Below are 49,053 nucleotides of genomic sequence, written 5' to 3' on the forward strand. Positions count from 1 at the left end.
AGCGGGCGATCGGCACGGCGGTGGCCAGCGGGGTGCCGAGCGGGTCGGCGACGGTGGTGGTGACCAGGTACGGGAAGCGTTCGAGCAGCTTCAGCAGCCGGACGTGGTCGAGCGCCAGCAGGTCGAGGTCGGCGTCGGAGCGGGTCAGGTCGAGCAGGGCGGCGACGGTGCGTTCGCCGAGCGCGTGGACGCGCTGGCGGCCCCAGGGGTGGGCGAGTTCGACGTCGGCGCCCTGGGCGGTGACCTCGACCTCGGGGCGCAGCCGGAGCAGGCGGCGCAGCGGGCGGTGGCCCCCGGTGGCGGGGGCGGGCGGCAGGTGTTCGATGACGGTCATGGGGACCTCCCCGGATGGGCGGGGCAGCCGGGCCCGGCTGCCCCGCGCGTCGGTCAGATGAAGATGGGGATGGGGTTGAGCTCGCTCTCCGGGGTCGGGGTGTCCAGCCAGCCGAGCCGGACCGGGACGTCGTAGAGCCGGCCGGGCGCGAACCTGGCCCAGAAGTGCCGCATGCCGGGGACGATCACCCGGGCGACGGGCAGCCCCACGTCGGGGCGGGTCTGGTCGGCGACCAGGAACTCCATGCCGCGGTCCTCGACGATCCGCTGCACCAGGGCGAGGTCGTCGGCCAGGTCGGCCCCGGCGAGCGGGAGCCAGCTGGCGGGGGTGGAGCGCGGGGCGTGCGGGTCGGGCAGCAGGTAGGGCTGGTTGGCGACGGTGGCGGTGGTCCACCAGGCCTTCTGCTCGGGGTCGGCGCCCGCGTAGCTGACCTTGCCGTGCTCGTCCCCGGCGACCGGGCCGAGGAACTGGTTCATCTCGGTGAGGGCCCGGGTGAGCGCGATGTGCGGGTCGAGGTGGGCGCCGAACGCGATCAGCACGTCCTCGTTGGCGCCGTCGCGCCCGGCGTCGAGCCTCCGGGAGAACGCGCCGACGACGGGGATGCCGAAGTCGGCGGTCAGGTCGAGCGCCCAGACCTCCCGGCGCAGGCCGCGGTAGACCTCGCGGAGCTGGTCGACGTACGGGTCGCCGAAGGAGTCCAGGTCGACGGCCGGGCGCTGGACCCGGTTGTACCACCACAGCGCGACCGCGTCCCGCTCGACGAGTTCCAGGAAGCCCTGGAGCACGGCGTCCTCGAAGGAGGTGCCGGCCGCGCAGCCGTTGGAGTCGCCCGCGGCGTAGAACCGGCCGCTGTGCCGGTAGCCGTAGTACATCGCCTGGGTGGGCAGCCAGCGGTGCCGCTGCTCGGTCAGCGACCAGGCCGGGGACCACTCGATCGGGTCGTCCGCGTGGAACGGGACGGGCACGACGTTGAACATCGACTGCTTGACGTTCCAGCGGTCGCGCTCGGCGTACTGCCGGTCGGAGTAGAGCAGGGTGCGGGCGGGGTGGATCGCGGCGTCGCCGAGTTCGGCGAAGGTCGCGGTGCGGCGGGCCTCGTCGCCCTGGAAGACGCCGGAGAAGCGCTCCATGGCCTCGCCGAGCGCGGAGGCCCGGGCCTGCACGTCGGTGCGGCCCTTGCCGCAGGAGACCGAGCGCAGGCCGGTGCGCAGCTGCTTGAGGTCGCCGCTCTGCCGGGACAGGTTCTGCCCGGAGACGTAGACCCGCAGGCCGGTGGGGGTGCGGGCGGCGGGGACGAGGGTGGTGACCACGCCGGTGATCGGGCTGAGCTGGGGGCGGTACTTCTCCAGCATGTCCTCGGGCGAGGCGGAGCGGTGGCCGCCGTCGGCGGTGAACGCCTTGGGGCGGGACTCGAAGGCGACGGGGGCGAGTTGGCGGCGCTCCATGATCGCGTCGTCGCCGCAGGACGGGCACTGCGGGCGGCGCACCAGGACGTGCTTCTCGCTCTCCAGCAGCACGGTGTCCAGGGTGGTGACGGCGGGCTGCGGCGGGCGGGCGCCGGCCAGCCACTTGGCGGTCTCCAGGGCGGCGAGCTGGGTGCCGAGCGCCAGGGTGGCGGGCAGGTGGGCGCCGGCGGTGGGGATCGGCTGGTCCTGGCCGAGGCGGTGCTGGAGGTAGCTGAGCGACTGCCGGTTGGCGGACAGCCGGTGCGCCAGGCACTCCCAGCAGCCGGAGCCGCCGGCGCCCCCGGTGCCCCCGGTGCCCCCGGTGCCCCCGGCGTCGGGTTCGAAGACCGGGCCGACCCAGACGATCGAGCCGACCGGGCGGGCCAGCAGCCAGGGGCGGCCGTCGGCGAGGGCCCGCCGGTTGCGCTCGGCCAGGCCGGGGTGCAGGTAGTCCTCGGTGAGCGCGACGGTGAACGCGGCGTCCTGGTCGACGGTGACGCCGGCCGCGGCCAGCGCGGCCAGGAACGGCGCGGCGTCCAGCTCGCCGTACACCTCGACCCGGACGGTGGCGCCGCGCAGCGCGGCCATCGCGGTGTCGCCGTCCTGCCCGGCCATCTCGAAGAAGGCCGCGCCGGGGCGGTCGGTGGCCGGGTCGGCGGCGGTCACCCAGCCGCCGGCCCGGAGCTTGTCGACGCCCGCGCGCAGCTTGTCGGCCGGGACGACGCCGTCCAGGGCGGCGCCGATCTGCTCGGCGGTGCGGGTGCCGTCCAGCAGCGGGGCGAGGGCCTGGGCGAGCCTGCCGTCGACCACCGAGACGCCGCGCTCGGAGACCAGGTAGACGGCCTCGCCGTCGACCACGTACGGGGTGAAGTGGCGTTTGAAGCCGATGAGTTCGGACATGGCGGGTACTCCTCGAAGCGGCGCGCGGTCAGCGCAGGGTGGCGAGCGGGGCGGCGGAGGCGTCGTGCAGGCGCAGCAGCAGCAGGCCGACGGCGACGGTGCCGTCCAGCGCGCCGAGGTTGACGGCGTCGTGCGCGGCCCGGTCCGGGAACCAGGTGCCGTGCAGGCGGTGGCGGGTGAGCAGTTCGCGGACCATCAGGGCGGCGGCCTCGCGGCCGTCGTAGAACGGGCCGGGCAGCAGCGCCTCGGTGGCGTCCTCGGGCAGCGTGTGGACCAGGCCCGCCTCGGCGGCGGTGAGCGCCTCGGTGGCGGCGGAGAGCAGGGCGCGGCCGGTGAGGGCAGCGAGTTCGGGGCCGGTGACGGGCGGGGCGAGCGCGCCCAGGTCGGCCTGGTCGACGGCGTCGGCGCCGAGCGAGACGGCGGTGTCCAGGCAGGCCAGGCGCCCGGAGCGGGTGCCGGTGGCGAAGCGGTGCGCGTGCAGCCGGGCCCGGACGTCCTCGGGGTCGGCGAGCAGCGCGGGGGCTTCGGCGAGGGTGCGGGCGAGCGCGGCGGCGATCGAGTCGGCGCCGCCGGGGACGAGCTCCAGGAAGTCGAACGCGGTGTGCTCGTCGGCGAGCCGGTCGAGCGCGCCGGCGGCCAGCTCCCGGACGCCCTGGTCGGTGTCGGGGTGGCTGCCGCCCGCGCGGCGCAGCCGCAGCAGGTTGAGCAGCAGGCCCGCGCTGCCCAGCGGCACGTCGGCGTGCGGGACCCGGCTCGGGCGGCCGGGCCGGTTGGAGGCGGACTCGGCGACCGACAGCGCGCCGGGCACCAGGGCCTGGGCGGCGGTGAGGAAGTCGGCCTCGCCGAGCAGCAGCCCGCCCCGGGCCAGGCCGTGGATGATCGCGCCGGGGCCGAAGAAGCCGCCGGGGACGGGCGCGCCGGAGGCCAGCCGGGAGTCGCCGGCGAACGCGAAGGCCATCGGCTCCTTCGGGTCGATCAGCGCGGCGGCCTCGGCGAGCAGGCCGTGCGCGGCCCGGTGGAAGCGCGGTTCGCCGGTGGCGGACCAGAGTTCGGCGAGCAGCAGGGCGATGCCGAGGGTGCCGGAGGTCAGGTCGGGGCCGAGCGCCTCGACCTGGCGCAGGCCGGTGCCCGGGTACCAGCTCTGGCCGAGCCAGCCGGTGGGGCGCCGGTCGGCGAGGATGCGGTCGCCGAGTGCCGTGGCGGCGGACAGCAGTTCGCCGGGGCTGGGCGGCTGAACGGCGCGCAGCGGCCGGGCGGGCGCCGCCGGGGGCCGCTCGGTGCCGGCCCGGGCGGCGTCCGCGCAGCCGGAGAGCACCGCGACGTGGCCCTCCAGGTCGAAGCCGTCGAGTTCGGCGACCCGCAGCTGGAGGCGCTGCCAGCCGGTGGACTGGAAGTGGCCGGGGATCTCCCGGCCGTCGGCGGTGAACACCGAGGAGGAGGTGGTCAGCGAGCGGAAGAACGGGATGTCGAAGGAGCGGAAGGAGTCGAGCTCGGCGAGCACCACCTCCAGCAGGTCGCCCCGGGCCGCGTCGCCCGCGCGGGCGGTGACGGCGCCGCGCAGCGCCCCGGCGATGACGGTCTCCCGGGTCGCGCCGTCGTCCAGCGCGAACGGGCTGGTGGAGGCCCGCAGGATCTTGTAGCCGTCCCAGGTGTGGCGCCAGATGTAGCGCACCCAGATGCCCCGGAACCCGCTCAGCGGCCCTTCGGGGTCGGCGAGTTCGCCGCGCAGCCGGTGCAGGGCGGCGTGCATCTCGCGGTAGCCGTCGACCACCTCGTCGGTGTACTGCCACGGGTCGGCGGGCTGCCCGTCGTGCACCGGGCGGTAGGCGGGCAGCGGCAGGGCGGGCACGCCGGGGGCGCTCTCCAGGCTGCCGACCCGGGACAGGCAGCCGATGTCGAGGGCGTCGGTGCGTCCGGCCGGGGTCCACGCCTGGAAGGCCATCGCGGTGCGCACCACGGTGGTCTCCAGCTCGTCCAGCAGGCCGTGCTGTCCGGCGGTCAGCACCGGCGGGGCCTGGACGCGCGGGTAGAGCAGGCACTCCAGGTCGATCAGGACGGGGTGCTCGCCGTCGGCCAGCAGGTTGTCCGCCCACAGGTCGCGGCCCTCCAGCAGCTGCACCAGCCGGATGGTCATGCCCAGGCGGCGGTAGAACCGGGCGAAGCCCGCGCGGTCGGCGCAGGGGCGGGAGGGGACCAGTTCCTCCCAGCCGTAGTCGCCGGAGCAGTCGGTGCTGAGCGAGGCGCCGTGGCCGTCGTCGCCCCGGTCGGAGCGGATCAGCACGGTGCGCAGCGGCAGGTCGAGGGAGAGCTCCCGGTTGAGCCGTTCGACCAGGCCGAGGAAGGCGGTGGCGTGCCGCATGTCCTTGGGCTTGTAGACCACGCCCGCGCCGCTCTCGAAGCGCAGCAGCGCCACCGAGCGGCCCTGGGCGTGCCGGTCGCCGGCGTCGCCGTGCACGGAGTCCAGCGCGCCCGGGTCGGCGCCGCCCCACATCTCGGCCACCAGGCCGGCCCGGTCGGCGGCGAGCCGGGCGAACATCTCGGTGTACATCTCCTGCCACTGCCGGCAGACGGTGCCGATCAGGTGGGCCAGCGCGGGCAGCCGCTCCAGCCGGGCCAGCCAGCCCGCGGCGGAGGCGTCCGGGCCGCCCTCGGCGTCCCAGCCGGTGGCGCGGGGGCGGCCGGTGGCGAGCTGGAACTCCTGGCAGAGCGTCAGGTTGGCGGCCTCGACCAGCCGTCCGGCGAGGGTGCCGACCACGTCGGCGCGGCCCTTCGCGGTGACCGGGACGCCCAGCACGGAGCCGTCCCCGGCGGGCAGCAGGGCGTCGGCGGCGGCCCGGAAGCCGGCCGCGACCGCGCCCGGTCCGGTGGCGGGCGCCTCGCTCTGGGCGCGCAGGAACACCGCCAGCGCGTGGGCCCAGGAGGGCAGCGCGGCCGGGTCGGTCAGCCGGACCCGGCGCAGGCCCTCGCCGAGCGGACGGCCGGTCTCGGCGAGGTGGTCGAGCAGCACCCCGGCGGAGCGCTGGTCGCCGGCGGCCCGGCGCAGCCAGGTCTCGACGGCGGCGGCGCGGCTGCGCCGGTCCTCGGCCGGGTCGGGGGTGAACAGGGCCCGCCCGTCGTCGCGGGCGGCGGCGCGTTCCTCGAAGCTCGCCGCGGCGGCGATCACGGCGTGCAGCCGCTCGTCGGCGCCGGGCAGGCCGGGCAGCAGGGCGGCGGTCGGGGCCGCGTGGCCCGGGGTCCCGGGGGTGCGGAGCCAGGTCTGAACGTCGAGCGACATCTCACATCTCCTGGAAGCGGGCGAGGCGGGTGAACAGGGGGTCGGTGCCGAGCAGTTCGCGGTAGGTGCCCTCGGCGGACACCCGGCCCCCGTCCAGCACGTAGATCCGGTCGGCGGTGCGGATGGTGCTCAGTCGGTGGGCGATCACCAGGCGGGTGCGGTCGAGTCCGGCGACGGCCTCGGCGACCCGCTGCTGGGTGGCGTTGTCGAGCGCGGAGGTGGCCTCGTCGAGCAGCAGCACGGCCGGGTCGCGGACCAGGGCCCGGGCCAGCAGCAGGCGCTGCACCTGGCCGCCGGAGAAGCCCTGGGCGTCCTCGCCGACCCGGGTGCCCAGGCCCATCGGCAGGGCGCGCAACTCATCGGCGATCCCGGCGAGTTCGGCGGCGTGCCAGATCCGGTCCTCGGCGACGTCGGGGTCGGCGCCGGCCAGGTTCTCCAGCAGCGAGCCGCGCAGCATCCGGCCGTGCTGGAGCACCGAGCCGAGCTGGCGGCGCACCAGGCGGGCGTCCAGCGAGGCCAGTTCGCGGCCGTCGTAGCGGACCGCGCCGGATTCGGGCCGCTCGAAGCCGAGCAGCAGCCGGATCAGGGTGGACTTCCCGGCGCCGGACGGGCCGACCACGGCGACGAACTCGCCGGGCTCGGCGCGCAGCGACACCCCGTCCAGGGCGGGCAGCGCGCTGCCCGGGTAGCGGAACACCACGTCCTCCAGGGCGAGTCGCCCCTCCAGCCGGCCGGGGTCGGTGAGCTGTCCGGCCCGCTCGGCGGCGTTCACGGCCGGTTCGGCGAGGATCGGGCGCAGCCGCTCCAGCACCGGGGCGACGCCGTACGCGCCGACCGCGGCGTGGGTGACCTGGCCGAGCGCCAGGGCGACCTGTCCGGCCGCCACCCCGGCGGCCATCAGGTGCCCGGCCTCGGCGGCCGGGCCGAAGGTCGCCCCGGCCAGCAGGACGGCCAGCAGCAGCGGCTGGAGCGCGGTGGTCAGCGCGCTCGACAGGGCCTCGCTGCGCATCGCGGCGGCGTCGGCCCGCTTCTGCCCGGCGAACGGGGCGGCCCAGCGGGCGAACGCCTGGATCTCCCGGCCGGCGGTCTGGATCTTGTCGATGCCCAGCAGCAGCCCGTACAGCACTCCTTGGAGCTGCCCGTGGGCCGCGTACACCCGGGACTCGTGCTCCTGGCGGCGACGGCCGAGCAGCAGCAGCGCGGCCGTCACCGCCAGCACGGCGAGCAGCAGCAGCCCGCCGAGCCGCCAGTCCACCAGCAGCAGGACCGTCAGCCCGGTGACGGCGAACACCGCACCGAGTACGGCGCCCACCAGCACCTCCGAGAGGGCCTGGCGGGCCTGCGCCACCGCGTTCGCCCGGTGCACCAGGTCACCCGTGGTGTAGTCGCGGAAGAACCTGGCGTCCTGGGCCAGCAGCCGGTCCCAGACGGCGGGTTCGAGCGCGTGCTGCACCCGGCTGGTGAGCCGGACGGCGGCGGTGTTGCGGACCAGCGTGAGCAGCCAGGACGCCACCACTGCGGAGCCCAGCAGCACGGCCAGCCAGCGCACCGGGTGCCGTTCGGCCAGCAGCAGGCCGGGCAGCAGCACTCCGGTGGAGAGCGGGACGAGCAGGCCGAGCAGCGCCGACACCAGACCGGCCAGGCTCAGCACTCCCAGGTCCCGGCGGGCACCGGGCACGGCGAGGGCGAAGCGCAGCAGGTCGACCGGGGTCGGGCACCCCGGCGGCAGCGGCGGGTACAGCAGTAGCGCCTGGCGGCTCAACTCCGCACGGGTGGCAGCCCGTTCGGAGCCCGGGTCGTGGCGGCGGTGCCGTCCGGCCCGGGGTATCAGGGCGATCGGCCGGCCGTCCTCGGCGGCGAACGCCACCATCGGCCCGGCCGTGCCGGTCTCGTCCCCGTCGGCGAGGGTGACCGGGCGCCAGCGCACCCCGGCCCGGCGCAGCAGCGCCGTGACCGGGTCGGCGGCGTCCCGCACCACGGCGGGGATCTCCTTCGGCACCGGCACTCCCAGCGCCCGCAGCACCTCCCGCGCCAGGTCCGCGCGGTGGCGCGGCGCTGTCGGCGTGGTGCCGCCGTGGCGCGGGGAGGTGTGCGGACGGGTGACGGTGCCGAACTCGGCCAACGCGTCCGCGAGTGCGGTCCGGTTGGCGGCCGCGGTGGCGTCGGCCCGGGTCGCCGGGTCGCGCTCCTCGTCCTCCGCGGCGGTCTGCGGTCCGCCCCGACGGGCGGCGGTCGTGGTGCTCATGCCTGCTCCTCCGTCCGAACGGTGCGGTTCTCGGTGGTGGTCGTGGCGGCCGTGGCAGCGGTCGCGGTCGCGGCCGTGGTGCCGGCGGTGGCGGGGGCGGGGGTCTTCCGCTCGGCGTCGCGCAGCAGCTCCCGGTAGGGGCCGTCCTGCTCGGCGAGTTCGGCGGGCGGGCCCTGCTGGACGATCCGGCCGGCCTCGATCACCACCACCCGGTCGGCCGCCTGTATGGTGCTCAGGCGGTGGGCCAGCACCAGGCAGCTGACGCCGCGGCGGCGCAGGTGCTCGTTGACGGCGGCCTCGGTGTGGGCGTCCAGGGCGCTGGTGGCCTCGTCGAGCACCACCAGGACCGGGTCGAGGGCCAGGGCCCGGGCGATCTCCAGGCGCTGGCGCTCGCCGCCGGACCAGTTCCGGGCGTCCTCGTCGATCCGGGCGTCCAACCCGCCCCGGCGGCGCACCAGTTCGGTGGCCTCGGCGTCGGCGAGCGCCCGGTGCAGGGCGCCCTCGCCGGCCGACGGGTCCCAGAGCGTCAGGTTCTCCCGGACGGTGCCCTCGAAGAGCCGCAACTGCTGCTCCACGTAGGCGACCTGGGCGGTGACGGTGCCCCGGTGCCAGTCGTCGCGGGGCCGCCCGTCGAGCAGCACCTCGCCCTTCCAGGGGCGCAGCACGCCCGCCGCGAGCCGGGCCAGCGTGGACTTGCCGCTGCCGCTGCCGCCGACCACCGCGACCCACTCGCCGGGGGCGATCCGCAGCGAGATCCCGGCGAGGGCCGGCGGCCGGTTCGGGTCGTAGCCGAACTCCAGCCCGCGCAGCTCCAGTTCGCCGCGCAGCCGGACCGGTTCGGCCGGGGCGTCGAGCACCGGGACGAGGTACGGGTCGACCTCGCTGGTCTCGATGTCCTCCAGCAGCGCGTTCTGCGCCCGGGCGACCGTGAACTCGGCTCCGGTGCCGACGAGTTGGGAGACCGGCAGGAGAAAGCCGTTGAGCAGCAGCAGGAAGGCCAGCAGGGTGCCGAAGGAGAGCGAGCCGGCCAGCAGCAGCACCGTCCCGGCGACCACCGCGGCGGCCGCGGCGGCCGAGTTGAGCGCGCCGGGCAGCGAGAGCGGCACCAGGACGCTCTCGGCGACCCGCTGCCCGGTGTGCGCGGCCCGGGCCTGCCAGCCGGCCCAGGAGCGGAACAGCGCGTCCTCCGCGCCCTCCGCCTTGACCGTCTCGATCGCCGACACCCCCGCGAACGCGACACCGTCCCGCTTGTGGCCCTCCGCGTGCAGCCGGTGGATCGTGCCGCCGCGCCGCCGGTCCGCGGAGCGCAGCGCGAGCGCGTCCAGCACCGCGACCGCCACCGGGATGGCGGCGAGCTTCGGCGCCAGCCAGAGCAGCGCGGTCAGGTGCACGGCGGCGGCGGCCAGCGAGGAGGCCGCGCCGGCCACCCGGTAGGACAGCAGGTTGGCCAGGCCGTCGTTGAGCTGCACCCGGGTGACCAGGCCGCCGAGCTGGCGGCGGTGGAAGAACGCGCCGGGCAGCCGCAGCATCCGCCACAGGAAGGACGCCGAGGAGCGGGCGGCCATCGCCTCCAGCACCCGGTTGACCAGCGCGGAGCGCAGCCAGTTCCCGGCCAGCACCAGCCCGGCGACCGCCAGCCCGGCCAGCGTCAGCGGCAGCGCCCAGCCGCTCGCGCCGCCGTTGACCACGGTCGCCAGGTAGGTGCGCAGCAGGAACGCGGAGGCCACGCCGGGCACCGTCATCAGCATGCCGACCAGCACCGCGACCAGCATCGGCCACGCGTACGGCCGCATCCGGGCGGTCAGCGAGCGCAGCAGCGGGAAGCGGCGCCCGCCGCGTTCGAAGTCGGGGCCGGGCTCGAAGCCCACCGCGATGCCCGCGAAGGAGTCCCAGAACTCTGCCGGAGTCGCCGAGTAGGAGCCCAGCGACGGGTCGTTGACGTGCACCCGGCCGCGCCTGACGCCCTCGAAGACCGCGAAGTGCGGGCCGGTGACCAGCACCATCGACGGCACCGGCACCGCGCCGAGCCCCTCCAGCCGGTCGTCCTCCCGCCGCACCACCCGACGCCCCCGGGCCAGCAGCCCGTACCGCCCGGCGGCCCGCGCGACGGCCGCCGCGCTCACCCCGTCCCGGCTGACCCCGCAGGCCCGGGACGCCTCGTTCAGCGTCACCCGCCGCCCGAACGCCCCGAGCAGGACTGCGAGGCAGGCCGCCCCGCAGTCCTGCTCCTCCATCTGCGGCACGACGGGCGTGCGGAGGTAGGTGCGCGGCTTGGGCTCGGGCTCGCTCTTGGTCCTGCTCTTCTCGGGCCCGGGCTTCTCGGCCCGGGGTTCCGCCTTTTTCGGCCCCGTCCCCGGCTCGCCGCTGTTGGCGGTGCGCGGCTCGGTGGCGGGCGGTTCGACGGCGGCGGTGCGGGTGGGCTTCATCGCTTGGCCTCCTGTCCGAGCACCGCCTGGTACGGGTGCCGGCTGCCGAGGTCGACCCGGACGTCCAGCGCCAGCGGGCCGTTCAGCGCGACGCCCTGCGGGAGCCGGGCGTACGCCACCCAGACGGGCGCGGTGCCGGCGGGCAGGCCGGGGACGGCGACCGGCAGGGTGCCGTCGAGCGAGTCGGCCCGGGCCGGCAGCGGCTCGACCCGGTCGACGACGGCGCGGATCGCTCCCCCGCCGGGCACCGGGACCAGTACGGGCAGGCCGGGGGCGAGCTTCGCGGCGTCCTTCGGGTCGTCCACCAGCAGCCGGACGGTGGCCGGTGCGGCGCTCGCGTCCAGGGTCAGCACGGGTGATCCGGCGGCGAGCCGGTCTCCGGGGGCGGCCAGCAGCGCGCTCACGGTGCCGGCCGCGGGAGCGGTGACCTCGGTGGTGGCCTCCTCCGCGCCGACCAGTGCGAGCACCTGCCCGGCCGTCACCCGCTCCCCCGGGCGGACCTTGAACTCCAGGACGCTGCCCGGGTGTTCGGCGGCCACCCGGACGGGGGCGTCGCCGTGGGCGGCGACCGCGTGCACGGTCAGGGTGTGCGGGAGCTTGCCCCACACCGTCCAGCTCGCGCCCGCGCCGACGGCCAGCACCAGCGCGGCGCCGGCCAGCCACAGCCGGGCCCCGACCAGCCGTACGGGCTGGTCGAGTCCGGGCTCCAGGACGGCGGCGGCCCGGGCGGCGGCGACGGCGGCGACGGCGTTCCGCGCCCGGGACTCCGCCTCGGTCTCGCGCGGTGTCCCCGTGTCCTGCCCCGTGTTCCCGCTCGGGTCCTGTCCTGTGTTCCCGCTCGTGTCCTGCTTCGTGCGCTTGTGATGCGGCTCCGCGGCCTGCCGGTCCGTGGTGATGCTCATGCCGCCACCTCCATCAGCTCGGGCACCGGCGCGGTCCGCGGCGGGCAGACCACCGGCAGTTCGCGGACCCCGCCGAAGGCGAACTGCTCGGTCGGGCGGGCGGTGGCGTCGGTCAGCGTGGTGCTCAACTCCCTGGTGGCGTCGGCCTCGGCGAGGCCGCGCAGGACGGCGGAGCCGGCGATCAGGGAGAGCGGTGCGCCCAGGCAGTGGTGCGGGCCGTGGCCGAAGGCGAGGTGCTGGCGCTCGGCGCGGTCGAGGTCGAAGCGGTCGGGGTCGGCGAAGCGGCGCGGGTCCCGGTTGGCGGCGGCGTACAGCAGCATGGCGACGCTCCCGGCCGGGACGACGGTGTCGCCGAGCGCGACCTCCCGGGTCAGCGCCCGGGCGCTGGCCCGGACGGGGCTGCCGAGCCGCTGGGCCTCGTCGAACACGGCGGCGGCCAGCGCGGGCTCCTCGCGCACCCGGGCGGTCAGGCCGGGGGTGCGGATCAACTCCCAAGCGGCGACGGCCAGTCCGGAGGTGAGCGTCTCCAGCCCGTTGGCCAGCAGCATCACCACGAAGGCGAGCAGTTCCTCGGTGTCGAGCCGGCCCTCGCCGCGCGCGGCGGCCAGTCGGCTGATCAGGTCGTCGCCGGGGTCGGCGGCCCGGGCCGCGCACAACTCCTCGACGTAGGCGTGGAATTCGGCGAACTCGGCGTCCAGCTCGGCGGCCTCGGGGCCGCTGCCGAAGGGGTCGAGCATCGAGCGGGCCACCAGGCTCGCCCAGCCGGTGATCCGGCCCTGCTCGGAGTCGGGGACGTCGAGGATGGCGCAGGAGACCGCGACCGGCAGCGGGACGGCCAGGTCGGCGACGAGCTCGAAGGAGCCGGCGGCGATCAGCGGGGCGAGCAGCCGGGCGGCGGTGCTCTCGATCCGCTCGCGCATCTGCTCCAGCCGGCGGTGGCTGAACGCGGCGGTGGCGAGCCGCTTGAGCCGGGTGTGGTCGGCGCCGTCGCGCATCGGCAGCATCCGGTTGACCACCTTGAGCAGCGCGGTGTTGCCCGCCCGGGGCAGGCCGACGGTGGTCGGGTCGACGTTGGTCCCGGGGTTCATCAGGACGGTGAGGATCTCCTGGTAGCCGGAGACCACGTACAGCGGGCCGAGGTCCAGGACCGGTGCCTCGGTCAGCAGCCGGCGGTAGAGCGCGGGTGGGTCCTGCTGAGCGGCGGGCTGCTGGATGAACCGCGTCAGCTCGTGCCGGAGGCTGTCCATGCCCGGCTCTCCTTCAATCTGGCGGTGGGGCTGGGGTGTCGGGGTCCGAGTGCCGGGGTTGCCGGGTGGGGGGTGCGGGGGTGGGCCGCCGGAGAGCGGACCACCCCCGCACAGGTCCCGAATTACTCGGCCGCGACCTCGGCGACGGAGTTCGACACCGAGCTGAAGCTCGACACCGGGCAGGCGGCGGAGAGCAGGGAGGAGACGGAGACGCCGCCGTTGACGGTGTCCAGCTCCTCGACCTCGATGTCGAACTGCTCGTCCTTGTTGATCTCGTTCTGCGCCATGGGAATCTCCCTCGGTTTCGCGGCGCCGACCCGCTCATCGGACCGGCCGCCTCGGTTTACTCTTTTCCCGCCCTTCGCTTTCCCGGTTTCGCTTTCCCCGGTTCCGCTCTCGGCGATGTCTCAACTATGACCGACCCTCGAAAATCCGTGCAGTAGGAGATGTCAGATTCCGAGAGGCGTAAATGTCACCACCCGAGATGACATTTTGCACGTGTTCTGACCTGCGGCGATGCGCTACTTGCCGTTCCCCGCCCGGACCCGTCACGCTGCATACATGACACCTCTTTCCGAGAATTCCCCGGCCGTGGAGGTAGTGGACCTGCGGCGCAACTACGGCGATTACGAGGCGGTGCGTGGCATCTCCTTCTCCCTCGCCCGCGGCGAACTGTTCGCCCTGCTCGGCACCAACGGTGCGGGCAAGACCACCACCCTGGAGGTGCTGGAGGGCTACCACCCGCCGACCTCCGGGCACGTCCGGGTCTTCGGCCTGGACCCGTTCACGGCGGGCCCGAAGGTCCGCCGGCGCACCGGGACGATGCTCCAGGAGGGCGGGTTCTTCAAGGAGTTGACGGTCAAGGAGACCGTCGACTGCTGGCGCTCCTTCACCAGCCGGGCCCGGCCGACCGCCGAGGTGCTGGCACGGGTCGCGCTGGAGCCGAAGGCCGGCACCCGGGTCTCCCAGCTGTCCGGCGGCGAGCGCCGCCGCCTGGACCTGGCGCTGGCCGTGCTGAACGACCCGGAGCTGCTGTTCCTGGACGAGCCGACCACCGGCATGGACCCGGAGGCCCGGCGCGCCACCTGGCGGCTGGTCGAGGAGCTGCGGGCGGCGGGCACCACGGTGGTGCTGACCACCCACTACCTGGAGGAGGCCCAGCAGTTGGCCGACCGGGTGGCCATCATGGACCGGGGCGTGATCGCCGCCACCGGCACCGTCGCCGAGGTGCTGTCCGGCCGCGGCGACCTGATCACCCTCCCGCTGCCGCCCGGCGGCGACCTCGCCGCCCTGCCCGAACTGCTCGGCACCGCACCCGCGTCGGCGGACGGCCGGGCGGTCTACCGGGTGCCCCGCTCGGCGCCCGCGCTGGCCGCGCTGCACGCCTGGGCGGCGTCCCGGGGCGTCGAGCTGGACGGCCTGGAGGTGCGCGCCAGTTCGCTGGAGGACGTCTTCCTCGACCTCGCCGACCACGACCACGCCGCCACCCCCGCCCCCACTCCCACGCCCACTCCCGCCACCGCTGCCACCACCACCGCAGGAGCGTCCCGATGAGCTGGTTCACGTACGCCAAGGGCCAGTTCGGCCTGTCCTGGAAGGTGTTCTGGCGCAACCGGCGCTCCACCTTCATCGGGTTCCTGCTGCCGGTGCTGCTCAACCTGGTGATCGCCGCGCCGCTGCGCGACAAGGAGATCGGCGGGGTGAACGCCGCCGGGTACGTGGCGGTGGGGCTGCTCGGGCTGGCCCTGGTGACCTCGTTCGTCAACCTGCTGGGCAGCGTGGTGTCGCGCCGCGAGGAGCTGGTGCTGAAGCGGCTGCGCGGCACCGAGTGCCCGCCGAGCGCGATCTTCGCGGGGCAGCTGGGCGCGGGCGGGGTGGTGGTGCTGATCCAGGCGCTGGTGCTGGGCGGTGTCGCGGTGGGCTGGTTCGGCGCGCCGCTGCCGGCCGATCCGGCGCTGCTGCTGCTCACCCTGCTCGGCGGCTACCTGCTGTTCTCGGTGCTGGCGGTGGCGCTGTCCGGGGTGACCCCGTCCGCCGAGTCCGCGCCGCTGGTGGCGACGCCGGTGCTGGTGCTCTGCATGTTCGGCGCGGGCGTGTTCACCCCGGTCGCGGGCCTGCCCGACTGGCTGCGCGGGCCCGCCGGAGTGCTGCCGCTCTCCCCGGTGATCCGGGGGCTGCGGACGGCCTGGTTCGGCCGCGGCTTCGGCCCGGAGACCTGGGCGGGCGGCCCGCTCCCCCGCCTGGACCTGCTGCACGGCTGGACGGCGGCCGGGCCCTCGCTGCTGCTGCTCGCCGCCTGGCTGGCCGCCGCCGCGATGCTCTCCCGCCGCCTGCTGCGCTGGGAGCCCCGCCGGGGCTGAGCCCTACCAGGGCTAGGCCCGCCGGGGCTGAGCCCTCCGGTGCCGAGCCCGCCCGGGCGTTCCCGCGCACGGCTGATCCGCCGTCGGTTAACGCCGCTTACCCACCTCCGACCGGCCCGCCCGTCCCGAAGTGCCCGCGTCCCGGGGACTTCCGGCCGTGGCGGGCCGTCGGCGTTCCGGCGGAGGCTGGTCCGTGCGGGCCGTCTCCTGCCGTCGGCGGGTGCCCGTACGCGTCCCACCGGGAGGCCCGCGATGTCCCGAAGTCGGCCACGACTCAGCCTGCTGACGCTCGACAGCACCCCGGAGTCGGTCGCCGGGGCCCGCCGCCACACCGCCCTCGCACTGCACTGCTGGCACGCCCGGGTCGAACTCTCCGACGCCGCCCGGCTGGTGGTCTCCGAGCTGGCCACCAACGCGATCCGGGCCTGCGGCGGCCCGGGCGGCTTCACCCTCTCCCTGGCCCTCCGTGACGAACACCTGCTGGTGCAGGTCGGCGACCAGGACCCGCGTCCGCCCCGCCCCCGCGAAGCCGGGTCCGACGCCACCGGTGGCCGCGGCCTGCACCTGGTCGACGAACTCTCCTCCCGCTGGGGCTACTACCGCACCCCGCCGAACGGCAAGGTGGTCTGGGCCGAACTCCCCACCGGCCCCGAGGACACCGCCCCCGCACCCACCCCCCTGGTCGACGCCCGGCAGCCCCGCGTCCCGACCTCCCCTCCCCCCGCCCCTCCCGCCGACCGCTGCCGCTGAGGCCCTGCCCCCACCTCCGCACGGCGCCTCACCAGGCGGCGGGATAACGCACCGGATGACCGCCGACCCGGTGCGGAAGCAACCCGAAGAGAACCAGCACAGCGGTGGCGAGCGCCAGCAACGGCAGGAAGACCACCGGACGCGGGGACTGCAGGACCACGATCACCGCAGTCGCCGCCGCCGGCGAGTGCGGCACCCGCGCGACCAGCATCGCCCCCAGCGCCACCCCACCCGCGACCGCCGCCGCCCACGGCCCCGCCCCGACCACCGCCAGCACCCCGAACCCCACCGCAGCCGACAACAACTGCCCACCCATCAGGTTCCGCGGCTGCGAAATCGGCAACCCCGGCGCCCCGTGCACCAACGCCGCACTCGCCGCCAGCGGCGGTATCAACACCGCCTGGTGCAACGCGCCCCCCACCGCCACCAACACCAACAGTGCCCCCATGGCAAAACTCCCGGCCCGCACCGCATGCCACACCCGACTCCCCAGCGCGACGACGTTCGAGGCGACAGACATGCGAAGGCTCCCTGATCAGGCAGTACGGTCCACCCGACCTTAGACAACCTGTTGACAGTTCAAGAACCCCATTGCCTCATAGGCAAAATTTCCCCTCACGCCCAGAAGCCCGCATCCGCTCCCGGACCTCCGGACCCGGAGCACGGCTCTCCTGAAGCCGGTGTCGCGGGCTCGGGCTCGGTGCGCGTGGGAGCCTGTTCGCGCGGGAGGCAAGTGGGGTTGTTGCGGGTGGCGGGGGCTGTCGGTGGTGGGTGGCGGGGTGGGTTGGGCTTCTCTGCCTGGTGGTTTGCGGTCCGGCGGGCCGGGTGTCGGGCGGTGGCCGGGGGTCTGGGCGGGGTGGCGGGGGTCGCTCGTACGGGGGACCCGTCCGGGCGTCGGGTTACCTGTTCCGGGGGTTTCGGTGGGGCGGGTGCCGGGCCCGCGTTACGTGCCTGTCGGGGTCAGGCGGTGGGCGATCGGGAGCGTGTCGCGGGCGGAGCGCAGGGCGGCTCGGGCGCGTTGGGCTCCGGCTCGGACGGCGGCCGAGCCGGTGCCGACCGCGATCGGCCTGGGGGCCAGGCCCGCGCAGGGGCCGCAGATGCCCGGGGTCGGCACCGGGTCATGGCACTTGGCGCACTCGGCGTAACTCGACCTCGGCCGGGCCGACTTGGCGGCGGCGATCGCCGGGGCCTCCGGGAGCAGGCCCGGTTCGGGCGGCATCTTGCGCGACAGGCGGTCCCGCAGGACGGCCGCCGCCGAGTACATGAACGCCGGCAGGCCGGGCACCAGGGCCCGCGACAGGTCCTCGGGGGTGCTGCCGCGCCGCACCCACTCCGCCACCAGCGGGGCCAGCTCCAGCGCCTCCACCTCGCCGATCCGCAGCCGGGGCTCCGGCCGGACCACCCGGTGCAGCAGGGCCGCTGCCGCCCGTGACTCGGCGGGCACTTCGGGCTCGGGGGCGGGCTCGGGGGCAGGGGCGGATTCCGGTTGCGGTTGCGGTTGCGGTTCCGGTTGCGGTTCCGGCTTCGGCTGGGGCTCGGCGGCCGTCCTGGCGGCCGGGAGGGAGGGTTTTCCCTCCCGGGTTTTCCATAGGACGTCAGGTGCCCCGGGCCCGGAGCCACCGGGACCCGGGGGGATGGGATCCGGCGCGACGTGCTGCGGAGTGTCGAAGAGGTGGGACTGGCTGATGATCCGTCCGCCCGGGAGCCGGAACGTGATGACCCAGTAGAACCCGGCCTTCTTCAACTCCCGGAGCATCCTGGCGATCCCCGCCCGCCCGTCCGGACCCTGTTCGGCGAGCTGTCGGCCGTCCGCGTCGCAGCCGGTGGGGCTGGTGAGGATCTGGACCGCGAGCCCGAACGCGCCCTTGGAGAGTCCGGAACGTTCGGGACGAAGCTCCGGGAAGGGGTCGAACCCGCGCATGCGCGCGCTACGATGGATGTGCATGGGGAGTCTGTTGCTCCTAGTGCCAGGCCCCGGGGTGTTGGTAGCACCGCCGGGGTCCACTATTTCGTGGTCTGGACACGGAACGTAACACACTCCTCGCCCCTTGATCGAAGCGGTCGGATTCGCTCTCTCCTGCGTCAATGACGTTCAGGGAGCGAGGAATTGACGCCCTGTCGGTGGAGTGAACCGATCACGGGACGTCACCGCCCCGGCGGCGCGGTTCAGCGGGCGAGGGAGACCGCGAAGGGCTGGAAGCCGCGCAGGCGCAGGACGTGCGGGACGACGAGGACCATGGCCTCGGTGGCGCGGGCCGTGGTGATGCCGCCGAGGTCCTCGATCCAGGCGGGCTGCCAGCCCAGGTCGCCGAGCAGGCCGGTGACGGTCCGCTTCGCGTCCGGGTCGTCGCCCGAGAGGTAGGCGGTCGGCGGGGTGGCCAGGGTCTCGGGGGCGGTCATGACCGTGAACAGCATGGTGTTGAGCGTCTTGACCACCCGGGTGCCGGGGAGGGCGGCCTGGAGTCGTTCGGCGAGGCTGCTGCCGGGGTAGCAGAGTTCGCCGGGCAGGCCGTCGTCGGCGTCGCGGGTGGCGTTGGAGACGTCGACGAGGAGTTTTCCGGCGAGTTCGGCGCGCAGGTCGGTGAGGCGGGCCAGCGCGGTGTCGCCGGGCGTCGCGTTGATCACGATGTCCGCGGTGCGGGCGGCGGTGCGCTGGTCGGTGGTGATCCGCGGAGCGGTGCCGGGGGTCGCGGCCTCCGCCGGGTTCCGGACGCCGAGGGTGACCCGGTGTCCGGCGGCGGAGAGCTTGGCGGCCAGGTTGGTGCCGACGCGGCCGGCGCCCAGGATGCCGATGCTGGTCATGGGGTGGTGCTCCTTGCGGTGGAAGGGGTGGAAGGGGTGGGAGGGGCGGGCGGGACGGGGGTGCCGGGGTCAGGCGAGCGGCGACAGGACGTCGAGGGCGGCGGCGTGGAGGCCGGGGGCGGCGGCCAGGAAGTCGCGGCTGCCCGTGCTCCAGGGCTCGCCCGCCAGGTCGGTGACGGTGCCGCCGGCCTCGGAGACCAGCAGCGCCCCGGCAACCAGGCCGGAGCGGACGTCGGAGAACTGCCAGAAGGCGTCCGTGCGTCCGGCCGCGACGTGGATGAGCTGCATCGTCGCGGGGACGGACACCCGTACGACCAGGCCGTTGACGAGCATCGCGGTGACCGAGTCGCCGATCCGCCGGAAGGTGCGCTCGTCCTCGCCCGGCCGGGCCTGGCCGGTGCCGACGAGCGCGGCGCCCAGGTCGGTCTTGGCGGACACCGCCAGCGGCCGGCCGTCGAGGTGGGCGCCGCCGCCCGCGACGGCGGTGTAGGTCTGGCCGGTCAGCGGCAGGTGGACGACCGTGAGCACCGGCCGGTTGTCGCGGACCAGGGTGGCGGTCACGGCCCAGTCGTCCAGGCCGTGGACGTGGTTGATGTTGCCCTCGGCGGGGTCGACGACCCACCACTCCCCGGGCGGGAGCGCGCCGCCGGCCAACTCGTCCTCGGCCCACCGCGATCCCGGCCGGGCCCGCAGCAGCGGCTCCCGCAGCACGTCCAGCACCGCGTCGTCGTTGGCGTGGATCTCCGCGACGACCTCGTCCAGGCTCACGCACCGGGCGTGCGGGGTGTGGCGGTCGCGCAGGGTGCGGCCCGCGGTCCGCACCGCCGCGGTCACCTCGGGCAAGAGCGTGGTGTCGGCGGCGAAAGGCGCGGCGGTGCGCGTCGCGGTGGGCATGGCGGTGCGCGCGGCGGTGGGCATGGCGGTGCTCATGGCGGTCTCCCTGGGATCGAGGTGGGCGGGCGGCTCGTTCCGCGCCCGCACTTCGACCGTAGGGTCCCCGACCGTTAACAACAAGTGCATGCTGTTCACTCGTAGAGTTACCGCCATGCAACTGGACCTGAACCTGCTCACCGCCCTCGACGCACTGCTGGAGGAGGGCAGCGTCGCCGGCGCCGCGGCCCGCCTGCACGTCACCGCGCCCGCGATGAGCCGCTCCCTGGGCCGCATCCGCAAGGCCACCGGTGACCAGATCCTGGTCCGCACCGGCCGCAGCATGGTCCCCACCACCCGGGCGCTGGCCATGCGCGCCCAGGTCCACGTCCTCGTGCAGCAGGCCCACCACCTGCTCTCCGCGCAGCAGGAGCTCGATCTCGCCGCCCTGGACCGGGTGTTCACCCTGCGCTGGCACGACGCCCTGACCGCCGCCTGCGGCACCGCCCTGATCACCGCCGTCCACCGCCGGGCCCCCGGCGTCCGACTGCGCCTGCCGGCCGAACCCGGTTCGGACGACGCCGAGTTGCGCCGGGGCGAGGTCGACCTCGAATCGAGCTCCGGCGCCCCGGCCCTCCCCGACATCCGCCACCGCCTGGTCGGCACCGACCGCCTGGTCGTCGCCGTCCGGCCGGGCCACCCGCTCACCGAGGAACCGCTGAGCATCGAGCGCTACGCGTCCGCCGAACACCTCACCGTGTCGCGCCGCGGCAGCCTGCACGACCCGATCGACGACGCCCTCGCCACCCACGGCCTCACCCGCCACGTCGTCGCCGCCGGTCCCACCACCGCCTTCGCCCTGCAACTCGCCCGCGACACCGACCTGGTCGTCACCCTCCCCGACGCGGTCACCCGCACCACCCGGGAACGGCTCGGCCTCACCACCCTGACCCCGCCGCTCCCCCTCCCCGACGCCCCCCTCCACCTCCGCTGGCACCAGCGCCACGACGACGACCGCGCCCACACCTGGCTCCGCGACCTGGCCACCACCACCATCCGCGCCCTGTTCACCCCGCCCACCGAACCGTGACGGCCCCGCCCGGCAACCGACCGCGCAGAACGCCGCAGGCCCCCCGACCCGGGTGGGCGGAGGGCCTGCGAACTGCGGTCACGCTGTGCCCCAGGCAGGATTCGAACCTGCGACACCGGCTTTAGGAGAGCCGTGCTCTATCCCCTGAGCTACTGAGGCGGGGGCCTGCGGAGGGTCCTCGGCGAAGGCCCGGCGGGCGGGTCTTCGGCCTCGGGGTGCGGGCCCATTGGTCGGTGGGGGTCGGCGGGTGTGCGCGACGGTTTCCCGGCGGACATCCGGCCTGGCCTGGCCACTGACGTGAACAGCGTAGCGGATCGGCGTGGAGCGACGGAGTGAACTACCCGGGCTCCCGCCGTCGCGGGGGTGTGAGGTGGGGTTTCGTGCTGGGCGGTACCGGACGGGGGCCTGCTCCCAGGCTGCTCCCGCTAGAGCGGCGGGTCGGGGGCGGGGCGGGCGCCAGGCGGGCCGGCGGTGGCAGGGGGCGTGGTGCGGGCCGGCTTCGAGGGCCTGGACGGCCAGCGCGGCGAAGCGGCGGGAGGCTCTGATCTGGGCGGTGGTCGAGGCGGCGTGGACCGGTCGGCGGGTGTAGGGCCCCACCGGCACCGGTGGCGGGTACGCCGAGCAGGGCGTGGTGCCGGTCGAGCAGGTCGTCCCGCTGCCCGACGGCCTGTCCGCCGCGGCGGCGGTGACGCTCGGCGGCTCCGGCGCGGTGGCCCACTTCGGGCTCCGCCACGCCCGTTTCGTCCCCGGCGAGACGATCCTGGTGCGCGGCGCGGCCGGCGGCATCGGGGTCATGGCCGCGCAGCTCGCCGCCCGCGCCGGTGCCGCCGCCGTGGCGGTCACCACCTCGTCCGCCGAACGCGGCGCCCGGCTGCGCCGCCTCGGCGCGACCCACGTGCTGGACCGCTCCGGCGACGGCGGGGGGACGGCTCCCGCGGGCTACGACGTCATCCTCGACGTGGTGGCCGGGGCGGGCCTGCCGTCCTTCCTCGACCGGCTCGCCCCGAACGGCCGCCTGGTGGCCCTGGGCGCCGTCGCGGGTCAGCCGCCCGCGGACTTCGGCACGAGGATCATGGCGGCGTTCCGGAAGTCGCCGTCCTTCGCCGCCTTCATCGCGGCCACCGTCCCCGCGGCCGAACTGAGCTCCGTGCGCGGCGAGTTGTTCGCCGCGGCCGTCCGCGGCGAGATCGAGGCGGTGGTACACGAACTGCTGCCGCTGGACGGAGCCGTGACGGCGCACCGGAGGATGGACGCGGGCGAGGTCTTCGGCCGGATCGTGCTGACGCCGTAGCCCGGCACGCCCGGTCCGGGGACGGGGGTGCCGGGCGGGCGGGGCGCGCGGGCGTCAGTGGCGGTACCGCTCGGTTCGAGGGGGCAGGCGGCGGGGCGGTCAGGCGAGGCGGTGGAGGGTGCCGTCCAGGTACGCCTGGCGGCAGGCGGTGCGCTGGACCTTGCCGCTGGTGGTGCGCGGGAGGCTGCCGCGGCGGATCGGGACGACCTCGGCGGCCGTCAGCTGGTGTTCCAGGCCGATCGCGGTGCGGATCGCGTCGGCCAGGTCGACGGCGGTGGTGTTGCGCAGGACCCGGCCGTCGGCCTCGACCACGACGACGAGCTGTTCGCCCGCGGGGTGGTCGACGGCGAAGGCGGCGGCGGCGTTGGTGTGCAGGCCGGGGTGGGTGTGTTCGACGGTCTGCTCGATGTCCTGGGGGTAGTGGTTGCCGCCGCCGATGACGATCAGGTCCTTGACCCGGCCGGTCGGGTGGAGTTCGCCGTCCAGCAGGAAGCCGAGGTCGCCGGTGCGCAGGAAGGGGCCGGCCTCGGGGGTGCCGGCCAGCCGGGCCCGGAAGACCTCCCGGTTGAGGGCGGGCTTGCGGTGGTAGCCCTTGGCGACCGAGGGGCCCCGTACCCAGATCTCGCCGATGCTCCCTTCGGGCAGCGGGACGCGGCCGACGGGGTCGACGATCCGCACCTCGGAGTCCTCGGCGACCGGGCCGCAGCCGACCACCGGCACCGCGCCGGGGGCCTGGTCGGTGACCGGTTCGGCGTGCCCGCGGCGCAGCGCCTCGGCGCTCAGCCAGGTGACGCGGGGGGCGCGGCCGGACGGGCTGCCGGAGACCTTGAGGGTGTTCTCGGCCAGGCCGTAGCCGGGGCTGATGGCCTCCGGGGCCAGGCCGTAGCGGGCGAAGTCCTGCTGGAAGCCGCGGGCGGTGGCCCAGCGCACCGGTTCGGCGCCGCACACGGCCGCCCGCCAGGCGGACAGGTCGAGGCCGTCGGCGGCGGGGGTGCCGGCCAGCGGACGGCACAGCTCGTAGGCGAAGTTGGGGGCGGCGGCGTGGGTGCCGCGGTAGGTGCTGAGCGCCTCCAGCCAGCGGCCGGGGCGGCGGATGAAGGCTTCGGGGGCCATCTGGTAGACGGGTGCCCCGGACCAGAGCGGCAGCACCACGCCGAACAGCAGGCCCATGTCGTGGAAGCTGGGCAGCCAGGAGACGATCCGCCCGTCGGGGCCGATCGGCCAGGTCCGGTCGAGTTCGACCGCCTGGTGCCAGAAGTTGCGGTGGCTGACCGCGACGCCCTTGGGGTGGCCGGTGGAGCCGGAGGTGTACTGGAGCAGGGCGGTGGTCTCCAGGCCCGGGTCGGTGTACTCCCAGTCCGCGCCGAGGTCCTCGGCGAGTTCGTCGACGGCCAGCCAGTGCAGGCCGTCGAGTTCGGGGAGCGCGCCGAAGCGGGCGAGCACCTCGTCGCGGGTGGCGGCGGTGGTCAGCACCAGGGACGTCCCGGCGTCGTCGGCGATCCGGCGGACCCGTTCGACGCCGCGCGGCCGGGTCGGCACCTGGACGGGGGCGCCGGCCACCGCGGCGTAGGTGCAGCCGAGGAAGGCGGTGGGGAAGTCGGGCCCGGCCGGGAAGAGCAGCACCGCGGCCGTCTCCCCGGTGCGCCGGACGGCGGCGGCGACCCGGCGGGCGGCCCGGTCGTACCGGCGGTGGGTCAGCGGGGCGTCGGGCCGCTCGCCGTGCTGGAGGAAGACGTGCGCGGTGTCCTCCGGCCGGTGCTCGGCGAGCCGGCGCAGCATGGTGGACAGGGTGGTGGGGGTGGTCCGGGTGTCGCCCAGGACGTCCGGCCCGGGGCGGGTCGCGGTGGTCATCGGTTCACTCCGATCGGGGCTGGGGGCGGGGGCTGCCGGGGCGGGGGGTCAGCCCTGCTTGCGGCCGGAGACCACGAACATGGTGAGCAGGACGGCCGGGTCCGGGTGGGCCAGGAACTCCTCGCGCTCGGCCAGCAGTTCGGCCATCTCCTGCTCGGTGACGATGCCCTCCTGGAGCAGCAGGGCCAGCCGCGGGGCGATGTCGATCTGCGGGAGCAGGGCGTCCAGGCCGAGTTCGTCGCTGGAGACCGCGATGGCGTCGACGGTGATGTCGGTGAAGCCGGCGGCCTTCAGCAGCCGGCCCAGGCGGCGGCCGATCAGCCGGTTGCCGCCGCGCACCGCCTGGAGCTCGTTGCGGCGGTCCAGGATCGGCTGGAGCTTGGGCAGCGCCGGGTCGAGGACGCCCCAGACGTGGTCGTCGACGTCGGTGACGACGACCCGGCCGCCGGGGCGGACCAGCCGGTGCAGTTCGGCCAGGGCGGCCTCCGGCTGCGGCAGGTGCTGGAGCACCATCCGGACCAGCGCCAGGTCGGCCGAGTCGCCGGGCAGGCCGCTGTCCAGGATCGAGCCGGGCACCAGGGTGAGCCGGGAGGTGTCGGCGCCGCGCAGGTTGTGCCTGGAGCGCTCCAGCAGGTCGGCGTCGAGTTCGAGGGCGGTGACGGTGCCCTGCGGGACCTCCCGGAGCAGCTGGCCGGTGACGAAACCGGGGCCGCTGCCGACCTCCAGCAGGTCGGTGTCGGGGCGCAGGCCCAGGGACCGGAGCAGCCGGACCTCCTTGGACCAGACGAGCAGGGCCTGGTTGCGCAGCCGGTCGAGTTCGAAGTCCAGGTCGGGGTGGACGTCGGCGGTGTAGGAGGACTCACCGGGGACGGCGACGGACGGCTTCGGGGCGGCGGTCGGCTGCGGGGCGGCGGTGGTGGTCATCGGGCGTCTCCAGTCAGGGCGTCGGCGAGAGCGGGGGCGGCGGGGGCGTCAGGAGTGGCGGGGGCGGCCGGCAGGTAGCCGGTGCGGACGAACCAGGCGAGCTGGGTGTCGAGCAGGGCGCCGGCGACCGGCGGGCAGTGCACGCCCCGCTCGGCGAGCCGCTCGGTGGTGCGGGTGGAGTCGAAGCGGACGGCGGAGGTGTCGCCGAGGGTGTCCGCGCCGACCACGCCGAGCAGCGGGTAGGCGGCGTTGGCCGGGTCCTCGGCGATCGCGGCGGCCCAGGCGTCGAAGGGCAGCGGGCGCAGCGGGTAGCCGGCCCCGCGCAGGTGGTCGAGCACGTCGCCCAGGCGCAGCGGGTGCGGGCTGGTCAGGTGGTGCGGGCTGGTCGGGTGGTGCGGCTCGGCGGCCGGGCCGGGCGCGTCCGGCCGGGCGAGCGCGACGATCGCGGCGGCGACGTGGTCGACCGGGACGAGGTCGAGCGGGATGTCGGCGCCCTGCGGCGCGGCCCCGGCCTGGACGCAGCCCTTGACGATCCGCCACAGGAAGTCGTCGGACTGGCAGGCGCCGGTCGTGGTGGCGCCGCTGATCCGGCTGGGGCGGTAGAGGGCGGTGGCGAGGCCGCGCCGGGCGGCCTCCAGCACCAGCTGTTCGGCGACCCACTTGGAGCGGGTGTAGCCCTGCCGCAGTTCGGCCGACGGGCCGGTCGGGGTGTGCTCGCCGACCCGGCCGTCGGGGCCGTTCCCGGCGAAGACGCCGATGGTGGAGACGTGGTGGACGGCGGCCCGGCCGGAGCGGGCGGCGAGCCGCAGGACCTCCTCGGTGCCGGTCACGTTGGCGGGCCTCAACTCCTCGTACGGGTAGGTGAGGTTGACGGCCGCGCCGCTGTGGAAGACCGCGTCGGTGCGGGCGGCGAGCCGGTCGAAGCGCTCCTCGTCGAGGCCGAGGCGGGGCCGGGCCAGGTCGCCGGCCAGGGCGACGGTGCGGGCGGCGAGCTGCGGGGTCCACAGGCCGTACCGCTCCAGGGCGGTGCGCAGCCGCTGCCCGGCCTCCCGGTCGGAGTCGGCCCGGACCAGGCACTCCACGGTGGCGGGGGTGGAGCGGATCAGTTCGGCGAGCAGGTACGCGCCGAGGAAGCCGGTGGCGCCGGTGAGCAGCACCCGGCCGAGCGGGCCGGTGTGCGCCCGGTGGCCCGCGGCGGTGACGTCGGGGGCCAGCAGCAGGTCGGCCGGGTCGACGTCGGTGCCGGGGAGGGCCTGCACGCCGCTCAGGCAGCGGTCGACGGCGGCGGCGGTGCCGGCCACCGTCGGGTGCTCGAACAGCGCCCGCAGCGGCAGGTCGACGCCGAACTCGGTGCGCAGCCGGAAGACCAGCTTGGTGGCGAGCAGCGAGTGGCCGCCGAGCTCGAAGAAGTTGTCGTCGGCGCCGACCCGGAGCAGGCCGAGGACGGCGGCCCAGGCCCGGGCGACCCGCTCCTCGGTGGGGGTGGCGGGGGCGGTGTACTCGGTGCGCAGCACCGGGCGGGCCAGGTCGACGGCGGGCAGCGCCTCGCGGTCGACCTTGCCGTTCGGGGTGAGCGGCAGGTGGTCCAGCACGACGAACGCGGCGGGCAGCATGTGGTCGGGGACGCGGGCGGCGAGGAAGGCGCGCAGCCGGGGCGCGATCCGGCCGCGGCGGCGGGCGGTGAGCGGCTCGGTGGCGTGGGCCAGCGGGTCGGCGGGGACGCCGGCGGGCAGCGCCGGGGCGGTGGCCGCCGGCCCGGGGCCGTCCCGCCCGGCGTCGTCCCGCCCGGCGTCGGTACCGGCACCGGCACCGGCACCCGCGTCGGCACCGGCACCGGCACCGGCGTCGGGGAGGAAGACCGCGTCGTAGTCGCTGCCGCCCTCGGGGCCGAGCCGTCCGGCCCGGACGGTGAAGCCGGCCTGTTCGCCGAGGCGGTGGACGGTCTCCGGGTCGAGGCCCGCCGGGGCGCCGGCCCGGCGCAGCGCGGAGCGCAGGTCGGCGACGGTGGAGCCGGGTTCGGCGTCGTGCAGCAGCCGCAGCGCGGTGCGCTCGCCGGTGATCCGGGCGTTGGGGATGCCGGTGACCACCGCGCCCCGCGGGTTGCGGGCCAGCAGGCGGGCCAGCGCGGCGGCGTCCAGGCCCTCCTGCCGCCAGTCGACCCGGGGTCCGGCCGGGCGGGGGGCGGGGCGGCTGCCGCCGAGGTGCAGCACCACGTCGTAGCGGTAGCGGGTCATCTCGTTGTCGGCGGTGCCGCGCTTGAGCTGGACCTCGATGCCGCTGATCTGCGGCAGGCGCAGCCGCAGGGCGTGGAAGAAGGCCGGGTCGAGGACCAGTTCGTCCTCGTCGGCGAGCCGGCGGGCGATCTGCTGGCGCAGTCGGCCGAGCGGCATCCGGTCGTCGGCCCGGGAGAGTTCGACCGAGAGCGCGAACTCCTCCAGGGTGGCCAGGTCGCGGACGTCGCCGAGGAAGATCCGGCCGGGCTTGCGGGCCAGCGCGACGGCGCCCTCCAGCACGTCCAGCAGGTACCGGCCGCTGGGGAAGTACTGCGCGACCGAGTTGATCACCACGGTGTCGTAGTGGTCGGCGGGCAGGCCGGCCAGGTCGTGGGCGGCGCGGTGCTGGAGGGTGGTCTGCGGTTCGCGGACCTTGGGGGCGAGCCGGGAGAGCACCTCGGCGGAGAAGTCGGTGCCCAGGTACTCCTCGGTGTCGGCGGCCAGCCGGGAGAGCAGCAGGCCGGTGCCGCAGCCGATCTCCAGTACCCGGCGGGGCCGCAGGGCGCGGATGCGGTCGACCGTGGCCTCGACCCACTCGCGCATCTCGGCGGCGGGGATCGGCTCGTTGGTGTAGCTGCTGTTCCAGCCGGAGATGTCGAAGTCCGCGGCGTGCTCCCCCCCGCCGTGCCCGTACATCCCGTCGAAGATCATCTCCCACTCGGCGGCCTGGCCGTCGCGGAGCTCCTCCTCGTCCTCGGGGCCGGCGTCCGGCCCGGGGTCGGCCACCACGTAGCCGACCAGCCGCCGTTCGCCGTCGCCGTCGGACTGCGGCACCACCACGGCCGCGCTGACCGCCGGGTGCTCCAGCAGGTGGGACTCGATCTCGCCGGTCTCGATCCGGAAGCCGCGGATCTTCACCTGGTGGTCGATCCGGCCCAGGTACTCGATGCCGTCCTCGGCGGTGATCCGGGCCAGGTCGCCGGTGCGGTAGAGCCGGGCGCCGGGCGCGGGGTCGAAGGGGTGCGGGACGAAGCGGGCGGCGGTCAGCTCGGGGGCGTTCAGGTAGCCGTCGGCCAGGCCCGCGCCGCCGACGAACAGCTCGCCGCGGACGCCGACCGGCACCGGGCGCAACTTCTCGTCCAGCACCAGCAGTTCGAGGTCCGGCAGCGGGCGGCCGATCGGGCTGCGGCGGGCCAGCTCGCAGTCCTCCCGGCGCATCGGGCGGGCCGTGACGTGCACCGTGGTCTCGGTGATGCCGTACATGTTGACCAGCCGGGGGCTGGTGTCGCCGTGCCGCTCGAACCAGCCGCGCAGCGTCCCGGGCTCCAGCGCCTCGCCGCCGAACACCACCAGCCGCAGGGCCAGTTCGCGGCCGGCGGCGGCGTCCGCCGCGGCGAAGTGCACGAAGGCGGACGGGGTCTGGTTGAGCACGGTGACCCGCTCGGCGGCGACCAGCGCGTGGAACGCCTCCGGGGCCCGGGCCACGTCGGCGGGCACCACGACCACCCGGCCGCCGTGCAGCAGCGCGCCCCACAGCTCCCAGACCGAGAAGTCGAAGGCGTAGGAGTGGAACAGCGTCCACACGTCCCGCTCGGTGAAGCCGTACATCTCCTCGGTGGAGTCGAACAGCCGCACCACGTTGCGGTGGCTGACCCGCACGCCCTTGGGGCGGCCGGTGGAGCCGGAGGTGTAGATGACGTACGCCGGGTCCTCGGCGGTCGCCGGGCGGGCCGGGACGACCGGGGCGGCGGGGGCCGGCGGGATCTCCTCGACCTCCAGCACGGTGCCCGGGTGGGCCGGGAGGCGGTCGCGCATCCGGCGCTGGGTGAGCAGCACCGGCGGGCGGGCGTCGGAGAGGACCAGGTCGAGCCGGGACGCGGGGTGGGCGGCGTCCAGCGGCACGTACGCGGCCCCGGCCTTCAGCACGCCGAGCACGGCGGCGACGGTGTCGAGGGAGCGCTCCAGGAACAGGCCGACCAGGGTGCCGGGGGTGACGCCCCGGGCGATCAGCTGTTCGGCGATCGCGTCGGCGCGCCGGTCCAGCTCGCGGTAGGTCAGGCTCCGGCCGTCCAGGGTGGCCGCCGGGGCGTCCGGGCGGTCGGCCGCCCGGCGGGCGAAGCGGCCGTGCAGGACGTCCGCGGACGGGAAGTCGGCCCGCTTGGCGCCGACCGCCAGCAGCCGGGCGGCCTCCCGTTCGGAGACCACCGGCAGTTCGTCCAGCGGCAGGTCCGGGTCGGCGACGGCGGCCGACAGCAGGGTCAGGTACTGGTCCAGGACGCGGGCCGCGGAGGCGGCGTCGTACAGCGCGGCGTCGTACTCCAGGGTCGCGGTCAGGCCCTCCGGGCGTTCGGCGACGGCCAGCAGCAGGTCGAACTTGGCGGTGCCGTTGTGCACCTCCACCGGGGCGGCGGTCAGGCCGGGCAGCTTCAGCGGCTCCAGCGGCGCGTTCTGCAGCACGAACATCACCTGGAACAGCGGGGCGTGGGTCAGCGTGCGCTCCGGCCGCAGGTCCTCCACCAGCCGCTCGAACGGCAGCGTCTGGTGCGCGTAGCCGCCCATCGCGGTCCTGCGGACCCGGCGCAGCAGTTCGCGGAAGGTCGGCGCGCGGTCCGCGTCGGTGCGGGACAGGTCGAAGCGCAGCGCCAGGGTGTTGACGAAGAAGCCGATCAGCTCCTCGGTCTCCAGCCGGTCGCGGCCGGCGATCGGCACGCCGACCACCAGGTCGTCCTGACCGCTCATCCGCTGGAGCAGCGCCGCCCAGGCGCCGATCAGCGTCATGAACGGGGTCGCCCCGCTGCGCCGGCTGAGCGCGCGCACGCCCTCGGCCAGGGCGGCGGGGAGGACCGCGCTCTCCCGGCCGCCGTCGAACACCGGGTCGGCCGGGCGCGGCCGGTCGGTCGGCAGCTCCAGCACCGGCAGCCGCCCGCCGAGCCGGGCCCGCCAGTACTCCAGGTCGGCGCCGGCCGCCCCGGAGGCCAGGCGCTCGTGCTGCCAGAGCGCGAAGTCGGCGTACTGGAGCGGCAGTTCGGGCAGCGGGCTGGGGTCGCCCGCGGCGAACGCCGAGTACAGCTCGGTGACCTCGCGGAACAGCACGCCCACCGACCAGCCGTCGGCGATGATGTGGTGCATCGTCAGCAGGAAGACGTGGTCCTCGTCGGTCAGCCGGATCAGCGCGGCGCGCAGCAGCGGCGGCCGCTCCAGCGCGAACGGGACGGCCGCCTCGGCGGCCGTCTCCGCGGCCAGCCGCTCCTCGCGCTCCCCGGCCGGGACGGCGCGCAGGTCCACCGGGCGCAGCGGGACGTCCGCGGTCGGCAGGACGCGCTGCACCGGGCGGTCGTCGACCACCTCGAAGGTGGTGCGCAGCACCTCGTGCCGGCGGACGATCTCGCCGATCGTGCGGGCCAGCGCGGGCTCGTCCAGCCGGCCGGTCAGGCGCACCGCGAGCGGCACGTTCTGGATCGCCGTCCCGGGGACCAGCTGCTCCAGGAACCAGAGCCGCTCCTGCGCGCAGGACAGCGGGACGCGCGCGGGCCGGTCGAGCCGGGTCAGCCGGGCGGGGCCGGGGATCGTGCTCGGGTCCCCGAGGACTTCGGTGGTCACTGCTCCTCCGAGAGGTGGCGGTAGTCGGTGGAAGAAGGGGGGCGGTCAGGCGGCGCGGGCGAGCGCGTCCTCGACCAGGCGGGTCATGCCGCCGACGGTGGGCTCGTCCAGCAGGTCGTCCAGCGGCAGTTCGACGCCGAACAGGTGCCGGGCCCGGGAGACCAGCCGGGTGGCGAGCACGGAGTCGCCGTTGTGCTCGAAGAAGTCGTCGTCCGGGCCGAGGCCGGAGACGCCCAGCAGCTCGCCCCAGAGCGCGATCACCCGGTCCTGCACCCCGGCCGGTCGCTCGGCCTCCGGTCCGGAGGCGGCCACCGGGGTCGGGACGGCCGGGGCCGGGGCGGCCGGGGCCGCGGCGGCGGCGGGGGCCGGGGCCGGGGCCGGGGCGGCGGCCGGCGGGTCGACCCAGTGCCGGGCGGGCTCGAAGGGGTAGGTCGGGGCGGGGCCGCGCCGGTGGCCGCGGTCCGCGTCGTACGCCCGCCAGTCCAGGTCCGCGCCGTGCGCCCAGAGCGCGCCGGCCGCGCGGGCCAGCGACTCGGCGTCGCCCGCGCCCTGCCGGGGGTGGCGCAGCGAGGCGAGGACGGCCGGCCGCGGTCCGGCCGCGGGCGCGCACTCGGCGGCCAGCCGGCCCAGGGTGCGGCCCGGCCCGGTCTCCAGCAGCACGTCGGCGACACCGGCCGCGGTGCGGACCGCGTCGGCGAACCGGACGCAGCCGCGGGCCTGGTCGGCCCAGTAGCGCGGGCTGACCGCCTGCTCCGGGGTGATCCAGGTGCCGGTCAGCGAGGAGGTGAAGGGCAGGGTCGGACGGTTCCGGCGGCGGGCCGCGACCTGCTCGGCGAACGGCGCCAGCACCGGGTCGAGCACCGCGGAGTGGAAGGCGTGCGAGGTGTGCAGCCGCCGGGCCGGGACCCCGGCCAGGGCCAGCGCCCGGACCGCCGCCGCCACCGCGTCCGGCGGGCCGGCCAGCACGCAGCGCCCCGGCGCGTTTACCGCGGCCAGCGACAGCTCCGGGTGGCCGGCGAGGAACTCGACGGCGGCCGGCTCGGTGAGCTCCACCGCGAGCATCCCGCCGGGCGGCAGGGCCTGCATCAGCCGGCCCCGGGCGGCGACCAGCGCCAGCGCGTCCGGCAGGTCGAACACCCCGGCCAGGCAGGCCGCGGTCCACTCGCCGACGCTGTGGCCGACCAGCGCGGCCGGGCGGACGCCGAGCGACTCCCAGTACCGGGCCAGCGCGTACTCCACCGCGAACAGCGCGGGCTGGGCCAGCGCCGTCCCGGTCAGCGGGTCCGGCGCACCGGGGGCGGGCGGCTCGGTGTCGACCAGCTCCCGCAGGTCCCGGCCGAGGTGGCCGCGCAGCAGCTCGGCGCACTCGTCGAAGTGGGCCCGGAACACCGGCTCGGTGCGGTGGACCTCGGCCGCCATGCCGGAGTACTGGGCGCCCTGGCCGGGCAGCAGCAGCGCCACCCGGGCCCGGCCGGCCGGTGCCGCCGGGCCGGACGGACCGGGCAGGGCGCGGACGGCCCCGTCCGGCCCGGCGACCAGGGCGGTGCGGTGCGGGAAGGCCCGTCGGCCGGTGCGCAGGGTGTGCGCCAGGCCGGGCAGGTCGGCCGGGCCGTCGGCCAGGGTGTCGGTCAGCCTCCGCACGGCGCGTTCCAGCGCCTGCGGGGTGCGGGCGGACAGCGGCAGCACCTGGTGGGCCCGGGGGGTGCCGGCGGCGGGGCGGGCCGGGGCCTGCTCGACCACCAGGTGGGCGTTGGTGCCGCCGATGCCGAAGGAGGAGACCGCGGCCCGGCGCGGGCCGTCCTTGGGCCACGGCTCGACCTCCACCGGCACCCGGAACGGCACCGTGTCGGCGTCGATCGCCGGGTTGAAGCGGCGGAAGTGCAGGCTCGGCGGCACCGCGCCGCGCTCCACCGCCAGCACCGCCTTGATCAGGCCGACCGCGCCGGCCGCCGCGTTCAGGTGGCCGAGGTTGGTCTTCACCGAGCCGAGCAGGCAGGAGCCGGGCCCGGCGCCCTCCGCCGCGTACACCTCGGTGAGCGCGGCGACCTCGATCGGGTCGCCGATCGGGGTGCCGGTGCCGTGCGCCTCCACGTAGCCGATGCTCAGCGGGGAGACCCCGGCCAGGTCGTACGCCTCGGCGATCACCGCGGCCTGGCCGTCCACCCCCGGGGCGGTGTAACCGGCCTTGCCGGAGCCGTCGTTGTTGACCGCGGCGCCGCGGATCACCGCCCGGACCGGGTCGCCGTCCGCCAGCGCGTCGCGCAGCCGGCGCAGCGCCACCACGGCGGTGCCGGTGCCGAACAGCGTCCCGGCGGCGTCCGCGTCGAAGGCCCGGCAGTGGCCGTCCGGGGAGAAGATCGAGCCCTGCTCGTACAGGTAGCCCGCGTCCAGCGGCAGCTTCAGCGAGGTGCCGCCGGCCAGCGCCAGGTCGCAGCCGTAGTCCAGCAGCGACTGGCAGGCCTGGGCGACCGCGACCAGCGAGCTGGAGCAGGCGCTCTGCACGGTCACCGCCGGGCCGGTCAGGCCCAGCTTGTACGCGACCCGGGTGGTCAGGTGGTCCTTCTCGTTGCCGTGCAGCAGCATCGCCGGGTAGTCGCCGAGCAGCGAGGCCCCGGTGTGGTGCGGCATCAGGTTGAGGAGCAGGTAGCTGCCGACGCTGCTGCCGCCCCACACCCCGATCCGGCCGTCGAACGCGGCCGGGTCCTGGCCGGCCGACTCCAGCGCCTCCCAGGAGCACTCCAGGAAGCGGCGCTGCTGCGGGTCGGTCAGCTCCGCCTCGCGCGGGGACATCCCGAAGAACTCGGCGTCGAACTCGGCGGCGCCCTCGGCGCTCGGCGACGCCGGGACGTAGTGCGGCGGGTCCTGCCCGGTGCGGGGGTGGAAGTCCACCGACTCCACGCCGGCCAGCAGGTTGGCCCAGAGCTGTTCGGGGTCGCGGGCGCCGGGCACCCGGCAGGCCAGGCCCACCACGGCGATCAGGTCGTCCGTCCCGGCGTCGTCGATCGGGTCAGTCACGGTCGTGCACCTCCTTCAGGCGCAGTCGGCGCTGCTCGCGCAGCTGCTTGCGGGAGTCCGCGCCCCGGCGGGCGGCGGCAGGGGCGGGCCGGGCCGGGGGGCGGGGATGGCCGGCGGCCTGGTCGAGCAGGGCGGCCAGCCCGGCCACGGTCGGGCGGCGGAAGATGTCGACCAGTTCCAGCCGCGCCCCGAGCCGGGTGCGGAGCCGGTCCTGCAACCGCACCGCGAGCAGCGAGTGGCCGCCCAGCTCGAAGAAGTTGACGTCGGCGGGGACGCTCTCCAGGCCGAGCAGCTCGGCCCAGACCTCGGCGACCGCCGCCTCCGCGCCCGCCGCCGCCGCCCGGCCGCCCGGGGCCGGGCCCTGGTCGGGGGCGGGCAGCCGCGCGGTGTCCAGCTTGCCGTTGGGGGTGCGGGGCAGTTCCGGCACCGGGACCAGCAGCGAGGGCACCAGCGCGGCGGGCAGCAGCCCGCCCAGCGCGGCCCGCAGCGCGGCGGTGTCGCCGCCGCCCACCGGGTAGCCGACCAGGACGCGTTCGCCGGTGCGGTCGGTGGCCGCGACCACCGCCGCGTCCACCACGCCGGGGCAGGCCCGCAGCGCGCGCTCCACCTCGGCGGGCTCCACCCGGTGCCCGCGGATCTTCAGCTGCCGGTCGGCCCGGCCGGCGAACTCCACCGCGCCGTCCGGCCGGTGGCGGCCCAGGTCGCCGGTGCGGTACAGCACCGTGCCGTGCGCGCCGGGCCGGAAGACCGCGGCGGTGGCCCGCGGGTCACCCGCGTAGCCGTCGGCCAGCCGGTGGCCGCGGACGCAGACCTCGCCCAGCTCGCCGACCCCGGCCGGGCGGTCGCCGACCAGCACCAGCAGCTCGTGGCCGGCCGCGCCCCGGCCCAGCGGCACCGGCGCCCCCGGCGGGCAGTCGGCCGGGACGGGGTGCCAGGCGGCCGCCTGCGGGGTCTCGGTCGCACCGTAGAAGGCGGTCTGCTCGGCGCGCGGGGCGAGTCGGCGCAGCAGCGCCGCCTCGTGGCCGGTCAGCACGTCACCGCTGAAGAACACCCGCCGCAGCGCGGGCAGTTCGACGTCCGGGGCGCCGGCCAGGAAGCGGGCGGTGGGCGGGGTCAGGTGCAGCACCGTCACCCGCTGCTCGGCCAGCCACCCGGCGAACGGCCCCGGGTCGGCGAGCGCCCCGGGGGGCGGCACGCAGACCGTCGCGCCGAGCGCCAGCGGCACCAGGCAGTCCCGCAGCAGCGGGTCGTGGCCCAGGCCGGAGGTCAGGCCGACCCGGTCGCCCGGGCCGATCCCGAAGGTGTCCGCGTACCAGTCGGTGAAGCGGCTCAGCGGCAGGTGGGCGCCGCGCACCGCCTTCGGGGCACCGGTGCTGCCGGAGGTGAAGGCGAGGTAGCCGAGGTCGCCGGGGGCGGGCGGCGGCAGCGGGCCGGTGGCGCCGGCCGGGCCGGGCGACAGCCGCGGCAGGCCGTCGTACAGGCCGGGGGCGGGTTCGGGCGCGCCGTCGACCGCGATCCAGGCGGCCGGGGCGGCCGTCCGCAGGCAGGCGGCGAGCCGGGCGGCCGGGTGCGCCGGGTCGAGCAGGGCGAAGGCGGCACCGGCGGCGTGCACCGCGAGCAGCGTCCCGGGCAGGGCGGCGGTGCGGGCGCCGTGGACGGCGAGCACGTCGCCCCGGCCGAGCCCGGCGGCGGCGATCCGCCCCGCCGACCCGGTGACGTACGAGGCCAGTTCGGCGTAGCGGAGGTCGCCGTCGGGGGCGCTCACCGCGACCGCGTCCGGGGTGCGGGCGGCCTGCGCGAGGAACCGGCCGACCAGCGGGACGGGGGAGCCGGGCGGCTGCGGCAGCGGCCGGTCCGGGTCGGGCAGGCCGGTCCGGGGCCCGGCGGGCAGCGCGGCCACCGGCAGGTCGGGGGCGGCGACGGCGGCGGCCAGCACCGAGGTGAAGCCGTCTAGCAGCGCCCGCATCCGCTCGGCGGTGAACAGGTCCCGGTCGTAGGCGAGTTCGAGCGCGACGCTGCCGTCGGCGGCGGGCCTGGCGTACAGCGTGAGGTCGAACTTGGAGCCGCCCTCCTCGGCGGGCGCCAACTCGCCGCGCACGCCCGGCAGCCGCAGTTCCGGCTCGGGCATGCTCAGCATGTTGAACATCACCTGGAACAGCGGGGTGCGGGCCAGGTCGCGCTGCGGGCAGAGCCGGTCCACCAGCCGCTCGAACGGGACGTCCTCGTGCGAGAAGGCGTCCAGCACGTCCTCGCGGACCCGCAGCAGCAGCTCGCGGAAGCTCGGCCCGCCGCGCAGGTCGGCGCGGAGCACCTGGGTGGTGACGAACAGGCCGATCAGGTCCTCCAGTTCGCGCCTGCTCCGCCCGGCGGACGGGGTGCCGATCAGCAGGTCGTCCTGGCCGGACCAGCGGGAGAGCAGCACGGCGAACGCGGTGAGCAGCGCCATGAACGGGGTCGCCCCGGTGCTGTGGCCCAACTTCTCCACGGCGGTGCCGAGTTCGGCCGGGACGGTGGCCCGCAGCCTGGCGCCGCGCCGCTCGGTGCCCGCGGTGCGCGGCGCGTCGGCGGGCAGCTCCAGCAGGACGGGCGCGCCGGCCAGCCGCCCGGCCCGGGCGGCCAGCCGGGCCTCGCCCGCCGGACCGGCCTGGGTGCGCTGCTGCCAGTCGGCGAAGTCCGCGTACTGGACCGGAAGTTCGGGCACCTCACCGCCGACCGCCAGGGCGCCGAGTTCGCGCAGCAGCACCCCCATCGACCAGCCGTCGCAGGCGATGTGGTGGACGGCCAGCAGCAGCGTCCAGCGGTCGTCCGCGCGGCGCAGCAGGGTGGCCCGGATCGGGCCGGCCGCCAGGTCGAAGGGGCGGGCGGCGTGCTCGGCGGCCAGCTGCTCGACCCGCGCCCCGTCGGCCCCCCGCAGGTCGACGGCGGCCAGCAGCCCGCCCGTCGCGGGGCGGACGGACTGCCGGGGCTCCCCGGTCTCCATCGAGATCGCGGTGCGCAGCACCTCGTGCCGCTCCACCAGGGCGTCCAGGGCCCGGCCGAGCGCGGCCGGGTCGAGCGGTCCGGCCAGCTCCAGCCGGCCCGCCATGTGGTAGGCGTCGTCGCCGGGGGCGACCTGGTTCAGGAACCAGAGCCGCTGCTGGGCGTAGGACAGCGGCAGCCCGCCGGCCGGGCGGCCGACCGGCACCGGGCCGGACGGCGGCCCGCCCGGGGCACCGCCCGCGCCGAGCCGCTCGACCAGGGCGGCCTGCGCCTCGACCGTGGGCGCCTCGAAGACGGCGCGCAGCGGCAGTTCCACCCCGGCCGCCTCGCGCAGCCGGGCGACCAGCCGGGTGGCCAGCAGCGAGTGGCCGCCGAGTTCGAAGAAGTCCTCGGTGACGGAGACCTTCGGCAGGTCCAGCACCTGCGCCCAGATCGAGGCGACCACCTCCTCCAGCGGGGTGCGCGGGGCCGGGCCGGCCGCGCGGGGGGCCTGCTGCGGGGCGGGCAGGCGGCGGCGGTCGACCTTGCCGTTGGGGGTCGTCGGGAAGGCGTCCAGCACCATCAGGTGGGTGGGCACCATGTGCGCGGGCAGCGCGGCCCTCAGGTGGGCGCGCAGTTCGGCGGCGTCCACCCCGGACCCGTCCGCTCCGGACCCGTCCGCTCCGGCCCCGTCCGCCCCGGGCCCGTCCGCCCCGGGCCCGGACCCGGCTCCGTCCACGGCCACCGCGTAGGCGACCAGCTGGAGTTCGCCCCGGCTGTCGGGACGGCCCAGGGCGAGCGCCTCCCGGACGGCGGGGTGGCGCAGCAGCGCCGTCTCGATCTCGCCGGGCTCGATCCGGAAGCCGCGGATCTTCACCTGGTGGTCGATCCGGCCCAGGTAGTCCAGCCGCCCGTCGCGGCGGCGGCGGACCCGGTCGCCGGTGGCGTACAGCCGGGCCTCCGGATCGTGCGGCGCGAACGGGTCGGGGAGGAACTTCTCGGCGGTCAGCTCCGGCCGGTTGAGGTAGCCGCGGGTGACGCCCGCGCCGCCGACGTGCAGCTGGCCGACCACGCCGGGCGGCACCGGACGGCCGCCCGCGTCCAGCACGTACGCGGTGGCGTTGCCGATCGGACAGCCGATCGAGGGCGTGCCGGTGCCGTCGCACTCCTGCAGGGTGGCGCAGACGGTGGTCTCGGTCGGGCCGTAGGCGTTGACGAAGCGGCGGCCGGCCGCGACCCAGCAGGCGGGCAGGTCGGCCGGGCAGGCCTCGCCGGCCGACACCAGCAGGCGCAGCCCCGGCACGTCGGCCGGGTCCATCAGCGAGAGCGCGGACGGCGGCAGGGTGATCGCGGTGATCCGCTCGCGCCGCAGCAGCGCGACGAGCGGGCCGCCCGGGCGCATCGCGGCGCGCGGCGCGGTGTGCAGCAGCGCGCCGCAGCCCAGCGCCATCAGGCACTCCCAGGTGGCGGCGTCGAAGCTGAGCGAGGCGAACTGCAGCACCCGGTCGTCCGGGCCGAGGCCGAAGGCGGCCCGCTGGGCGTAGGCCAGGTTGACCAGGCCGCGGTGCTCGACCAGGACGCCCTTGGGCAGGCCGGTGGAGCCGGAGGTGTAGATCACGCAGGCCAGGTCGCGCGGGCCGGGCGCCGCCCCGTCCGGGCCGGCGGTGTCGGCGTCGGTGTCGGCGGTGTCAGTGTCGGTGTCGGTGTCGGTGTCGGTGTCGGTGTCAGCGGTGTCGGTGTCAGCGGCGGTTCCGGTACCGGTGCCGGTACCGGTGTCAGCGGCGGCGGGCCAGGGCTCGTCCACGCAGAGCGCCGGGACGCCGTCCAGCGGCAGCCGGTCCACCAGGCGGCGCTGGGTGAGCACGGCGGCCACCTCGGCGTCACCGAGCATGTGGCGCAGCCGCTCCGGCGGGTAGTCCGGGTCGAGCGGGACGTAGGCGGCGCCGATCCGCAGGATGGCGAGCAGCGCCACTACCATCTCGGTGGAGCCCTCGAAGCTCAGCCCGATCCGGGCGCCCCGGTCCAGGCCGCGCCCCCGCAGCACGGCGGCCAACTCACGTGACCTGCCGACCAGTCGGCGGTACGTGAGGGAGCCGGCGGCGTCGGCCACCGCGGGCGCGTCCGGGGTGCGGGCGGCCTGCGCGTCGACCAGGGCGGGCACCGACGGGGTATCGGGGTGGGCGAGCGCGGTGGCGTTCCACTCGGTGAGCAGGCGGTGGTGCTCCTCGGCGCCGAGCATCGGCAGCTCGCCGAGCGCCCGGTCCGGGTCCTCGGCGACGGCGCGGGCCAGCGCCCGGTAGTGGCCGGCCAGTTGGGCGGCGGTCTCCGGGTCGAACAGGTCGGCGGCGTACCGCAGCGAGCCGTGCAGGACCCCGTCGACCTCCTCCAGGAACAGCGTCAGGTCGTACTCGGTGCTCTCCCGGCCGACCGGGTAGGGCTCCAGGGACAGGCCGCCGAGATCCAGCCGGGCGTCCTCGACCCCGGACGCGAACATCGAGATGCCCCGGCGGGCGGTCCAGGACGCGGACTCGTAGGCGATGGCGGCGGTGAACAGCGGCGGCACCGAGGCGTCCCGGCGCGGCGCCAGCTTCGCCACCAGCCGCGGGAACGGGTAGTCCTGGTGCTCCATGGCGGCCAGCGACTCGGCGCGGGCCCGCTCCAGCAGGGCCGGGAACGGGGTGTCGGGCGAGGTCTCGGCGCGCACCACCACCGGGTTGACGAAGTAGCCCACCAGGTCCTCGAAGGCGGAGCGGCCGCGTCCGGCGGTGACCGAGCCGATCCACAGCTCCTCGTTGCCGGTGTAGCGGTGCAGCAGGGTCTGGTACAGGGCGAGCGAGAGCGCGTACAGCGTGGTGCCCCGCTCGCGGGCCAGCGCGGCCAGTCGGCCGGTCAGCTCGGCGTCCAGCCGGAAGCGGTGGCTGCCGCCGCGGTGCGAGGGGACGGCCGGGCGGGGCCGGTCGCCGGGCAGGTCCAGCTCGGGCGCGCCGCCGGCCAGGTGGCCGGTCCAGTACGCCTCGTGGGCCCGGCCGCGCTCGCCCGCCAGCAGCTCCCGCTGCCAGGCCACGAAATCGGCGAACTGGTGCCGCAGCGGCGGCAGTTCGGCGGGCCTTCCGGACCGGGCGGCCCGGTAGAGCCGGTCCAGGTCGTCCAGGACGATGCCGAACGACCACAGGTCGGTCACGATGTGGTGGGCCGTCAGCAGCAGCACGCTGCCGCCGTCGGGGTGCCGGAACACCCGGGTGCGCAGCAGCGGCCCGCGCTCCAGGTCGAACGGGGCGGCGGCCTCGGCGGCCACCAGGGCGTGCAGCTCCTCCTCGGTGCGGCCCGGGGCGGGCACCACCGCGAAGTCGGCGGCCATCGCCGGGTGGACGCGCTGGTACACCTCGGCGGCCGGGGCGCCGCCGCCCTCCCCGGCGCCCTCACCGCCGCCCTCGTCGGCGCGCTCGTCGGCGGTGCCGAAGGTGGTGCGCAGCGCCGCGTGCCGGTCGACCAGCTGCTGCACGGCGGTGGCCAGCGCGGCGGTGTCGAGCGCGGGGGCGCCGGACACCGGGCGGACCCGTCCGGCCAGCGAGAGGTGGTAGGCGTCCGAGCCGGGCGTGAGCTGGTGGACGAACCACAGCGCGCGCTGCCCGTCGGAGACCGCCTGACGCTGCGGTGCGGCGGCGACAGCGGCGTCGGCGTCAGCAGCGGCAGCGGTGACAGCACTGGTGGCCGCCGAGCCGCGGGCCCGCTCGGCGAGCAGCTGCCGCAGCAGCTCGCGGCGGTCGGGGGCGGCGGCGGTGCCGGGCGCGGCGGCGGCCGGCAGGGTGGGCGAGTCGCTCATGGCGTCTGTGCCGACCCGGCGCCGAGGCGTTCGAGCAGCACGTCCACCTCCTCTGGCGAGAGTCGGTCCAGTTCGGAGAGAAGCAGTTCGGCGGTCTGCTGGTCGGTCCCGCCGAGGGTGAACTCGGCGGCCAGCGCCGCGCCCAGGTCGGTGCAGCCGGCGCCGCTCAGGAAGCCGGTGACCGGGACCTCCATGTCGAGTTCGCGCTCCAGCCGGCGGCGCAGTTCCATGGCCATGATCGAGTCGAGGCCGAGGGAGTTCATCGGCTGCGCGGGGTCGATCCGGGAGGCGGGCATCCGCAGCACCCGGGCGATCTCCTCGATCAGCCGTTCGGTGATCAGCCGGGCCTGCTCCTCCGCGGTGGCCACCGCGAGCGCGGCGCGCAGCCGCCCGTCGGACAGCTCGGCGACGGACTCGGCGGACTCGGCGGCCGGACCCGCGCCCGGACCTGTGCCCGGATCGGCGCCCGACTCGGCGGAGCGCGGGGCGCCGTCGCCCGGGGCGGGTACCGGGCCGAGGCCGCTCTCGCGCCGCCACGGGTAGCGCGGCAGGACGGCCAGCGCGGCCGGGGCGGCCTGGGCCGGGCGGGTGGCGTCCGGGCGGGCGGCGTCCGGGGCGGCGACCCGCGCCCAGTCGATCCACGCGCCCTGCTCGTACAGTTCGGCCAGGCCGCGCAGCAGCCCGTCCCGGGCGGGGGTGTCGCGGCGCATCGAGGCGTGCACCGAGAACCGGCCGCCGCGCTGCTCCAGGCAGCCGCGCAGCGCGGCGGTGAGCGCGGGGTGCGGGCCGATCTCCAGGAAGGCGCGGTGCCCGTCGGCGGCCAGGGCGGCGGCGGCCGGGGCGAAGCGGACGGTCCGGCGCAGGTTGTCCGCCCAGTACCCGGGGGTGAGGGCGGCGGGCTCGATCCGGCCGCCGGTCACCGTCGAGTACAGCGGCAGGCGGCCGGGGCGCGGGGCGAGGCCGTCCAGGGCGTCGGCGAGGCGTGCGCGCAGCGGTTCCATCAGCCGGCTGTGGAAGGCCAGCCGGCCGGGCAGCCGGCGGGTGAACACGCCTTCCGCGGCGAGGGTGTCGAGCAGCCGGGCGGTGTCGGCCTCGGGTCCGGCCAGCACGCAGGAGCCGGGAGCGTTCCAGGCCGCGACGTCCACCGGGGCGCCGAGTTCGGCGGCCCGGGCGGCGGCCCGCTCCGGGTCGAGTTCGACGAAAGCGGTGGCACCAGCCGGGGCTTCGCGCATCAGTTCGCCGCGGCAGAGCGCGACGAACAGCGCGTCGTCCAGGTCGAGCGCTCCGGCCACCGCGGCGGCCGACACCTCGCCGAGGCTGTGGCCGACGCAGGCGGCCGGGGCGACGCCCCAGTCCCGCCACTGGGCGGCGAGCGCGATCTGGAGGGCGACCAGCGCGGGTTGCAGCACGCCGGGGTCGGTGAGGGCGGTGCCGTCGCGCAGCGCGTCCAGCAGGGACCAGCCGGCCAGTGCCTCCAGGCGCTCGTGGCACTCGGCCAGGGTCCGGGCGGCGGCGGGCAGTCCGCGCAGGCCGTCGGCGGCCATGCCGGGCCACTGGCCGCCCTGGCCGGAGAAGACGAACACCGGGTGCGGCGGGCCGTCGGCGGCCGGTCCGGCCGGGCGGGCCGCGCGCAGCAGTTCGGCGGCCCCGGCGCGGTCGGCCGCGACCACGGCGAGCCGGTGGCGGTGGTGGGTGCGGCGGGTGGCGGCGGTGGCGGCGAGCACCGGCAGGGCGGGGGCGGCGGGGCGTTCGAGCAGTTCGGCCCAGTGGGCGGCCAGCGCGGCCAGCGCCTCCGGGTCGGCGGCGGACAGCGGCAGCAGAACCGTTTCGCCGCTGTCGGCCCGGCCCTCCTCGACCTCCTCGACCGCGTCGACCGCGTCGGCCGCCGGGGCGTCCCCGTCCCGCGGCGCCTCGCCGACCAGGACGTGCGCGTTGGTGCCGCCGAAGCCGAAGGAGCTGACGCCGGCCAGCGCGAGCGGGTGGGCGTCCGGCCACGCGGTGGTCTCGCGCGGCACCCGCAGGCCCAGTGCCGCGAAGTCGACGTGCGGGTTGGGGGAGTCGAAGGACGCGGCCGGCGGCACCCGGCGGCGCTGCACGCACAGCAGCGCCTTCACCAGGCCGACCGCGCCCGCGGCCGACTCCAGGTGGCCGACGTTGGCCTTGGCCGAGCCGACCAGGCAGGGGGCGGCGGCGTCGCGCCCGGCGCCGAACACCCGGCCCAGCGCGTGCGCCTCGATCGGGTCGCCGAGCGGGGTGCCGGTGCCGTGCGCCTCCACGTAGCCGACCTCGGCGGGGGTGACGCCCGCCTGCCGGCAGGCCCGGCGCAGCAGTTCCTCCTGGGCCGCGCCGTTGGGGGCGGTCAGGCCGTTGCTGCGGCCGTCCTGGTTGACCACGGCGGCCCGGATCAGCCCGTACACCCGGTCGCCCGCCGCCCGGGCGGCGCCGAGCCGCTTGAGCACCAGCACCACTGCGCCCTCGCCCCGGCCGTAGCCGTCGGCGGCGGCGTCGAAGGTCTTGCAGCGGCCGTCCGGGGAGAGGAACCCGGCCCGGTCGAAGACCCGGTGGACGGCGTCGTCGAGGATCACGTTGACGCCGCCGACCAGGGCGGTGTCGCTCTCGCCGAACTGGAGGCTGCGGACGGCCTGGTGGACGGCGACCAGGGAGGAGGAGCAGGCGGTGTCCACCGCCAGGCTGGGGCCGCGCAGGTCCAGCAGGTAGGACAGCCGGTTGGCGGCGACGCTCAGCGCGCTGCCGGTGCCGGTGTACAGGTCGGCCCCGGGGTCGGCGTACCGGCGGCGGCCGTGGTCGAAGCCGGAGATGCCGACGAACACGCCGGTGGCGGTGCCCGCCAGCTCGGCCGGGACCAGCCCGGCGTCCTCCAGCGCCTCCCAGGCCGTCTCCAGCAGCAGCCGCTGCTGCGGGTCCATGGCGGCGGCCTCGCGCGGCGAGATGCCGAAGAAGGCCGGGTCGAAGCCGTACACGTCGTCCAGGAAGGAGCCGTTGACGCTCCGGCCCTCGTCCTGCGCGGAGCCGGTGCGGGCGGCCAGGTCGAGCGGCCGCGCGGTGGTCCCGGCCCGCTCGAACAGCTCCCAGAGCTGCTCGGGGGAGGACGCGCCCGGCACCCGCAGGCCGATGCCGACCACCGCGACCGGGTCGCCGTCCGGCCCGGCCGGGGCGGCGGACGGCTCGGGCCGGGCGGACGGCGCGGCGGCCGGTCCGCCCTCCAGCGCGGCGGCGATCCCGGCCAGGGTCGGGTGCTCCCAGAAGACGGTGGGCTCCACCGGGCGGCCGAGGTGCTCGGTCAGGTCGCCGGCCAGCGAGACCGCGTGCCAGGAGCTGAGCCGGAGTTCGGCGATCGGCCCGGACGGGTCGACCGAGGCGGCCGGCCGGCCCAGCAGGGCGGCCGTGCACCCGGCCAGCCAGTCCGCGAGGGGCGTGGTGCGCGGGGTCATTCCTGCCTCCGGCTGGTTCGGACGAGAGAGGGGGACGGGCCGGGTCCGGGCCGCTCGGCCCGGACCCGGCCGGGGTCCGCGGTACGGGTGGTGCGCGGCGGTACGGGTGATGTGCGGTGGTACGCGTGGTGCTCCAGCGGTGCGGGCGGTGCGGGCGGTGCGGTCAGACCGCGGCGGGGGCCTCGGCCGGGAGCTCGATGCCGAGCTGGGCGGCCAGCTCGTTCGGGTCCCAGTCGCTGCCGCCGGCCACGATCCGGCCGTCGACGATCCGGACCCAGCCGTCGCCCTTGATGCGGATCGGGCGTCCGGTGGCCTCCTGGCCCATCAGCCGGCCCTCGTGGGTGCCGCTGGCGATGTAGGTGAGCCGCACCAGGTCGCCGTCCTTGTGGATGTTCTCCACCTCGTAGGACAGGTCCGGCACGATGGTGCGCAGCTCGGAGACGGCGGCGGAGACGGCGGCCAGGCCGCCGGGCTTGGTCTCCAGCTCCAGCACCTCGTCCTTGGCCTCGCCCTCGAAGTCGACGGCGAACAGCTCGTCGACGATCGCGGTGTTGCCCTTGTTGAGGACCTCTTCGACGTAGCGCTCGACGAGGGCCTTCTCGGCGTCCCAGCTCATGTTCGGTACTCCTCGGTGATGGGTTTCGTCTCTCCGTGCGCAGCTACTGTGCGATCGGCACCTTGAGCCGGGCTGGCCCGTTCCTTTCCTGCACCTGCACCCGTGTCCGCACCCGCACGCGCGTCCGCGCCCGCGTCCGCGTCGCGCCGGGGCGGCCGGGAACGCCGCAGGGCCTTCCGGAACCGTCCGGAAGGCCCTGCGGGAGAAAAGAATTGACGGCGCGTCAGGCGACGCCGAGCGGGTCCGGGCCGACCGCGGCCGGCGTCTCGGCCGACTCGTCCTGCGGGGGGACGCAGGACGGCAGCATCAGGAAGGCGCAGACCGCGCCGATCAGCGCGACGCCCGCGCAGATCAGCATCGACAGCCGCATGCCGCTGCCGAAGGCGTACCTGGCGTGCTCGGCCAGCGCGCCGCCCGCCGGGCCCTGGAGGCCCGCGAACTCGAGCGCCCCGGCCAGTGACCTGCGGGCCGATTCGGGCAGGCCGGCGGGCAGCCCGTCGGCGTACCCGGCGGCCAGCGCGCTGCCCGCGAGGGCCACGCCGAGCGCCGAACCCAGCTCCTGGACGGTGTCGTTGGAGGCCGAGGCCAGGCCGGCCTTCTCCTTGGGCGCCGAGCTCATCAGCGCGTCGCTGACCGGCGCGGTGGCCAGGCCGATGCCGCAGCCGAGCACCAGCAGGCCGGCCAGCACCGGCCGGTACCCGGCCCGCGGGGCGAGGGTGGCGAACAGCACCATGCCGGTGGCCAGCACCACCAGGCCGATCGCGACCGTGGTGCGCACCCCGATCCGCTGGGTGATCGCCGGGGAGAGCGGCGCCGTCACCATCACCGCGAGCGCGACCGGGACGGTGGCGAACCCGGCCCGCAACGGGCTGTAGCCGAGCACCAGTTGGAGGTGCTGGGTGAGCACGAACACCGAGCCGACCAGGGCGAACATCAGCAGCGCGCCGGAGAGCGCGGCGCCGATGAAGCGCGGCGAGAGGACCATGGACAGCTCGACCATCGGCGACTCGGCCCGGGCCTGCCGCCAGACGAACAGCGCCGCGGCCACCGCCGCCCCGACCAGCGGACCCCACACCTGCGGCGAGTACCAGCCGTGCTCGGAGAGCTGCACCACGCCGTACACCAGCGAGGACATCGCCAGCGTGGAGAGCAGCGCGCCGGGCAGGTCGGTGCGGCGGGCGCCCAGGTCCCGGGTCTCCGGCACCAGGACCGCGACGGCGACCACCGCCGCGATGCCGATCGGCACGTTGACCAGGAACACCGAGCCCCACCAGAAGTGGCTGACCAGGACGCCGCCGATCACCGGGCCGAGCGCGATGCCGAGCGCCGAGGCGGTGCCCCAGATGGCGATCGCCCGCTGCCGGTCCCGCTCGTGGAAGACCTGCACCAGGATGGCCAGGGTGCTGGGCATCAGGAAGGCGCCGCCGATGCCCATCAGCCCGCGCATGCCGATCAGCGTGCCGGTGTCCTGCGCGAACGCGGCGGCGGCCGAGGCGCCGCCGAAGAAGACCAGGCCGACGATCAGGAGCTTCTTGCGGCCGTGCCGGTCGGAGAGGCTGCCGGCGGTCATCAGCAGGCCGGCGAAGACCAGCGAGTAGGCGTCGACCATCCACTGCAGGGCGCGGTTGGAGGCGTGCAACTGCTCGCTGATCGAGGGCAGCGCGACGTTCAGCACGGTGTTGTCGATGGCGACCAGGAACACGCAGAGCGAGAGCACGATGAGGATCGCCCACCGCCGGGGGTGGCCCTGGTCCTCCGGCGCGGTCGGTGCGTCGGCTGTCATTGCTTCTCTCCTAGAGGTGGGTCCGCGGGTGTCCGGCCCGGCCCTGTGACACTCGCGAACGCCCCTGGGCGGCGGCTTGCGTCAACCTTGAGCAGTACCAGTCATGATGGTCGGCGAAGCGGGCCGCGAAACCGGGCCCGGACGGGCGGCGCAGCCAGGAGCGCAGCCGCCGGTCCGCGTACCAGTGGTCCACCGCCAGCAGGTCGAACTGACGGCGGCTCAGCCGTCCGCCCGCCGCGTCGAACAGCCGGAAGCACGCGTCGGCCGGCAGCGCCCGCGCGGGCACCGGCCGTCCGGCCGCCCGGCCGACGGCGGCCAGCAGGTCGGCCGCGCGGACGGGCGCGCCGTCGGTGACGTGGTGCACCCGCCCGGCCGCCCGGGCCGCCCACGCGTCCGGCGGCAGGTCGGCCAGGTCGGCGACGACGGCGGCCAGTTCGCGGACGTCGACCAGCGACAGCAGGGCGGTGCCGCCGTCCGGCAGGGCGGGGACGGCGGCCAGCAGCGCGGCCGCGCCGGGCACCACCCAGGCGTCGCCGGCGCCGTAGACCAGCGGGGCGCGCAGCACCGTCCCGCCCGCGGCCAGCACCAGGCGCTCGGCGGCCAGCCGGGTGGCGCTCGCCGCGGAGACCGGTGCGGGGCGCAGGTCGTCCTCGGCGGGGCCGCGGTGCGGGCCGGGGCCGTACACCGCGGTGGTGGAGAGCAGCACGAAGCGCCGCACCCCGGCGCGGGCCGCCTCGGCGAGCAGCGCCGCGGTGCCGTCGGTGTTGACCGCCCGGCACCGCGCCGGCTCGCCGCTGACCAGCGAGGCCAGGTGCAGCACGGTGTCCACGCCGGTGCACAGGCCGCGCAGCGTGCCGGGCCGGGTCAGGTCGGCGGTGCGCGGCTGCTCGTCCGGGCCGGTCGGGCCGGCGCCGGAGCGGACCGCCAGCCGGACCGGGCCGCCGCCCCGGGCGGCGAGTTCGGTGCGGACCGCGCCGCCGACGAACCCGCTCGCCCCGGTCAGCAGGACGGCGCCCCGGCGGGCGGCCCGGTCAGCCGGACGCACGGACCAGCACCCGGGAGAGCGCCGCCACCCGCCCGGCCTGGACGACCTGCACACGCAGCCCCAGCCCGTCGGCCGGCTCGGGTTCGGCGCTGACCACGGCCGCCCCGGCGAACTCCACGTAGTGGTGGAAGACGGTGTGCATGCCGTACGGCAGCACCGGTCCGAGTGCGAGCACCGCGGCCTGCCGGGCGGCCTCCAGCAGCAGCGCGCCGGGCACGTGGTCGACCGGGTGGTCGAACAGCACCGGGTGGCTCTGGTCGGCGCGCAGCAGCCAGCCCTCGCCCGCCGGGTGCTCGGCCAGCACCACGTCGGCGGCCCGGTGCCGGCCGACCGACCCGGGGGCGACCGGCGGGGCCAGCGGATCGGCCGGGGCGATCCGGTCGGCCGGGCGAAGCCGGGCGTAGGCGGCCGGTTCGACGACGGTGAACTCGGCGTGGCCGGAGCCGACCGCCTCGCCGTCGCGGTAGAGCGTCACGTCGGTGCGCATCTCGCGCGGCCGGCCCGCTCTCAGCTTGAGCGGCCGGCAGGAGACCCGGGCGACCAGGTTGAGCGGGCGGTCGTCCTGCCGCAGCCCGTCCGGTTCGACCAGGTAGGAGAGCGAGCGGGTCAGGAAGGCGCTGCCGAGCGGGACGTCGTAGCCGGCGTGGCTGACCAGCATGCTGGCCTGGCGGACCGTCTCGGCGGCCAGCAGCGGGTCGTGGCAGCCGCCGACCGGGGTGTGGTACGCGTGCGCCCTGGGCCACTGCGCGGCGACGGTGAACTCGTCCCGGTCGGTGCGCAGCCAGTCGGTGAGCAGGACTTCGCTGATCGCGGCCCGATGGACCAGGGCGCGCGGGACGGTCTGGGAGAAGCCGGGCTCCTCGGAGCGGACGGCTTCCCGGGTCGGCGTACGCATGGCTCTTCTCCCCCGTCGAGAGGTGGGTGTGCGGGCCTGGCAGGGAAGAAAATACATACCGGCCGGTTTTTTGTCAGCCGTTTGAGGCGGCCGGTTCCGGACGCTCCGGACGGACCCGGGAAGCCGACTGATTACCCGTCAGTTCCATTCCGCACGAAGCCCCGAGGCGTTCCAGCACCTCGTCCGAGACCAGCCCGGGAAGCAGCAGGTCCCAGCTCTCGGCGAGCCGGTCCTCCACCCCGTCGCGGTCCGGTTCGAGCAGCCGCATGCCGTAGGAGACCGCCAGCACGGTGCTGCCGATCGCGGCCGGCGCCACCCCGTCCCGCAGTTCGCCCGACCGCTGGGCGCGGACCAGCAGTTCGCGGGCCAGCTCCAGCCAGCCCTGGGCGAAGTCCGCCGGGTCCCGCGGGTCGGGGGCGCTGCCGGCGCTCAGCCGGGCGGCGGCCCTGGTCAGCGCGTCCTCGCGCAGGCGTATCGCGAACTCGTAGGACAGCTCGACCAGTCGGCCCATCGGGGAGGCCGGGTCCTCGGCCAGCAGGCGGTCCGACAGCTCGGCCACCGAGCGCTGGTAGGCGGCCACCACGGCCGCGGCCAGGTCGTCCTTGGTGGCGAAGTGGAAGTACAGCGCCCCCTTGCTGGTGCCGGCCAGCTCGCAGATCCGGCCCAGGTTGGTACCGGTGTAGCCGTGCGCCGCGAACACCTCGGCAGCCGCCTCGACCAGCGCCCGCTGGGTCTGTTCGGCCCGCTCCTGCCTGGGCCTGCGCTCCGCCATGGCGGCTCCTCCTCCGGATCTGCCGCGCCTGACACGCGGGTGGTTCGCGGCCGCTCGGTGTGCGGCCGCCTCGCTCGGGGCCGGGTCCTCCCCCGGCCCGGACCCGGCGCACGGCCCCGCCCGCCCGGGGTGGGGGACGTGCGCCCGGCCGGGGCCCGGGGACGGGCCCT

27 protein-coding genes, 1 tRNA gene and 1 pseudogene (1 of these 29 only partly in view) are annotated in these 49,053 nt (G+C 76.4%); 5 read left to right on the forward strand and 24 right to left on the reverse strand.

The window, feature by feature from the left end:
- The 8 genes from K353_RS24365 to K353_RS34505 form a co-directional block, all read right to left on the reverse strand.
- A protein-coding gene (locus K353_RS24365; protein WP_111555687.1) for a SagB family peptide dehydrogenase crosses the window boundary here: on the reverse strand, positions 1-334 show its start. Its footprint begins 1,193 nt before the window's first position; 334 of the gene's 1,527 nt are visible here — the first part of the coding sequence; the start codon lies at positions 332-334; its stop codon lies beyond the left edge, outside the window.
- Positions 335-387: 53 nt separating this feature from the next.
- Positions 388-2,679 carry a TOMM precursor leader peptide-binding protein gene (locus K353_RS24370; RefSeq protein WP_111555688.1) on the reverse strand — a complete coding sequence of 764 codons (2,292 nt, stop codon included), beginning with the start codon at positions 2,677-2,679 and terminating at the stop codon, positions 388-390.
- 28 nt (positions 2,680-2,707) lie between these two features.
- Positions 2,708-5,953, reverse strand: a complete 3,246-nt coding sequence (locus tag K353_RS24375) for a type 2 lanthipeptide synthetase LanM (protein ID WP_111555689.1) — start codon at positions 5,951-5,953, stop codon at positions 2,708-2,710.
- A gap of 1 nt (position 5,954) precedes the next feature.
- Entirely contained in the window at positions 5,955-8,198 is a 2,244-nt protein-coding gene (locus tag K353_RS24380; protein ID WP_111555690.1) for an ATP-binding cassette domain-containing protein, read from the reverse strand.
- Positions 8,195-10,624, reverse strand: coding sequence for an ATP-binding cassette domain-containing protein (locus K353_RS24385; protein WP_111555691.1), 2,430 nt, complete (start codon positions 10,622-10,624; stop codon positions 8,195-8,197). Before K353_RS24385 ends, K353_RS24380 begins: the two co-directional genes overlap by 4 nt.
- Complete coding sequence (locus K353_RS24390; RefSeq protein WP_111555692.1) at positions 10,621-11,526, reverse strand: acetyl-CoA carboxylase biotin carboxyl carrier protein subunit; 906 nt, start codon at positions 11,524-11,526, stop codon at positions 10,621-10,623. The genes K353_RS24385 and K353_RS24390 overlap by 4 nt, the downstream gene beginning before the upstream one ends.
- On the reverse strand, positions 11,523-12,773 hold the full coding sequence (locus tag K353_RS24395) for a cytochrome P450 (protein WP_111555693.1): 1,251 nt from the start codon (positions 12,771-12,773) through the stop codon (positions 11,523-11,525). Before K353_RS24395 ends, K353_RS24390 begins: the two co-directional genes overlap by 4 nt.
- 122 nt (positions 12,774-12,895) lie before the next feature.
- Positions 12,896-13,060: a hypothetical protein gene (locus K353_RS34505; RefSeq protein ID WP_157852240.1), complete on the reverse strand. Its 165-nt coding sequence runs from the start codon at positions 13,058-13,060 to the stop codon at positions 12,896-12,898.
- A gap of 274 nt (positions 13,061-13,334) precedes the next feature.
- Between K353_RS34505 and K353_RS24400 the strand changes: the two genes are divergently transcribed.
- The 3 genes from K353_RS24400 to K353_RS24410 all read left to right on the forward strand — a co-directional run bounded on the left by K353_RS24400 (position 13,335) and on the right by K353_RS24410 (position 15,883).
- The gene (locus tag K353_RS24400; protein WP_111555694.1) at positions 13,335-14,327 is read left to right on the forward strand and encodes an ABC transporter ATP-binding protein; all 993 of its coding nucleotides are present in this window, start codon (positions 13,335-13,337) and stop codon (positions 14,325-14,327) included.
- A complete protein-coding gene (locus K353_RS24405) occupies positions 14,324-15,133 on the forward strand; it encodes an ABC transporter permease (protein WP_111555695.1) in 810 nt (269 codons plus the stop codon). The genes K353_RS24400 and K353_RS24405 overlap by 4 nt, the downstream gene beginning before the upstream one ends.
- Before the next feature lie 252 nt (positions 15,134-15,385).
- The gene (locus tag K353_RS24410) at positions 15,386-15,883 is read left to right on the forward strand and encodes an ATP-binding protein (protein WP_111555696.1); all 498 of its coding nucleotides are present in this window, start codon (positions 15,386-15,388) and stop codon (positions 15,881-15,883) included.
- Positions 15,884-15,911: 28 nt separating this feature from the next.
- On the opposite strand, the gene K353_RS24415 is transcribed toward K353_RS24410, so the two are convergent.
- The 4 genes from K353_RS24415 to K353_RS24430 form a co-directional block, all read right to left on the reverse strand.
- Positions 15,912-16,403, reverse strand: coding sequence for an HPP family protein (locus tag K353_RS24415; RefSeq protein ID WP_111555697.1), 492 nt, complete (start codon positions 16,401-16,403; stop codon positions 15,912-15,914).
- A 423-nt stretch (positions 16,404-16,826) separates the two neighbouring features.
- Complete coding sequence (locus K353_RS36950; RefSeq protein ID WP_111555698.1) at positions 16,827-17,327, reverse strand: hypothetical protein; 501 nt, start codon at positions 17,325-17,327, stop codon at positions 16,827-16,829.
- 722 nt (positions 17,328-18,049) lie between these two features.
- Positions 18,050-18,685: an NADPH-dependent F420 reductase gene (locus K353_RS24425; protein ID WP_111555699.1), complete on the reverse strand. Its 636-nt coding sequence runs from the start codon at positions 18,683-18,685 to the stop codon at positions 18,050-18,052.
- A 69-nt stretch (positions 18,686-18,754) separates the two neighbouring features.
- The gene (locus tag K353_RS24430) at positions 18,755-19,579 is read right to left on the reverse strand and encodes an inositol monophosphatase family protein (RefSeq protein WP_111555719.1); all 825 of its coding nucleotides are present in this window, start codon (positions 19,577-19,579) and stop codon (positions 18,755-18,757) included.
- A gap of 151 nt (positions 19,580-19,730) precedes the next feature.
- Here K353_RS24430 and K353_RS24435 point away from each other — a divergent pair, with 151 nt between their 5' ends.
- On the forward strand, positions 19,731-20,645 hold the full coding sequence (locus K353_RS24435; RefSeq protein ID WP_111555700.1) for a LysR family transcriptional regulator: 915 nt from the start codon (positions 19,731-19,733) through the stop codon (positions 20,643-20,645).
- Positions 20,646-20,731: 86 nt separating this feature from the next.
- Here K353_RS24435 and K353_RS24440 read toward each other — a convergent pair.
- Positions 20,732-20,804, reverse strand: a tRNA-Arg gene (locus tag K353_RS24440).
- Between the two features lie 397 nt (positions 20,805-21,201).
- Here K353_RS24440 and K353_RS24445 point away from each other — a divergent pair.
- Positions 21,202-21,936, forward strand: a pseudogene (locus tag K353_RS24445) (zinc-binding dehydrogenase); the annotation flags it as partial.
- Positions 21,937-22,035: 99 nt separating this feature from the next.
- On the opposite strand, the gene K353_RS24450 reads toward K353_RS24445, so the two are convergent.
- The 11 genes from K353_RS24450 to K353_RS24500 all read right to left on the reverse strand — a co-directional run bounded on the left by K353_RS24450 (position 22,036) and on the right by K353_RS24500 (position 48,883).
- Positions 22,036-23,787, reverse strand: coding sequence for a fatty acyl-AMP ligase (locus K353_RS24450; protein ID WP_233533801.1), 1,752 nt, complete (start codon positions 23,785-23,787; stop codon positions 22,036-22,038).
- Positions 23,788-23,835: 48 nt separating this feature from the next.
- A complete protein-coding gene (locus K353_RS24455; protein ID WP_111555702.1) occupies positions 23,836-24,711 on the reverse strand; it encodes a methyltransferase domain-containing protein in 876 nt (291 codons plus the stop codon).
- On the reverse strand, positions 24,708-30,524 hold the full coding sequence (locus K353_RS24460; protein ID WP_111555703.1) for a non-ribosomal peptide synthetase: 5,817 nt from the start codon (positions 30,522-30,524) through the stop codon (positions 24,708-24,710). The genes K353_RS24455 and K353_RS24460 overlap by 4 nt, the downstream gene beginning before the upstream one ends.
- 45 nt (positions 30,525-30,569) lie before the next feature.
- A complete protein-coding gene (locus tag K353_RS24465) occupies positions 30,570-33,539 on the reverse strand; it encodes a type I polyketide synthase (RefSeq protein ID WP_111555704.1) in 2,970 nt (989 codons plus the stop codon).
- Entirely contained in the window at positions 33,532-40,320 is a 6,789-nt protein-coding gene (locus K353_RS24470; RefSeq protein ID WP_111555705.1) for a non-ribosomal peptide synthetase, read from the reverse strand. Before K353_RS24470 ends, K353_RS24465 begins: the two co-directional genes overlap by 8 nt.
- Positions 40,317-43,772, reverse strand: coding sequence for a type I polyketide synthase (locus K353_RS24475; RefSeq protein ID WP_111555706.1), 3,456 nt, complete (start codon positions 43,770-43,772; stop codon positions 40,317-40,319). The genes K353_RS24470 and K353_RS24475 overlap by 4 nt, the downstream gene beginning before the upstream one ends.
- 163 nt (positions 43,773-43,935) lie before the next feature.
- The gene (locus K353_RS24480) at positions 43,936-44,388 is read right to left on the reverse strand and encodes an ester cyclase (protein WP_100836696.1); all 453 of its coding nucleotides are present in this window, start codon (positions 44,386-44,388) and stop codon (positions 43,936-43,938) included.
- Positions 44,389-44,611: 223 nt separating this feature from the next.
- The gene (locus K353_RS24485) at positions 44,612-46,171 is read right to left on the reverse strand and encodes an MFS transporter (protein ID WP_111555707.1); all 1,560 of its coding nucleotides are present in this window, start codon (positions 46,169-46,171) and stop codon (positions 44,612-44,614) included.
- Between the two features lie 10 nt (positions 46,172-46,181).
- A complete protein-coding gene (locus K353_RS24490) occupies positions 46,182-47,216 on the reverse strand; it encodes an NAD(P)-dependent oxidoreductase (protein ID WP_158585479.1) in 1,035 nt (344 codons plus the stop codon).
- The gene (locus tag K353_RS24495; RefSeq protein ID WP_158585480.1) at positions 47,203-48,111 is read right to left on the reverse strand and encodes a ScbA/BarX family gamma-butyrolactone biosynthesis protein; all 909 of its coding nucleotides are present in this window, start codon (positions 48,109-48,111) and stop codon (positions 47,203-47,205) included. The genes K353_RS24490 and K353_RS24495 overlap by 14 nt, the downstream gene beginning before the upstream one ends.
- Before the next feature lie 73 nt (positions 48,112-48,184).
- Positions 48,185-48,883, reverse strand: coding sequence for a ScbR family autoregulator-binding transcription factor (locus tag K353_RS24500; RefSeq protein ID WP_111555710.1), 699 nt, complete (start codon positions 48,881-48,883; stop codon positions 48,185-48,187).
- Positions 48,884-49,053 lie beyond the last annotated feature (170 nt).

Source organism: Kitasatospora sp. SolWspMP-SS2h (assembly GCF_003259315.1).
Taxonomy (GTDB): Bacteria; Actinomycetota; Actinomycetes; order Streptomycetales; family Streptomycetaceae; genus Kitasatospora; species Kitasatospora fiedleri.

Coding starts and splice junctions, on each gene's coding strand:
- K353_RS24475 (WP_111555706.1), bottom strand. CDS start 43,772: ATGACCCCGCGCACCACGCCCCTCGCGGACTGGCTGGCCGGGTGCACG.
- K353_RS24415 (WP_111555697.1), bottom strand. CDS start 16,403: ATGTCTGTCGCCTCGAACGTCGTCGCGCTGGGGAGTCGGGTGTGGCAT.
- K353_RS24480 (WP_100836696.1), bottom strand. CDS start 44,388: ATGAGCTGGGACGCCGAGAAGGCCCTCGTCGAGCGCTACGTCGAAGAG.
- K353_RS24400 (WP_111555694.1), top strand. CDS start 13,335: ATGACACCTCTTTCCGAGAATTCCCCGGCCGTGGAGGTAGTGGACCTG.
- K353_RS24470 (WP_111555705.1), bottom strand. CDS start 40,320: ATGAGCGACTCGCCCACCCTGCCGGCCGCCGCCGCGCCCGGCACCGCC.
- K353_RS24425 (WP_111555699.1), bottom strand. CDS start 18,685: ATGACCAGCATCGGCATCCTGGGCGCCGGCCGCGTCGGCACCAACCTG.
- K353_RS24500 (WP_111555710.1), bottom strand. CDS start 48,883: ATGGCGGAGCGCAGGCCCAGGCAGGAGCGGGCCGAACAGACCCAGCGG.
- K353_RS24450 (WP_233533801.1), bottom strand. CDS start 23,787: ATGACCACCGCGACCCGCCCCGGGCCGGACGTCCTGGGCGACACCCGG.
- K353_RS24385 (WP_111555691.1), bottom strand. CDS start 10,624: ATGAAGCCCACCCGCACCGCCGCCGTCGAACCGCCCGCCACCGAGCCG.
- K353_RS24395 (WP_111555693.1), bottom strand. CDS start 12,773: ATGGACAGCCTCCGGCACGAGCTGACGCGGTTCATCCAGCAGCCCGCC.
- K353_RS24370 (WP_111555688.1), bottom strand. CDS start 2,679: ATGTCCGAACTCATCGGCTTCAAACGCCACTTCACCCCGTACGTGGTC.
- K353_RS24430 (WP_111555719.1), bottom strand. CDS start 19,579: ATGCCCACCGCGACGCGCACCGCCGCGCCTTTCGCCGCCGACACCACG.
- K353_RS24435 (WP_111555700.1), top strand. CDS start 19,731: ATGCAACTGGACCTGAACCTGCTCACCGCCCTCGACGCACTGCTGGAG.
- K353_RS24455 (WP_111555702.1), bottom strand. CDS start 24,711: ATGACCACCACCGCCGCCCCGCAGCCGACCGCCGCCCCGAAGCCGTCC.
- K353_RS24405 (WP_111555695.1), top strand. CDS start 14,324: ATGAGCTGGTTCACGTACGCCAAGGGCCAGTTCGGCCTGTCCTGGAAG.
- K353_RS24390 (WP_111555692.1), bottom strand. CDS start 11,526: ATGAGCATCACCACGGACCGGCAGGCCGCGGAGCCGCATCACAAGCGC.
- K353_RS24380 (WP_111555690.1), bottom strand. CDS start 8,198: ATGAGCACCACGACCGCCGCCCGTCGGGGCGGACCGCAGACCGCCGCG.
- K353_RS34505 (WP_157852240.1), bottom strand. CDS start 13,060: ATGGCGCAGAACGAGATCAACAAGGACGAGCAGTTCGACATCGAGGTC.
- K353_RS24495 (WP_158585480.1), bottom strand. CDS start 48,111: ATGCGTACGCCGACCCGGGAAGCCGTCCGCTCCGAGGAGCCCGGCTTC.
- K353_RS24410 (WP_111555696.1), top strand. CDS start 15,386: ATGTCCCGAAGTCGGCCACGACTCAGCCTGCTGACGCTCGACAGCACC.
- K353_RS24375 (WP_111555689.1), bottom strand. CDS start 5,953: ATGTCGCTCGACGTTCAGACCTGGCTCCGCACCCCCGGGACCCCGGGC.
- K353_RS24485 (WP_111555707.1), bottom strand. CDS start 46,171: ATGACAGCCGACGCACCGACCGCGCCGGAGGACCAGGGCCACCCCCGG.